General features: G+C 63.0%; 53 protein-coding genes and 1 tRNA gene (1 of these 54 only partly in view). 31 read left to right on the forward strand and 23 right to left on the reverse strand.

Going from position 1 to position 57,042, the window contains the following annotated elements:
- The first annotated feature begins 59 nt into the window (after window positions 1-59).
- The 4 genes from lptB (at window position 60) to ptsN (ending at window position 3,835) form a co-directional block, all read left to right on the forward strand.
- Window positions 60-845: an LPS export ABC transporter ATP-binding protein gene (lptB, locus tag ABFC66_RS05785; RefSeq protein WP_152214301.1), complete on the forward strand. Its 786-nt coding sequence runs from the start codon at window positions 60-62 to the stop codon at window positions 843-845.
- A gap of 30 nt (window positions 846-875) precedes the next feature.
- The gene (gene rpoN, locus ABFC66_RS05790) at window positions 876-2,417 is read left to right on the forward strand and encodes an RNA polymerase factor sigma-54 (protein WP_346740025.1); all 1,542 of its coding nucleotides are present in this window, start codon (window positions 876-878) and stop codon (window positions 2,415-2,417) included.
- A gap of 292 nt (window positions 2,418-2,709) precedes the next feature.
- The gene (gene raiA / locus ABFC66_RS05795) at window positions 2,710-3,288 is read left to right on the forward strand and encodes a ribosome-associated translation inhibitor RaiA (protein WP_346740026.1); all 579 of its coding nucleotides are present in this window, start codon (window positions 2,710-2,712) and stop codon (window positions 3,286-3,288) included.
- Window positions 3,289-3,370: 82 nt separating this feature from the next.
- A complete protein-coding gene (gene ptsN, locus ABFC66_RS05800; protein WP_346740027.1) occupies window positions 3,371-3,835 on the forward strand; it encodes a PTS IIA-like nitrogen regulatory protein PtsN in 465 nt (154 codons plus the stop codon).
- Window positions 3,836-3,908: 73 nt separating this feature from the next.
- Here ptsN and ABFC66_RS05805 read toward each other — a convergent pair whose 3' ends face one another.
- Window positions 3,909-4,208 (reverse strand): DUF1150 domain-containing protein, encoded by a 300-nt coding sequence (locus ABFC66_RS05805; protein ID WP_346740028.1) that lies wholly within the window; start codon window positions 4,206-4,208, stop codon window positions 3,909-3,911.
- A gap of 56 nt (window positions 4,209-4,264) precedes the next feature.
- Window positions 4,265-4,714 (reverse strand): Hsp20 family protein, encoded by a 450-nt coding sequence (locus ABFC66_RS05810; RefSeq protein WP_346740029.1) that lies wholly within the window; start codon window positions 4,712-4,714, stop codon window positions 4,265-4,267.
- 290 nt (window positions 4,715-5,004) lie between these two features.
- Here ABFC66_RS05810 and ABFC66_RS05815 point away from each other — a divergent pair, with 290 nt between their 5' ends.
- Together ABFC66_RS05815 and ABFC66_RS05820 are read left to right on the forward strand one after the other, a co-directional pair.
- A complete protein-coding gene (locus tag ABFC66_RS05815) occupies window positions 5,005-5,622 on the forward strand; it encodes a superoxide dismutase (RefSeq protein ID WP_346740030.1) in 618 nt (205 codons plus the stop codon).
- A gap of 158 nt (window positions 5,623-5,780) precedes the next feature.
- The gene (locus ABFC66_RS05820) at window positions 5,781-6,944 is read left to right on the forward strand and encodes an acyl-CoA dehydrogenase family protein (protein WP_346740094.1); all 1,164 of its coding nucleotides are present in this window, start codon (window positions 5,781-5,783) and stop codon (window positions 6,942-6,944) included.
- Between the two features lie 68 nt (window positions 6,945-7,012).
- Here ABFC66_RS05820 and ABFC66_RS05825 read toward each other — a convergent pair whose 3' ends face one another.
- Entirely contained in the window at window positions 7,013-7,150 is a 138-nt protein-coding gene (locus tag ABFC66_RS05825; RefSeq protein WP_346740031.1) for a hypothetical protein, read from the reverse strand.
- A gap of 249 nt (window positions 7,151-7,399) precedes the next feature.
- Here ABFC66_RS05825 and ABFC66_RS05830 point away from each other — a divergent pair, with 249 nt between their 5' ends.
- The 3 genes from ABFC66_RS05830 to ABFC66_RS05840 all read left to right on the forward strand — a co-directional run bounded on the left by ABFC66_RS05830 (window position 7,400) and on the right by ABFC66_RS05840 (window position 9,071).
- Window positions 7,400-7,588, forward strand: coding sequence for a hypothetical protein (locus ABFC66_RS05830; protein ID WP_346740032.1), 189 nt, complete (start codon window positions 7,400-7,402; stop codon window positions 7,586-7,588).
- Between the two features lie 152 nt (window positions 7,589-7,740).
- A complete protein-coding gene (locus ABFC66_RS05835) occupies window positions 7,741-8,418 on the forward strand; it encodes a 2OG-Fe(II) oxygenase (protein ID WP_346740033.1) in 678 nt (225 codons plus the stop codon).
- On the forward strand, window positions 8,415-9,071 hold the full coding sequence (locus tag ABFC66_RS05840; protein WP_346740034.1) for a 2OG-Fe(II) oxygenase: 657 nt from the start codon (window positions 8,415-8,417) through the stop codon (window positions 9,069-9,071). The genes ABFC66_RS05835 and ABFC66_RS05840 overlap by 4 nt, the downstream gene beginning before the upstream one ends.
- A gap of 26 nt (window positions 9,072-9,097) precedes the next feature.
- Here the strand turns inward: ABFC66_RS05840 and ABFC66_RS05845 are convergent, their stop codons facing one another.
- Window positions 9,098-10,120 carry an AraC family transcriptional regulator gene (locus ABFC66_RS05845; protein ID WP_346740035.1) on the reverse strand — a complete coding sequence of 341 codons (1,023 nt, stop codon included), beginning with the start codon at window positions 10,118-10,120 and terminating at the stop codon, window positions 9,098-9,100.
- A 140-nt stretch (window positions 10,121-10,260) separates the two neighbouring features.
- On the opposite strand from ABFC66_RS05845, the gene ABFC66_RS05850 reads away from it, so the two are divergent.
- From ABFC66_RS05850 to ABFC66_RS05870, 5 genes are read left to right on the forward strand one after another with little or no spacing between them, the layout of a single operon-like run.
- Window positions 10,261-11,475 (forward strand): amine dehydrogenase large subunit, encoded by a 1,215-nt coding sequence (locus ABFC66_RS05850; RefSeq protein WP_346740036.1) that lies wholly within the window; start codon window positions 10,261-10,263, stop codon window positions 11,473-11,475.
- A gap of 10 nt (window positions 11,476-11,485) precedes the next feature.
- Window positions 11,486-12,013 carry a MauE/DoxX family redox-associated membrane protein gene (locus ABFC66_RS05855; protein WP_346740037.1) on the forward strand — a complete coding sequence of 176 codons (528 nt, stop codon included), beginning with the start codon at window positions 11,486-11,488 and terminating at the stop codon, window positions 12,011-12,013.
- A 3-nt stretch (window positions 12,014-12,016) separates the two neighbouring features.
- Complete coding sequence (gene mauD, locus ABFC66_RS05860; protein WP_346740038.1) at window positions 12,017-12,613, forward strand: methylamine dehydrogenase accessory protein MauD; 597 nt, start codon at window positions 12,017-12,019, stop codon at window positions 12,611-12,613.
- The gene (locus ABFC66_RS05865) at window positions 12,610-13,116 is read left to right on the forward strand and encodes a methylamine dehydrogenase light chain (RefSeq protein WP_346740039.1); all 507 of its coding nucleotides are present in this window, start codon (window positions 12,610-12,612) and stop codon (window positions 13,114-13,116) included. Before mauD ends, ABFC66_RS05865 begins: the two co-directional genes overlap by 4 nt.
- The gene (locus ABFC66_RS05870) at window positions 13,113-13,526 is read left to right on the forward strand and encodes a hypothetical protein (protein WP_346740040.1); all 414 of its coding nucleotides are present in this window, start codon (window positions 13,113-13,115) and stop codon (window positions 13,524-13,526) included. The genes ABFC66_RS05865 and ABFC66_RS05870 overlap by 4 nt, the downstream gene beginning before the upstream one ends.
- A gap of 210 nt (window positions 13,527-13,736) precedes the next feature.
- On the opposite strand, the gene ABFC66_RS05875 is transcribed toward ABFC66_RS05870, so the two are convergent.
- Window positions 13,737-14,504: a hypothetical protein gene (locus ABFC66_RS05875; protein ID WP_346740041.1), complete on the reverse strand. Its 768-nt coding sequence runs from the start codon at window positions 14,502-14,504 to the stop codon at window positions 13,737-13,739.
- Window positions 14,505-14,584: 80 nt separating this feature from the next.
- Here ABFC66_RS05875 and ABFC66_RS05880 point away from each other — a divergent pair, with 80 nt between their 5' ends.
- From ABFC66_RS05880 to ABFC66_RS05890, 3 genes are all read left to right on the forward strand, one after another.
- On the forward strand, window positions 14,585-15,790 hold the full coding sequence (locus ABFC66_RS05880; RefSeq protein ID WP_346740042.1) for a glycosyltransferase family 4 protein: 1,206 nt from the start codon (window positions 14,585-14,587) through the stop codon (window positions 15,788-15,790).
- Window positions 15,791-16,012: 222 nt separating this feature from the next.
- A complete protein-coding gene (locus ABFC66_RS05885; RefSeq protein WP_346740043.1) occupies window positions 16,013-17,665 on the forward strand; it encodes a GGDEF domain-containing protein in 1,653 nt (550 codons plus the stop codon).
- 178 nt (window positions 17,666-17,843) lie between these two features.
- A complete protein-coding gene (locus ABFC66_RS05890) occupies window positions 17,844-19,394 on the forward strand; it encodes a hypothetical protein (protein WP_346740044.1) in 1,551 nt (516 codons plus the stop codon).
- Window positions 19,395-19,451: 57 nt separating this feature from the next.
- Here ABFC66_RS05890 and ABFC66_RS05895 read toward each other — a convergent pair whose 3' ends face one another.
- The 11 genes from ABFC66_RS05895 to ABFC66_RS05945 all read right to left on the reverse strand — a co-directional run bounded on the left by ABFC66_RS05895 (window position 19,452) and on the right by ABFC66_RS05945 (window position 33,222).
- Window positions 19,452-20,234, reverse strand: coding sequence for a DUF6065 family protein (locus ABFC66_RS05895; RefSeq protein WP_346740045.1), 783 nt, complete (start codon window positions 20,232-20,234; stop codon window positions 19,452-19,454).
- A 37-nt stretch (window positions 20,235-20,271) separates the two neighbouring features.
- Window positions 20,272-22,575, reverse strand: a complete 2,304-nt coding sequence (locus tag ABFC66_RS05900; RefSeq protein ID WP_346740046.1) for an autotransporter domain-containing protein — start codon at window positions 22,573-22,575, stop codon at window positions 20,272-20,274.
- Between the two features lie 272 nt (window positions 22,576-22,847).
- A complete protein-coding gene (locus ABFC66_RS05905) occupies window positions 22,848-23,519 on the reverse strand; it encodes a response regulator transcription factor (RefSeq protein ID WP_346740047.1) in 672 nt (223 codons plus the stop codon).
- A gap of 5 nt (window positions 23,520-23,524) precedes the next feature.
- On the reverse strand, window positions 23,525-25,633 hold the full coding sequence (locus ABFC66_RS05910; RefSeq protein WP_346740048.1) for an ATP-binding protein: 2,109 nt from the start codon (window positions 25,631-25,633) through the stop codon (window positions 23,525-23,527).
- A gap of 381 nt (window positions 25,634-26,014) precedes the next feature.
- Entirely contained in the window at window positions 26,015-27,640 is a 1,626-nt protein-coding gene (locus ABFC66_RS05915) for an alkaline phosphatase D family protein (RefSeq protein WP_346740049.1), read from the reverse strand.
- A 45-nt stretch (window positions 27,641-27,685) separates the two neighbouring features.
- Window positions 27,686-28,354, reverse strand: coding sequence for a MotA/TolQ/ExbB proton channel family protein (locus ABFC66_RS05920; RefSeq protein ID WP_346740050.1), 669 nt, complete (start codon window positions 28,352-28,354; stop codon window positions 27,686-27,688).
- A 62-nt stretch (window positions 28,355-28,416) separates the two neighbouring features.
- Complete coding sequence (locus tag ABFC66_RS05925; RefSeq protein WP_346740051.1) at window positions 28,417-30,798, reverse strand: TonB-dependent receptor; 2,382 nt, start codon at window positions 30,796-30,798, stop codon at window positions 28,417-28,419.
- Window positions 30,799-30,869: 71 nt separating this feature from the next.
- On the reverse strand, window positions 30,870-31,538 hold the full coding sequence (locus tag ABFC66_RS05930) for a TonB family protein (RefSeq protein ID WP_346740052.1): 669 nt from the start codon (window positions 31,536-31,538) through the stop codon (window positions 30,870-30,872).
- Window positions 31,539-31,541: 3 nt separating this feature from the next.
- The gene (locus ABFC66_RS05935) at window positions 31,542-31,970 is read right to left on the reverse strand and encodes a biopolymer transporter ExbD (RefSeq protein WP_346740053.1); all 429 of its coding nucleotides are present in this window, start codon (window positions 31,968-31,970) and stop codon (window positions 31,542-31,544) included.
- Window positions 31,971-32,634: 664 nt separating this feature from the next.
- Window positions 32,635-32,710: transfer RNA gene (locus ABFC66_RS05940), tRNA-Ala, on the reverse strand.
- A gap of 122 nt (window positions 32,711-32,832) precedes the next feature.
- On the reverse strand, window positions 32,833-33,222 hold the full coding sequence (locus tag ABFC66_RS05945) for a TIGR02300 family protein (RefSeq protein ID WP_346740054.1): 390 nt from the start codon (window positions 33,220-33,222) through the stop codon (window positions 32,833-32,835).
- A 200-nt stretch (window positions 33,223-33,422) separates the two neighbouring features.
- On the opposite strand from ABFC66_RS05945, the gene aroA reads away from it, so the two are divergent.
- The 12 genes from aroA (at window position 33,423) to ABFC66_RS06005 (ending at window position 44,970) form a co-directional block, all read left to right on the forward strand.
- Entirely contained in the window at window positions 33,423-34,784 is a 1,362-nt protein-coding gene (aroA, locus tag ABFC66_RS05950; protein ID WP_346740055.1) for a 3-phosphoshikimate 1-carboxyvinyltransferase, read from the forward strand.
- Complete coding sequence (gene cmk, locus ABFC66_RS05955; RefSeq protein ID WP_346740056.1) at window positions 34,781-35,422, forward strand: (d)CMP kinase; 642 nt, start codon at window positions 34,781-34,783, stop codon at window positions 35,420-35,422. The genes aroA and cmk overlap by 4 nt, the downstream gene beginning before the upstream one ends.
- A 197-nt stretch (window positions 35,423-35,619) precedes the next feature.
- Complete coding sequence (rpsA, locus tag ABFC66_RS05960) at window positions 35,620-37,326, forward strand: 30S ribosomal protein S1 (RefSeq protein ID WP_346740057.1); 1,707 nt, start codon at window positions 35,620-35,622, stop codon at window positions 37,324-37,326.
- A 105-nt stretch (window positions 37,327-37,431) separates the two neighbouring features.
- Window positions 37,432-38,373, forward strand: a complete 942-nt coding sequence (sppA, locus tag ABFC66_RS05965; protein WP_346740058.1) for a signal peptide peptidase SppA — start codon at window positions 37,432-37,434, stop codon at window positions 38,371-38,373.
- A 110-nt stretch (window positions 38,374-38,483) separates the two neighbouring features.
- On the forward strand, window positions 38,484-38,822 hold the full coding sequence (gene ihfB / locus ABFC66_RS05970; protein WP_152214257.1) for an integration host factor subunit beta: 339 nt from the start codon (window positions 38,484-38,486) through the stop codon (window positions 38,820-38,822).
- A 48-nt stretch (window positions 38,823-38,870) separates the two neighbouring features.
- Complete coding sequence (locus ABFC66_RS05975; protein ID WP_346740059.1) at window positions 38,871-39,167, forward strand: DUF1049 domain-containing protein; 297 nt, start codon at window positions 38,871-38,873, stop codon at window positions 39,165-39,167.
- A gap of 90 nt (window positions 39,168-39,257) precedes the next feature.
- Window positions 39,258-39,962: an orotidine-5'-phosphate decarboxylase gene (pyrF, locus tag ABFC66_RS05980; RefSeq protein WP_346740060.1), complete on the forward strand. Its 705-nt coding sequence runs from the start codon at window positions 39,258-39,260 to the stop codon at window positions 39,960-39,962.
- 1 nt (window position 39,963) lies between these two features.
- Window positions 39,964-40,626: a phosphoribosylanthranilate isomerase gene (locus ABFC66_RS05985; RefSeq protein WP_346740061.1), complete on the forward strand. Its 663-nt coding sequence runs from the start codon at window positions 39,964-39,966 to the stop codon at window positions 40,624-40,626.
- A gap of 25 nt (window positions 40,627-40,651) precedes the next feature.
- Window positions 40,652-41,887 (forward strand): tryptophan synthase subunit beta, encoded by a 1,236-nt coding sequence (trpB, locus tag ABFC66_RS05990; RefSeq protein ID WP_346740095.1) that lies wholly within the window; start codon window positions 40,652-40,654, stop codon window positions 41,885-41,887.
- On the forward strand, window positions 41,884-42,723 hold the full coding sequence (trpA, locus tag ABFC66_RS05995; RefSeq protein WP_346740062.1) for a tryptophan synthase subunit alpha: 840 nt from the start codon (window positions 41,884-41,886) through the stop codon (window positions 42,721-42,723). The genes trpB and trpA overlap by 4 nt, the downstream gene beginning before the upstream one ends.
- 13 nt (window positions 42,724-42,736) lie before the next feature.
- Window positions 42,737-43,633, forward strand: a complete 897-nt coding sequence (gene accD / locus ABFC66_RS06000) for an acetyl-CoA carboxylase, carboxyltransferase subunit beta (RefSeq protein WP_346740063.1) — start codon at window positions 42,737-42,739, stop codon at window positions 43,631-43,633.
- 11 nt (window positions 43,634-43,644) lie between these two features.
- On the forward strand, window positions 43,645-44,970 hold the full coding sequence (locus tag ABFC66_RS06005; RefSeq protein WP_346740064.1) for a folylpolyglutamate synthase/dihydrofolate synthase family protein: 1,326 nt from the start codon (window positions 43,645-43,647) through the stop codon (window positions 44,968-44,970).
- A gap of 67 nt (window positions 44,971-45,037) precedes the next feature.
- On the opposite strand, the gene trxA is transcribed toward ABFC66_RS06005, so the two are convergent.
- From trxA to tsaE, 6 genes are all read right to left on the reverse strand, one after another.
- The gene (gene trxA, locus ABFC66_RS06010) at window positions 45,038-45,358 is read right to left on the reverse strand and encodes a thioredoxin TrxA (RefSeq protein ID WP_346740065.1); all 321 of its coding nucleotides are present in this window, start codon (window positions 45,356-45,358) and stop codon (window positions 45,038-45,040) included.
- 113 nt (window positions 45,359-45,471) lie between these two features.
- The gene (gene addA, locus ABFC66_RS06015; protein WP_346740066.1) at window positions 45,472-48,939 is read right to left on the reverse strand and encodes a double-strand break repair helicase AddA; all 3,468 of its coding nucleotides are present in this window, start codon (window positions 48,937-48,939) and stop codon (window positions 45,472-45,474) included.
- Window positions 48,936-51,944, reverse strand: a complete 3,009-nt coding sequence (addB, locus tag ABFC66_RS06020; RefSeq protein ID WP_346740067.1) for a double-strand break repair protein AddB — start codon at window positions 51,942-51,944, stop codon at window positions 48,936-48,938. The genes addA and addB overlap by 4 nt, the downstream gene beginning before the upstream one ends.
- A gap of 64 nt (window positions 51,945-52,008) precedes the next feature.
- Entirely contained in the window at window positions 52,009-52,719 is a 711-nt protein-coding gene (locus ABFC66_RS06025) for a nucleotidyltransferase family protein (RefSeq protein ID WP_346740068.1), read from the reverse strand.
- Window positions 52,720-52,730: 11 nt separating this feature from the next.
- On the reverse strand, window positions 52,731-53,816 hold the full coding sequence (locus ABFC66_RS06030; RefSeq protein WP_346740069.1) for a phosphotransferase: 1,086 nt from the start codon (window positions 53,814-53,816) through the stop codon (window positions 52,731-52,733).
- Between the two features lie 7 nt (window positions 53,817-53,823).
- Window positions 53,824-54,315 (reverse strand): tRNA (adenosine(37)-N6)-threonylcarbamoyltransferase complex ATPase subunit type 1 TsaE, encoded by a 492-nt coding sequence (tsaE, locus tag ABFC66_RS06035; RefSeq protein WP_346740070.1) that lies wholly within the window; start codon window positions 54,313-54,315, stop codon window positions 53,824-53,826.
- A gap of 278 nt (window positions 54,316-54,593) precedes the next feature.
- On the opposite strand from tsaE, the gene ABFC66_RS06040 reads away from it, so the two are divergent.
- Both ABFC66_RS06040 and ABFC66_RS06045 read left to right on the forward strand, forming a co-directional pair.
- Window positions 54,594-55,832: an FAD-dependent oxidoreductase gene (locus ABFC66_RS06040; protein WP_346740071.1), complete on the forward strand. Its 1,239-nt coding sequence runs from the start codon at window positions 54,594-54,596 to the stop codon at window positions 55,830-55,832.
- A 52-nt stretch (window positions 55,833-55,884) separates the two neighbouring features.
- A complete protein-coding gene (locus ABFC66_RS06045) occupies window positions 55,885-56,205 on the forward strand; it encodes a 2Fe-2S iron-sulfur cluster-binding protein (protein ID WP_152214244.1) in 321 nt (106 codons plus the stop codon).
- A gap of 52 nt (window positions 56,206-56,257) precedes the next feature.
- Here ABFC66_RS06045 and ABFC66_RS06050 read toward each other — a convergent pair whose 3' ends face one another.
- Window positions 56,258-57,042 carry the 3' portion of a molybdopterin cofactor-binding domain-containing protein gene (locus ABFC66_RS06050; protein WP_346740072.1) on the reverse strand. It continues 1,474 nt past the right edge of the window, so the window shows 785 of its 2,259 coding nt (coding positions 1,475-2,259); its start codon lies off the right edge, out of view — the gene reads right to left on this strand; it ends in the stop codon at window positions 56,258-56,260.

Raw genomic sequence — 57,042 nt, forward strand, 5'->3', positions numbered from 1 at the left:
TTTCATACAAATTTAATGCCAACTGCTATCAGATGATGGCGAATGAGTGAGGACGTCCCATGCAAAGCCGCGCCGCAACAGAGGAGACCAGGTCCCATGAGGGGCCGCGCCTCGTTGCGAGCAATCCCGGCCTCTCGGTCGAGAAGATCGGCAAGAGTTTCCGACGCCGTCCGGTTGTCCGCGGGGTAAGCTTCGATGTGCACCGGGGCGAGGCCGTCGGCCTGCTCGGCCCCAATGGCGCGGGCAAAACAACTGTTTTCTACATGATCACCGGGCTCATCGCGCCGGATTACGGCACGATCTCGCTCGATGGCAGCGACATCACCAGCCTGCCCATGTATCGCCGGGCGCGGCTCGGCATCGGCTATCTGCCGCAGGAAGCCTCGATCTTTCGCGGTCTGACCGTCGAACAGAATATCCGCGCCGTGCTCGAAGTGATCGAAAACGACCGCGACCGCCGCGAGGCGACGCTGGACGATCTGCTGGCCGAATTCTCGATCACCCATCTTCGGCGCACGCCTTCGGTGGCGCTGTCGGGCGGCGAAAGGCGGCGCGTGGAAATCGCGCGCGCGCTCGCGACACAGCCCTCCTTCATGCTGCTCGACGAGCCTTTCGCTGGCATCGACCCGATCGCCATCGGCGACATTCGCGATCTCGTCGCGCATTTGAAGGATCGTGGCATCGGCGTTCTCATCACCGATCACAATGTGCGCGAGACGCTGGAACTGATCGACCGCGCCGTCATCATCCATGACGGCCATGTGCTGATGGAGGGCGAGCCCTCCGAAATCGTAGGTAACGAGGATGTCCGCCGTCTCTATCTCGGCGAACGTTTCTCTCTTTAGTGGCGTAACGGGCATGGGGCCGCATCAGATATGGCGCTAGGACCGCGGCTGGAACTCCGCCAGGGCCAGGCCCTGGTGATGACCCCGCAGTTGCAGCAGGCGATCAAGCTGTTGCAGCTGTCCAATCTCGAACTTGCCAACTATGTCGAGCAAGAACTCGAACGCAATCCGCTGCTCGAAGCCAGTGTCGCCGAGCCAGAGATTGCCGAGCGCTCGGTCGATACGCGCGCCGAAAGCGAATTCGAGCCCGCGGCGACAAGCGAAACCGCGCTGTCGCTGAGCGAGGACGGGCCGCTGCCCTCCCGCGAGGGCGATCTCGATACCGATTACGACAATGTCTATGCCGATGAGAGCCGCAGCGACGCCGCGAATGACGTGGCGGCGGAAACGCCAGGCATGCAGGGCTCGGACTGGCAGAACCTCCGCAATGGCGGCGGAGGCGGGGGCGGCGACGGCGAATTCGGCTTCGAGTCGACCCTGACGCGCGAGACAACGCTGTCCGAGCATCTGACCGAACAGCTCAACATGGCGATCAAGGATGAGCGCCTGCGCATGATCGGCGCCTATCTGATCGATCAGGTGAACGAAACGGGCTACATCACGACCGACATCTCCGAGATTGCCGAACGTCTCGGCGCGCCGCTTGCGGATGTAGAAGCGGTGCTCGCAACGCTTCAGACCTTCGACCCGGCTGGCATCTGCGCGCGGAGCCTGAAGGAATGCCTCGCAATCCAGCTCAAGGAGCGCGATCGCCTCGATCCGACGATGCAGATATTCCTCGACCATCTCGAACTTTTCGCGCGGCGCGACTTCGATCTCTTGATGAAGCTCTGCAATGCCGACCGCGAGGATATCGCCAGCATGGTGGAGGACATACGCAGCTGCAATCCGAAGCCCGGCCTCGCCTTCGGCAACGAACCCGTGGTGCCGGTCATTCCGGATGTCTTCGTGCGCCAGCGCGCCGACGGAAGCTGGGCCATCGAACTCAATTCGGAGACGCTGCCCCGCGTGCTGGTGAACCAGCAATACTACGCCGAGGTAAGCAAGTTCTCGGCCGATCCCAAGGCCAAGTCCTACCTGTCGGAATGCCTCAACAACGCGAACTGGCTCGTCAAAAGCCTCGACCAGCGCGCCCGCACCATACTCAAGGTCGCCTCCGAAATCGTCCGCCAGCAGGACGCCTTCCTTGTGCATGGCATCCAGTATCTCCGGCCGCTCAATCTGAAGACGGTCGCCGACGCGATCTCCATGCACGAGTCGACCGTCTCCCGCGTGACCGCGAACAAGTACATCGCAACGCCGCGCGGCATATTCGAGATGAAATATTTCTTCACCTCGTCGATCGCGTCGAGCGAGGGCGGCGAAGCGCATTCCGCCGAAGCGGTGCGCCACCGCATCAAGGAACTGATCGAGGCGGAGCTGCCCGATGCCGTTCTCTCCGACGACAACATCGTCGAGATCCTGAAAAAGTCGGGTATCGACATTGCCCGCCGTACGGTCGCAAAGTATCGGGAAGCCATGAACATCCCCTCCTCGGTTCAGCGCCGAAGGGACAAGAAGGTCTATGCCTGATCTCGGCGATAGGGATTTCAAACCCCTGTGGAATAGAGATAAGTCTATGAAGATAAAGGCATTTACTACTCCGGAAGGAGCCGGTTGACACCCCCGGAACAGGCCACTAGTTTGCCACGCGCTCAACGCTCCCCCTGGGTAAACCGAGGGATTGTACAGGGGACGATGGTGGTTGAGGCGCCGATGCAACAAGACGCGGCAGCCGGACCGAGGTACAGAGGTTGGTACGTCAAAGGCTCAATCGATAAGAGCCGTCCCATAGTCAGCGCGACGTGACCCGGAAAGGTCTCCCATGCAAGTTCAGGTCAGCGGTCATCATCTCGACGTTGGAGATGCACTCCGCACCCATGTCACGGAACGTCTCGAACAGAGCGTCGGGAAATATTTCGACAAGCCCATCCACGGGCATGTCATCTTCTCCAAAGACGGCTTCGAATATCGCGCCGATTGTTCGGTGCATCTGAACTCGGGCATGCACATCAATACGCAGGGCCGCGCGACGGACCCCTATGCGTCGTTCGATGGCGCGGTCGACAAGCTCGACAAGCGCCTGCGCCGCTACAAGAGCCGCCTGAAGAGCCACGCCAAGGACAAGCAGGCGCTGCCGGTCGAATCCGCCCGCTCCTTCATCATCGAAGCAAGCGATGAGCACGAAGAAGTGCCAGCCGACGCCCAGCCGGTGATCATCGCCGAAGGCACCACATCGATCCCGCGCCTGAGCGTGGGCGACGCAGTGATGCAGATGGACCTCATCGACGCAAAGTTCGTAGTGTTCCGCAATGGCGCGACCGGGGGACTGAACGTCGTCTATCGGCGCGAGGATGGGAACATCGGCTGGATCGACGCTGGCACCGATTCTGCAAAGCCATGACCTGCAAGTCGGCGATGCCGGACCGGAGCGCCGCATTCGTGGTGTGTCGGGGTTGAGTAGAAACGCAAGACAGGACCAGACCATGGAGCTTGAAGATCTGGTGTCACCGGAGGGGGTCATCGCCCACCTCAAGGTCACCAGCAAAAAACAAGCACTGCAGGAACTATCCGCGCGCGCCGCTGCGCTGACGGGCCTGTCGGAGCGCACGATTTTCGAGACGCTGCTTGAGCGCGAGCGCCTCGGCTCGACGGGTGTCGGCCAGGGCATTGCCATTCCTCATGGCAAACTCGCCCAGCTGTCGCGCCTCTATGGGCTTTTCGCGCGGCTTGAAACGCCCATCGACTTCGAATCGGTGGACGACCAGCCGGTCGATCTCGTCTTCCTGCTGCTCGCGCCTGAAACGGCAGGCGCAGACCATCTGAAGGCGCTGGCGCGCATCTCACGCCTGCTGCGCAATCCGGCCGTGGTCGAAAAGCTCCGGGCAAGCAACGATCCCGCCGCCCTCTTCGCAATCCTCACGGAACCGGCGGCCACTCACGCGGCCTGACGCGCGAAGCAGAAACAAAAAGCCCCGGTGGAAACACCGGGGCTTTTGCTGTCTGGCCTGTCTTGCAGCCCCATCAATGAACGCTAAGGGGCTCCAGATCGTACTGACGCGCGCCTGCAAAAGCGGCTTCGCGGTTATCGAGGACGGCCATGCGATCGCCATTCGCAGCATGGACGGCGTAGAGCTTGGTGTCCGCCGGCACGCCGATTTCGGAACCGAGATCGCCCGCAAGCTCCCCGGCGAGCACTTCGCGCACATAAACGATATTCGGCATGCCGACATTGGCGAAGACTTCCGGCGTCAGATGGCGCAGATCCTGCGTGCCCCATCCGCTCGGGCCTTCCAATTCGAATTCTTCCTTGTCGTTACGCATTTTACGCTCCTTTCGCGCCGTCCCTCTGCTGAGGCAACGGACGTCACTGGTCGTCTTTACGTAGCCGGGGCGGACGATACGCCCCCTTCGATTTCAATCTGGCGCACGAGCTTCGACGGCTCGGGCCTTATGAGGTCAATGGAGAGCAGGCCATTGTCGAGCCTCGCCTCACCCACATCGATTCCCTCGGCCAGGACGAACGCGCGCTGGAACTGCCGTGCGGCAATGCCGCGATAGAGATAGACGCGCTCTTCGTCCTCGCGCTTGCGTCCGCGAATGACGAGTTGATTGTCCTCGACGGTGACCGAAAGCTCATCGCGGGCAAAGCCGGCGACCGCCAGCGTGATGCGCAGCGCCCTTCTGGGCGTCTCGCCCTCGTTCCGCGTCACATCCTCCACATTGTAGGGAGGATAGCCGTCAGACCCTTTGGCGACCTGTTCGAGCAGTCGTTCCATCTCGTCAAAGCCGAGCAGGAACGGGCTGTTGAACTGCACCATGCGCGTCATCACCAAACCCTTTCGCCAAAGCCCTTTCAAAGCGACCCGGTTACACGCGGCCCGCTACGGCACCGCTTGTGCTCAATGTGGGGATTAGATGGCCCCGTTGCAAGCGGCTCACGCCAGCCGCGGCGTCAACGCCCTTCCACGAAATTAAATGCTTATATTCACTGGGAAATCTTCACCGTCGGGGTTGAATTCGAAGCGGCAATGCCGATTAAGGTAAGGAGGGAGGAACCTGAGGGCCGCGCATCCCGTTTAAGAGGCGGGGCTGCCCTCGCGAACCGAAAGGTCATGCAATGATCGAACTGCCTCCCCTTCCCTATGCGCCTGATGCGCTCGCGCCGCATATCTCCGCCGAAACGCTCGGCTTTCATCATGGCAAGCACCACAAGACCTATGTCGACACGGCGAACCGCCTGATTCAGGGCACGGATTACGAAAAACTCCCGCTCGAGGAGATCATCAGAAAGTCGGCCGGAAAGCCCGACGACAAGAAGATCTTCAACAACGCGGCCCAGATCTGGAACCACACCTTCTACTGGCACTCGATGGCGCCGCGAGGCGGCGGGAAGCCCGACGGCAAGCTTGCAGAGAAGATCAATCAGGATTTCGGCAGCCTCGAAAAATTCATTGAGGCCTTCAGCGCAGCAGGAACGGGCCAGTTCGGCTCCGGCTGGGTTTGGCTGACGCTGGCGAAAGGCAAGCTCAAGATTCTCGCGACGGCAAATGCCGACAATCCGCTGACGCATGGCGAAGTTGCGCTGCTCGTCTCGGATGTATGGGAGCATGCCTATTATCTCGACTATCAGAACCGCCGCGCGGATTACCTCGCGACCTTCCTCGACAAGCTCGTGAACTGGAAATTCGCCGAAGAGAATCTCGTTCGTGCGGGCGACGCGGCCAAAGCCGCCTAACGCCGGACGAAAAGCGGACGGCCGGCTTCCTGGGAAGCCGGCCCTTTTGCGTCACCATGCCTCAGCCATCGGGTCAGACGGCGACCACGTGTCGCGTTCCGAAGAGACCCTGACCGGCGCAGCCTTGCGGCAACAAGAAATTCAAGAAAGTGGCCGCAATGGAGGAGGATGAGGGATTTCTCGCGGAGATACGCACCTTTCTCGCCGAGAAACTGACCCCCGACCTGCGCGCCGCCGGGCGCCGTACGGTCGGCACGCATTCGCAGATCGAGGCCTGCCGCATCTGGCACCGCCGCCTCCATGAGCGCGGCTGGATTGCGCCCGCATGGCCCGTCGCACATGGCGGCACGGGATGGACGGCACGACAGCGCTTCCTCTTCGATCAGGAATGCGCGGCCAATGATGCGCCGATCCTCTTTGCCACAGGAATGCGCAGCCTCGGTCCGCTGCTGATCGCGGCGGGAACGCAGGAACAACGCGAGCGCTACCTCAAGCCGATCCTCACCGGCGACGATCTCTGGTGTCAGGGATTTTCCGAACCGGGCGCAGGCTCCGACCTTGCGGCGATCAAGACACGCGCCGAGGCGGATGGCGATCATTACATAGTCAACGGCTCGAAGATCTGGACCACCGGCGCGCACCACGCGAACCGCATGTTCGCACTGATGCGCACATCGCAAGGCGCGCGGCCGCAGGAAGGCATCACCTTTCTTCTCATCGACATGGACACGCCCGGGATAAAGGTCGAGCCCATCATCGGCTTCGACGGCGAACACGAATTCAACCAGGTCTTTTTCGACGATGTGCGCGTGCCCATGGCGAGCCGCGTCGGCGCGGAAGGTGACGGCTGGTCCGTCGCCAAGCAGCTCATGCGCTTTGCGCGATCGAACAACACGACGAGCGGCTTGCTGCGCCGCGCCTTCCGGGGCGTGGAACGCCTGATCGCGCTCGATCGCGACTTGCCCGACGAGATCTGCCTTCGCCGCGGCGCCGTCGAAATCGACATTCGCAGTTTCGAGAGCTTCGAATTGCGGCTGCTGACCGAAGGACGGCTTTCCGGCGACGACGAGATCGCCTCCTCGCTGATGAAATCCATGGCGAGCGAGCTGCATCAACGCATCACCGAACTCGGGATCGAGGCGGCGGGCCCCTATGGCGCCGTGGCGGGACATCTCAACGGCAATGCGTCGCCGCTTGCCGACGAGGCGGCTCATGCGACCCGCAAATATTTCAGCACTCGTGCGGCAAGCATCTATTCGGGCACCAACGAAACGCACCGGAACATCATCGCGCGCTCGCTCATCGACCTGCGCTCGGCCTGAAGCGAAGCGGCAGACATGGAAAAGGGCCGGCGCTCGTCGCAACCGGCCCTTTTCATCATTGGTGGAGATTACTTGCGGCCCTTCGGCGCGCCGGCCGTCTTGCTGCCGGTCGCGTTCGCGAAGGGGGAAACCGTCACTTCGACCTTCTTCTTGTCCTGCTTCGGCTTCTTCGCTTCTCTGTTGCTCTTCTTCTGACCCTTGGCCAATTTGATCTCCTGTCGGGCGGCGCGGAGGCGCCTGCCTCTAAGTTTCGAGCCTATCGCGCTTCATGCCGCGAAGCTCCGATAATCGGCGGCGTTCCGCCATCGGGGGGTGGGCCGGGAAGATAAATCTTGCGCTTTTGGCCCCCGGGGCTCATTCATAGCCGCAAAGCGGGCTCGCGAACGCCGCCCGCGCCCTTTCCCAGATCGCCCCCAGATGCTGCACATCGGAGCGAAAAGCCTCGGTGAGAGTACATGCAGAACCACAAGTTCAAGGTCGGCGAGACGGTCGAATTCCTCGCCGGCGCTTCCTATCTCGCCAAGACGCGCGGCCATTACGTTGTCGTCCGTCTCCTGCCCTCCGAAGGCAACGGCTTCCAGTATCGCGTGAAGAATGTCGCCGACGGGCATGAGCGCATCGTGCGCGAAGGCCAGATCGAGTAAGCGCGGCGGTTTGTCTCAACCACCCCGAAGCCTGCGACGCATTGGCGCCGTTCACTGACAATGTGACACATGGCCCGTGTAGAATCCGGGACTTAGCATCCGCCCCAGATGGGGGAGAAACCCGACGCACTAGCCGGGAGAGGATGCGAGCCATGATCCAGTACGCGGCCGTTGAAACGGCAAAGGTCGAGCAGGAGCCCTATCCGCATTTCGTCGTGCCGAATTTCCTCGGGCCCGACAATCTCAGGAAGGTCATTCGCGACTTTCCCGATCTCGATATGGCGGGCCTCTTCCTGCCGGAAGCGACGCATTACGGCCCCGTTTTCGAAAAACTCCTCGCGGAACTCGCCGGGCCGAAGCTCCGCGCCATGGTTTCCGAAAAACTCGACGTCGATCTGAGCGGGCGGCCCGCGCTCATCACGCTCAGAAGCTGCTGCCAGGCGGGCGACGGGCAGATCCACGCGGATTCGAAATTCAAGCTCGCGACACTTCTGCTTTATCTCAATGAGCCCTGGGCGCCAAAGGGCGGACGGCTGCGCGTGCTTCGTTCCTCGACAGACATGAACGACTATGCCGCCGAAGTGCCGCCCGAGGGCGGCACGCTCTTCGCCTTCAAGGTGCAGCCGAATTCATGGCATGGGCATGAGCCCTTTGTCGGCCCCCGGCGTTACGTGATGCTCAATTATTGCCGCGACGAGGACGTGATGATGCGCGAGGCGGCGCGGCATCGTCTTTCGGGCCGCGTGAAGAAATTCAAGCGTCTCTTCGGTGTGGGCAAGATACCGGCGGCACATGTGCGGGCGCCGCAAGATGGAACGGGACTGAGATGAGTGACAGCGCAACCGTCGCGCGCGCGTTTTCCGATTGCCTCGATCGCGCCAAGCTCGACACGCATCCCTATCGTCACTGGCTCCTGACGCAGGCGCTGCCGGATGATGTCGCCCATGCGATCCCGGCATTGCCCGTCGACGCGCCTGAGATCGGCGACACGCTCGGCAAGCGCGAGACGCATAATTCCACGCGCAATTTCTTCTCGGTCGAAAACCGCAAGCGCTTTCCCGTGTGCGAAGCCGTGGCGAGCGCCTTCCAGTCGCCCGAAACCGTGCGCCATCTGGAAAAGGTCACGGGCGTCTCGCTCAAGGGCACCTCGCTCCGCATCGAATATTGTCAGGACCGCGACGGCTTCTGGCTCGAGCCGCATACCGATATCGGCGCGAAGCTCTTCACCATGCTCGTCTATCTGTCCGACAGGCCGGATGCCGAAGGCTGGGGTACCGATATCTACGATGCCGACAGGCACCATCTCGGTTCCGCGCCCGGCGGCTTCAACAAGGGCCTGATCTTCATTCCGGGCCATGACACCTGGCACGGCGTCGCCAAGCGCGAATATGCAGGCATTCGCAAGTCGATCATCGTCAATTATGTCGTGCCCGAATGGCGGGCGCGGCATGAACTCGCCTTCCCGGACGAACCTATCGCCTGAACTCGATCGCCGGATGATGACGCTGCCTAATGCTTGGCCAACCGGGCCTTTCGATAGGCCGCCGGCGTCTCGCCGGACCAGCGCAGAAAGGCGCGATGGAAATTGGCCGGATCGCCATAGCCGCAATGACCGGCGATCTCGGCAATGGGAAGCGATGAGGTTGCGAGCAGGCGCTGCGCGATGTCCCGGCGGGTTTCATCGACGAGGCGCTCATAGGTGAGCGCGCGCAAGCCCAGACGCCGCTGCATGCTGCGCAAGGACATGCCGCAACTGGCCGCGGCCGACGCTGCGGACGCGCCCGCGCAGGCAAGGTTCGAGACGATGAAGATGCGCAGGCTGCTCACCAGATCCGCCTCGAGAGCCGAGGTCGAACGGATGTGGCGCAGATAGGCCTCAAGCGCTGCCACGCGCCGCGGCTCTGCGCCGGGCTGCCTTTCATCGAGAAGCCGGCCATCGAAGGTGAAGCCGCTTGCGTCCTGCAGAAACCAGACAGGAGCATCGAACACCTGCTCGAGGGCTTTTCGATGAGCGACCGGACCGTAAACGACATGCGCCTCGCGCGGCCTCCAACGCGGACCGAAGAAGCGGCGAAAGAAGGCGTGCGCCGCGCCGAGCGTCAGGTCGATATCGGCCTCCAGACCGCCGCTCAGCCGTTCGCCCACGCGATAGGTCAGCCGCACCAGACCGTCGCCGACGCGCTCGACCGCAATATCGGCTCCCTGCTGATAGCTGCGAAAATGCTCCTTGAGACTGGCGATCGCCATCCGCAAGGTGGGCTTGTTCGCCGCGAGCAGCCCGATTGCGCCGAGATCGCCCACTTCCATTCTGAGCCCGAGCTTCAGCGCGAAGAGCGGATCGCCCGTCTCCAGGGCGCATTGGTGGAGCAGCTCCATATAGCGCCGCAGGCTGATAAGGGCGGTCTCGTCGCCCGGATCGGCAGGCGCCATGCCCGTGAGCGCCACGGCCCTCTCCGGCGCGAGGCCATAGCCATCCAGAAGACTTCGCAGATTGCCGAGCACGCTGGCCCGAATGAGTGTTTCGGAAGTCATGGCTCGCCCCCGCTTGCGGTTCCCGCTCTTTTCATTTCGAATTTGGCACCAAATGACAAGAAGCTACAATCTGCCCGGGGTAGCTTTTGATGGCATGGTCACGACCGATGGCCCTGCACGACCTTTTGGGGGAGGGGGACATGCGCGTCTGGAGTTCGATCGCAATTGCCGCATTGATGCTCGGCATGGCGCCTGCCATGGCCGACGAGCTTCAGCCGGAGACGTTGCATGTCGAGAAGGTGCCCGACGGCCCCCGCGATCACTGGATCTGGATCGGCGACCTCGGCGCCCAGCACAATGTCGATACGCGGGCCATGCTGTTCGACGCCAACAAGGGCAAGATGCTCGGCATGCTCAGCACGGGCTTCTGGAGCGCGGGCGTTCTGCTTCCAAAATCCACGGGCCATGTGGTCGCCCTCGAAACCTTTTTTGAGAAGGGCACACGCGGCCCCCGGCACGACTATGTGACGGTCTACGATCCGCAGACGCTTCTGCCGCTCCATGAAATCGAAGTGCCGCCGCGCCGCATGACCGCCCTCGTCCAGACGCGCATGGCGGGGCTGACCGATGACGACCGTTTCGTCGCCATCACGAACTTCACGCCCCGGCAGACGATGAGCATCGTCGATCTGCAGAAGAACCGCTTCGTGGCGGAGACGGACACGCCGGGCTGCGGACAGATCTATCCCGCAGGGCCTCGGCGCATCCTGCTTCTCTGCGGCGATGCAAGCCTCAAATCCGTGACGTTGGACGATGAGGGCAAGGTCGTGAAGCAGACAGACGGCAAGCCCTTCTTCGATCCCTTTGCCGATCCCGTCATCACGCATGCGGTGCGCGCGGGCGACGACTGGCTCTTTGTTTCGCTCGCCGGTTACATCTATCAGGTCGATGCGTCGGGCGATGAGGCAAAGCTGCGCGAGAAGTGGCCTCTGCTTACCGACAGCGAACGCGCCGATGGCTGGCGCACCGGTGGCTATCAACCGCTCGCCGTTCAGAAGAAGGACGGGCTTCTCTATGCCTTGATGCGGAAGGGACCGGAAAGCACCTATGAAGAGCCCGGCGATGCGGTCTGGGTCTTCGACGTCGCGACCCATAAGCGCGTTGCACAATTCGACCTCGCCAATGCGACGCTCGCAATTGAGGTAAGTCAGGACGCGAAGCCCATCGTCTATGGCGCCTCCATGAAGACGGTCGTGCCCTATTGGTCGCTGGTCGCGCTGACGCTTCTCGGCCAGAAATTCGAACAGCTCGATGTGGTGAAGCCCGCGCTCGACGTCTACGACGCGAAGGATGGCAAGCTCCTCCGCACCGTCGACCACGTCGCTTCCTTCGCGACCTCCCTGCAGCAACCCTGAGGCCATGCCGATGATCGACCCCGTTATCGATCTCGTGTTGCGCGGCGGCCTTGCCGCAATCCTCGGCTATGCAGCCTTTCACAAGCTGAGAGACCGCGAGACTTTCAAGGGGCAGCTCGCTGCCTATGCGCTGCTGCCGGAAGGCCTCATCCAACCCATGTCGCGCGCCCTGCCGCTGATCGAGGGCGCGACCGCGCTCTTCCTCCTGGCGCGGTCGGAGCACGCAAGCCTTTTGAGCGCCGCGCTCTTTCTTCTCTATGCGGGCGCCATGGGCATCAACCTCGCCCGCGGACGGCACGACATCGATTGCGGCTGCGGCGGACCGGAGGGACGGCAGACACTTCACTGGGCGCTCGTCTTCCGCAATCTGCTGCTCGCCGTTGGCGCCATTGCCGTGGGCTTTCCGCTCGGCGCGCGGGCCCTGTCCTGGGGCGACTACGCGATCGCCGGATTGAGCGCCGTCGCCTTTCTCGCACTCTACACGGCGCTCAATGCACTCATCGCGAATGTCCCTGCGACCAACAGACTGAAAGCCTGAGAGATGGAACAGACGCTGCTCATATCAAACATTCTTCTCTGGCTTCTGGTCATCGGCCTGTCCGTCGCCGTGCTGCTCCTCGCGCGGCAGGTCGGCGTGCTCCATGAACGCATCACGCCGGTCGGCGCATTGATGATCGGCAAGGGCTTGCGCGTCGGCGAGGCGGCGCCGGGCTTCCGCCTCGCCAATCTCAACGGCCCCGAGGTCACGATCGGCGGCACGCAAGCGGATGGACGCAGCACGCTTCTCTTCTTCCTTTCGCCGACCTGTCCCGTCTGCGCCTCGCTGCTGCCAACGCTCCGCACACTCGTCCGGCAGGAAAATCTCGCGCTGATCCTCGCAAGCGACGGCACGCCTGATGAACATATCGGCTTCATCGCCCGCAAGGGGCTCTCCGATCTGCCTTACGTGCTTTCAACGGAACTCGGTATCCGTTTCGGCGTCTCGAAACTTCCTTATGCGGCCCTGATCGACGCGGGCGGCGTCCTGCGCGCGCATGGGCTCGTCAACAATCGCGAACATCTCGAAAGCCTGATCGAGGCGGAGCGCGAAGGCGTCGCCTCCATCCAGGACTTCGTAAAGCGGGGGAATGCGCAATGAGCGGTTTCGACAAATGGATGGAGAGCTTTTCGCGCCGTCTCGCGCAACGGAGTTCGCGGCGCAGCTTCCTGGCGACGGCAGGCGCCGTCCTCATCGGCGTCGGCGCGGCGCCGCTTCTGCCCGTCGCACGGGCGCATGCCTCCACCGGCAAGGACGGCGATCCCACGAGCTGCGATTATTGGCGCTACTGCGCCATCGACGGGTTTCTTTGCACCTGCTGTGGCGGCACGACCAGCTCCTGCCCGCCCGGCACCGTCGCCTCCTCCGTCACATGGGTCGGCACCTGCCGCAACCCGACCGACGGCAAGGACTACATCATCTCCTACAACGACTGCTGCGGGCGCAGCGGATGCGGACGCTGCACCTGCCAGCGCGACGAGGGCGACCGCCCGCTCTACCGAACCGACGCGGCCAATGACATCAACTGGTGCGCGGGGAGCGGCGCGGACATCGTCTATAACTGCTCGACGGCGGTGCTGATGGGCGTGAGCACGGGCGAGTGACTGTCTTGCGCCTCATCATCCCTCTTGCTGCCGCGCTGGCTCTCGGCACCGCTGCCACCGCCTCGCCACGCACGGACTACATGCTCCGCTGCATGGGTTGCCACCTGCCGGACGGCGCGGAAACGCCGGGCAAGGTGCCGCCGCTCAAGGGCCATGTCGCGAAGTTTCTCGCGGCAGATGGCGGCCGCGCCTATCTGGTGCAGGTGCCGGGCACGCGGCAATCCGCCCTGTCCAACGCCGCCGTCGCGGATCTTCTCAACTGGCTCGTCCGGAACTTCGACGCCGCGGATGTTCCGGCCGATTTCGTCCCTTATACGGAGGCCGAGATCGCGCAGCTCAGGCCCCACCGCTTGCCCGACGTCGCCGCCGAGCGCGCGCGTCTGCTCAAGAGCATCGGCGAAAAGAACTAGGGGTTTCGAGCGCCCGCCTCTTTCTTCAGCGCCGTTTCGCTGACTTGATGCCGTTCACGGGATCTCTCCACGAATGGCCGGTCGCAGCCTTCAGCGAGGAACCGGCCTTCGAGCGGGGACTCGCGGGGCGCTTCCACCGGGTTTTCCGCCCGAGACCCCTCGTACCTTGCGCTGCCTTCCTCGACGGAACGCCCGCGTCAGACTGAGCAGTCAGGCCGCCATGAGTTCGGGGCAAAGCGCCTCGACGAGCGGCACGTAATGATCGCCGCAGGTGATGGCGTCTTCGACGAGCCCCATCTCACGCAGCTTCCGGCCACGCCATTCGTAGCGAAGCACCTGATCGACGGCGGGGGTTGGAAGCGTCCGCCGCGCCTTGAGGAACTGCTCCTCGCCGCAGCGCGCAATCGCGAGATCGACATTCTCCTTGCCGAGCTGCGCCGCCAGCGAGGTGTAAATGTCGAAAGCGCGAAGCTTCGCTCCGCGCTCCTCATTCGTGAGGCTGACATTGACGCAATCGGCCCAGAGCGACTTCGGGCTGCGGAGCACCTCATAAACTTCGGTATCGGCCTTGCGCTGATGGATGAGCGGCACTTCGAAAATCGGAGCGGTCCTTTTGCCGAGCGCCGCGCGCGTGATCGGCAACGCCACATCATGCAAAGGATTGTAGAACTCGATGGAATCGCAATAGACACGGTCGAAGTCGAGGCCGCTCAGGATCGCCCCCACCTCGCCCGACAAAGCACGGAAGCTGGCGACGTCGCCCTTGAGCAGCGCTTCATAAAGCGATGCCTCCTCGACATTGAGCCAGGCGATATCGGCCATGTTCACGACCGACTTCAGGTTTTCCTTGCTCTGATCGACGCGCTCCTGCGCACCGCCATCGGTGAGGAAGATGAGATAGGGCTGGAGGCGGCGCACCGAGCCGAGAATGGCCACTTCATGATTGGGATGACTGAAGATCATCACGCTGCGCGACATTGACACCTCCCCTGCCGGAACCCGAAAATCATCCCGGTCACTTTCATTTACAGCCCTGAAGGGTGCATGTGGAACCACTCATGGGCAAGGCTAAACCGTACCGGATTGCGCTGTACACAACCTATTATGCGGCCGGCGACGGCATGGGACGGGTGCTCGGGCACAAGATTGCCGCGCTGGACGAACTCGCACGGACAAGGCCGGTTGAACTCAAGGTCTATTGCGGCGGCAGCGACTTCGACGACCCGCGCATCGCCCGCGTCAACAAGCTTCCCGAGATTCTCGGCGATCCGTTCTTTCAGACGGCGGACGTCCATCACTACGAATTTGGCTGGTATTTCCGGCCTTTCGAATCGATCCGCCATCTCCCGGCCAAGGCACGCGCGTCGGTCTTTTTTCACGGCATAACGCCGCCGCAATGGGCCTCGGACCCCGAAGGCGCGTTGAAGTCGCTAAAGCAGAAGCGCCTTCTGTCCCGCGCCGACGCCATCTGCGTCGCAAGCCCCTTCGCCCGCGACGATCTCCTCTCGCTCGGCATCGGGCACGAGAAAATCAACATTCACCCGCTGCCTCTCTCCGTGGTTCCCAAACAGGAGCGGATGAAGACGGGAAGTGACGTGGTTGAATTCATCCATGTCGCGAGGCTTACGCCCAACAAGGGACTTCTCGACCTTCTCACGGCGCTCCAGATGGCAAGCGAAAGAGGCCTTTCATTTCGTCTGAGAATCGCCGCGCACCCCGCCAGCGCGACAGCGGATTTCTTTGCTGAAGTACGCCGGCACATCGAAAGTCCGGCGCTGCGCCATCGCGTCGAGTTTCTCGGTCATATCGACGACGTCGCGCTATCCTCGCTCTATGGCCAGGCCGATGCGATCATCCTGCCCTCCTATCACGACACCTATTGCCTACCCGTACTCGAGGCATTTGCACATGGCTGTCATGTCATCGCCTACGACTCGACCAATTTTCCGCATATAACCAATGGGTTCGCCTCCCTGGTGCCAACCGGCGACATTCCCGCGCTGGCTGAGGCAATCGAAAAATTCGCCGATGAGCTTGCCCGGGCTCGTCTCAACAGCCAAGACGCCCTCGTCACGACAAGCAGCGGTTCCGTCGCTCTCGCCGAACATCGATCGCGCATGAAGACCTATGCTTGCGGCTTCACGGAAGAGGGCTTCAAGAGCGGCTTTCTCTCGCATATCGATGCCCTTCTCGCTGCACCGCAAAAGCGGCGGGGAATCGTCGCGCGTCTGCGCTCGACACTGGCATATGCGCGATCGGCCTGACCAAAAATGACCGCTTTGCGTAGAAAAGCAGTCAAATTCAATAAACAAAGAAAAATGAAACTTTCTTTTTCTGACAACGGGTTGGCCCAGACCTCCCAGCGCAGAAAATGCGCGATCCGGAGGGCGCTCTTTACGCCATGCCTTTTCTCGGTCAGCCTATCATCAAGGGGAGCCTGTAAGAATATTCCCACCCGGAAAATATGACCTAGGCGACACCTGCCCGTGCAGCAATTCGGATCGAGAAACCACAGCACGCTTTACTCGCGGATTCTTCTCTCCGCGGCGGCGTTCGTTATCGCCGTTGCCGGCTTCCTGACCTACAAGTCGCTCACTAACTTCCGTCAGGCGCGGGCGCAATCGCAGGAGTTGATCCGCGCGGAAGGCAACCTGCGCTATTACGATGAAGTGCTGACCATGTCAGCCCGCGCCAACGCCTTCACCGAAGATCCGCAGTGGAGAACCCGCTACGAACGCTCTCGGGAAGAGTTGAAGGCCGAGTTGAAGTCTACTGCCGATCTTCTGCAGGATTCGAACGCGCTCCTCACCGAAGTATCACAGGCAGCCGACGACCTGGCCGAACTGGAAGACCAATCATTGGCTCTGGTCGGGACAGGCCGCCGCACAGAGGCCCAGCAGATATTACTGGGCAAGGACCATGAACGCGCCAAGGAAAGATATGCACGCGGCCTCGAACGCCTGAATCAGCAGATCGACGCGAGTATCGCTTCGCGGGAGAGACATCTTCAGCAGAACACGCTTCTTTCCGTCTTCTTCGTGGGAGCGCTGTTGGTCATATTCTTCCTGATGTTCTTCCGCACGTTCCGCGCACTCGACTCTCTGCTCCTGATGCAGGACATTCGCGGCGAAATCTCGCGGCGCTTGTTGTTCGTCGATCCGTCCGGAACCGAAGATGACCTGCACTGGGCGCTTCGTCTGATCGTGTCGGAGACCAATGGCGATCGCGCCTTCCTCTTGCGGAGAACGAGCCAGGAAGGAACCGTACAGATACAGCAATGGTGGGATCACGGCGCGGGCCAGTCCGACGATGAAGTCACTGCGTTATGGGCCTGTCTGGAACAGCTCCATGAGTATGGAACCATTCCGTTGCGAAACCTCTCCCGATTGTCCCGCGACGAGCAAGAACAGTTTGCCCCCGTTTTGCAGTTGGGTCTGGCGAAGATATTGAGCGCCTATGTGGAAGCCGGACAGGGCGAGGAATATTACCTCTGCTGGGGTGCAAAAAAGCGAACCTCAATGCAGCTGCCGCCAGACGATGCGTTTCTTCAGGCCATCGCCAAGATCATGATTGGCGCCATCAAGTATCTCGAATACGAGGCAGCCCTGACGCAGCTCGCCATGACGGACAGTCTCACGCGAGTTTACAATCGTCATCACTTCACCGAATGCCTCGCAACGGCCCTGGAGCAACATCGCCGCACCAAGCAGCCCTATGCGCTTCTGATGCTTGACCTCGACCACTTCAAGGATATCAACGATACATACGGCCATCCCGCCGGCGATGCCGTGCTCCAGTATTTCGCCAGCACCCTGCGCGGCAAGCTGCGCGAGATCGACACGATCGGGAGGTTAGGCGGTGAAGAGTTCGGCGTCATCCTGCCGGACACCGACGCCGAGGCAGCTCTCTCAATCGCAGAGCGTTTGCGCGAAGACATGCAAAATGCCGAAGTCTTCATCGATGGAGACCATATCAGGATCACCGTCTGTATCGGCGTCACGGTTCTCGACGAGGGCGACGCAGATACAGGCCAACCGATGAGCCGGGCCGACGACGCGCTTTACTGCGCAAAGGAAGAAGGGCGAAACCGGGTGAAGCGGCGAATGTCGTCCAGCGAACGCACCGATCTGTCGATCTGAGATGGGCGCCGGACCAGCTGCCTCGGCAGCTCGGCCATGATGCATCGAACCCATGAAACTGTCGCATGGCGACCTGTCTGCGATTGACGTAAGCACCTCTGACCCTCCGTAATATGTCCCGGACATGGCGTGGCGGACCTCGCAGAGGTTTGAGCCGCCCCTGTCCAAGGGGGGTGGCATGCGACTACAGCGGATAAACGGCTGGTTCTACGCAGCGCTGTGCGTCATCGCAGCGCTGCCGATCCTGACGATTGCCTATCCGCCCATCGTCGATTTCCCCAATCATGCCGCACGGCTCCATATCGCCTGCCACGCCGCCGATTACGCCGGCATGTATGAATACCGGCTCGGCGTCATCCCGAATCTCGCGATCGACCTCATCAATCTGCCGCTCTGCGGATTGGTGACACCCGAACGCGTCGTACTCGCGACCATCGCGCTCGCGCAGCTTTCGATCTGCGCTTCGGTCTGGTTCATCAGGAAGCGGCTATTCGGCGAGAATGACGCGCTTGTGCTGGTGGCGCCGGCTCTGTTCCTCAACCTCGTCACCACCATGGGCTATGCGAATTATCTGGTCGGGATCGCAATCCTGTTCTGGATGATGTTTTTCCTGTTGTCGCGACCGCAGGCGAGTTGGCTCGCTCTCCTTGCAATCGGCACGCTCGGCGGCATCGCGATCTTCTTCTCCCATATCTTCGCCCTGATGTTCGCGATGGTCGCGATGTGCGGCTGGCTCTGGCATGGCCGGTTTGCGGGCATGGGGTGGAGGGGCGCCGCGCTGGCGGGGTTGAGCACCGTCGGCATGTTCATCATACCGCTGGCCCTGGTCCCCCTGGCGGCCGGATCGGGTGAAACCGGCTTCGGTGTGGGACTCAGTCCCTGGAGCAAGATTCGCGCGGTGCTCTCACCGCTCTACACGAACAACATCACTCTCGACATCATCGCAGCGGTGATCTGGTCGAGTGCCATGATCATTCTCTTGAGAGCCCGAGCATTCGTCGTCGCGCCGGCCATGCGCGGTGCGCTTCTCGCGCTGCTCGTCGCCTGCATCTTTCTTCCCGGCCGATTGCTCGACGCGGTCGACATCGATGCGCGCCTGTTTACCTCCTTCATATTCCTCGCGCTCGCTTCGGCGCGACTGGAGATGCAGGCGCGGGCGCGTGAAGTGGTGGCCGCTCTGGCGCTTGGCACGCTCGTCCTGCATACCGCCCTGGCGATCCTGATATGGCGGCCGATGAGTGCGCAGGTCGCGGAGTGGCGCGCGGCAAGCCTGGTCCTGCCCGCCCGCGCGTCGGTCCTCACGGTGGAGGCCACGCGCGGCCCGCTGATGTACACCACCACGCGCATGTCCTATGCGCACCTGATGAGCTACGCGACGATCGACCGCCACATATTCAATCCGTATGAATTCACCGGCAAGGGCATGCAGCCGATGGTCGCTGTCGGCGCATATGAACCGCTCGACACGCCCGTCGGCGTCCCGTTGAAACCCGACATTGCGCGCCTGACATTCGGGCCGCCCTCGCCGACGCCGAAATGGCTGGCCCTGATGGAGCAGCGCAACATGCAATATACGATCGAATGGGGCGCTCGCTTCCCCTACATCGTCTATTTTCATTTCGGCAAGGCACCGAACTTCGATCCCAGGCGGCTACGCCTGATGACACAAGGCAGCTTCTTTTCAGTGCTGGTGCCGAAGGACAGCGCGATCGCGCATGCGGATCGTTAAGTCGCATGCGGTACGGGGCCTTGACCTGCGCTTGGACAGCGCGTCAGGCAGGCGCTTCTAATCGTTCCGCCCCGTCGGGTCCGAATGCATCGGACAACGCTGCCCGGCGGGCTCGAACTCACTGAGGCGCAGCTTCGTCTTGTGATCGTCCGTTCCCGGCACGCCGGTCGCGTCGATACCGCGATAATAGAACTTCTGCCATTTGTCGCTCGGCGCCGAAGGCGGATTGCGCATCATTTCCTTCTGGAATGCATCGCGCGACCGGCTCCAGTTTTCAAACTGCGCCTTGAGTTGCGGCTCCTCATCTATGGGGACGAAACGCGGCTCGACGGCCTCGACCGCGGCGCGCTGCAGAGGAAAGATATGGCAGAAGGGCTCGTTTTCCTCGAAGCGGATCCAGTGCTTCGGGCGAGTAAAGCGCCAGTTCATCGTGAAGGTGAAAGGCGACCAGTCCGTCTCCACGATGCCGCCAAGCGGCGCAATCCCGTCCTTGGCGGCATTGGGCGGCCCACCGACCCACAGGTTCCAGCCGGGCTCCGTGCGGAACAGGCCCGAGACGTGAAAGGTCATCACGCCTTGCCCGAAAAGCGCCACAGGCGCGTCATGCGGCGCGCTGCCGCGATCGCAGCGGATGATGACGTCTTCCGGCGCCATCCCTCCGGTCCAGAACGCCTCGAAGCCGCAAGGCGTCAATATCTCCCAGCCATGCGAATTGGCGATGCTGAGCGGCAGACAGCGATAGGCGAAGGATTCGGGACTCGCATCCATCCAGTCTCGCCGTGGAGAAGCCGCGCGAATGCGCGGCTTCCAGCCCGGATAGAGGTAGCAGGTGAGTTCCATCGCTTCTCGTCCCGAACCTGTTGCAGCGGCGCCTCGTCTAGAAGCCCAGACGCAGGCCGATGCTTCCTGAAACGGCGGCATCCTCGCCGTCGCCGGTCGCGGTATGGACGGAGACGGTGATCACCGAATTGTCTCCGATGCGCTGATCGAGATCGGCTCCGAAGCGGGCCCAGTTCCGATCCACGGGAAGACCGGGCGCGCTGAAGGATCCCAGATTACCGAGAATGGCGCCGGTGACAACCGGGGCGTCATTGTCGAAGCGGTGGACCCATTCGCCACTGACGCGCAGTTCGGTCGTATCGCTCAGTGCGGCCTGCAGCGCGGTGCCGAGACGTCCCTCCCGCGCCGTCTGAGTGTAGTCATCGACGGCCACGGGGAAGCCGCCGCCGGTTTCCGTATAACTGTCGACCGTGTTGCGCGTATGCGTATAGGCGACATAGGGCGACAGCGCCGCGGGTCCGAAGTCGACGGCCTTCAACCAGTCGAGGCGCGCGCGCAGCGCCCAGCTGCGGGCATCCGTTTCGCCGCGGCTCGAATCTACCGTTACGCCATTCAGATAATGACGGGAGATATCGGCGCTCCAGTTGCCGGCGTAGCCGGTGAGGCTCGCAACCACGCTGGTGCCGGGGATCGTGTAGTCCGCCTCGCCGACGAAGTAATAGCCGTCGAGATTGCTATCGCCGCCAAAGGCGAGATCCTGATCGAGGCGGCTCAGGCCGACGCCGGCGCCGATGCGGAAGTTGTCGATGTCGGTGCAGACACCGATTTCGCCAACATACTGGTTTCGATTGCCGCTGCCGTCATGCGCGAGGTCGCCCGTCGCCCAGGCGCAATTGCCCGCCGCGACGCCATTATCTGCCAGCACGCGGTGATGCGCGCCCCAGAGGCTCAATCCGGTCATGTTCACACCGCTGGTGAACGGCGCCGTGAGGCTCACGAGGCTCTTCAAGTAGTCGTCGAGGCCGATGACGCCGGATCCGGGAGGAGTGGGCGTCGGCGTCGGCGTCGGCGTCGGAGTTGGTGTTGGTGTTGGTGTTGGGGTAGGTGTAGGCGTCGGGGTCGGAGTGGGAGTTGGTGTCGGCGTAGGCGTAGGCGTAGGCGTCGGTGTAGGCGTAGGCGTAGGCGTAGGCGTCGGTGTAGGCGTGGGCGTGGGTGTAGGTGTAGGTGTAGGTGTAGGTGTAGGAGTTGGCGTCGGGGTCGGTGTGGGCGTCGGAGTCGGTGTAGGCGTCGACACGCGCGCGATGTAGCGCTGCGTCGTGCCGTTGATCTGGCCATTGCCAATGATCACATTGCCGCTCGCGTCGACGCCATCGGCGGACGTGAATTCGTCAGTTCCGATATCGACGCCGTTCGCAGTAAGCCATTCGCCGACATACTGCAACCCTCCGGCATCGGTCCAGCGGAACGCATAGACACCTCTGATGGACGGCAGGGCGACTGTCGGCCTGTCCGCGTCGCCGACGATCACGCTGCCATCGGCATTGATGGCATTTGCCTTGCTGAACGTACCGCCACTGTATATGCCGAGCCCGACCATGCCGGTGGCCTGGGTCCAGCGAAACGCTTGCTGAACACTGCTGGCAGACACAGATGTACCGGCAACGACATTGCCGTCGGCGGAAACGCCATTAGCGCGGCTGCTCGCCGTGGGCGCCTCGTGAGAACTGAGTACGCCGAGGCCGACCATGCCGCCAGTGGATGTCCAGCGGAAGGCCTCCTCCGTACGTGATGAATTGGCGCCGAAGCCGACGACAGTGCTGCCGTCGCTCGAAGTCGCGCGCGACTGGCTCGTATAGAAGTCGCCACCCTCGATGTTCTGGGGCGCGCCATCGTCGACCCATCGCACGGCATGGTAGCCCGCCGACACACTGTGGCCGACGACGACATGACCGTCGCTCGACACTGCCCAGGCGAGACTGGAATGCGGCTTCGTCAAGCTTTCCGGCGCGGTTTCGAGATCGGTGAGTATCGTGAGCACACCGTTGCGCCAGACCAGCGCCCTGTATGACGACGATGCCGTGGCTTGGCTGTAGCCGACCACAACCGAACCGTCGCCGGAAATGCCCTGGGCATAGACGAGTTCTGCTCCATCGGGAATCGGCAACGCCGTCTTGCCGGCCAGAGTGAAGACATAGGGACGATAGCTGTAGACACCGAGGCGCACGGTGCCCGCGACGGAATTGCCGTCGCCCGAGATCGCGCTGAAGACCGTCCCGATATTGGAGGGCAAATCGCCGGGAATATCGCCCAACGTCGTCACGCTGCCACTGGCATGGACTGCCTTGGACAAGAGCAGTGAAGCGATGGCAACGGACATGAGAAGACGCGACTTGGACGACATGAACTACCCCCAACTATGTTGCTGCGCGGGCGCGCAGAGACCCCGCTCTGTCGGAACGGCGAACTGAAAACGGACGGCGATGTTGTTGGTCAGGTGCAGGGATTGCATTCCGCCCCCTGCCCTCAGCCCGGACGACAGGAACGGAAAGTCGTGAACTGCCCCAGTCCGACTTCACCGGACATGACACTGCGACAGGTGTCTTGTCCTGCCAGCCCCTGTTCAGGGGGAAGGGGAGCACTTTATTTAAATCAGCAAGCTGAGGGATGTGGCGTTCAGCACAGCCCGCGCCGGACGGCCTCTCGCGTCGCTTCCGCGCGGTTCGATATGCTGAGCTTCTGGTAGATCACCTTCACGTAGCTGGCGACCGTCTGCGGCTTCAGCCCCATGCGCTCTGCGGCCTCGGCGACTGTAAGCCCGCGCGCCAGCAGGGTCAGCGTTTCCGTCTCTCGCGGCGTGAGCCCGGCCTCATCCCGTTCGGGCGCAGGGGCTTTACGGAAATGCGCGAGCAGCCGATGTGCGATCGAGGGAGACAATGACGGCTCGCCCCGGTCTAGCCGCCGAAGTATGCCGACGAGCAGATCCGGCTCCTCATCCTTCAGCACATATCCGCGTGCGCCTGCGGCGAGGGCTTCGAAGAGATGCGCGTCGTCGTCATAGATCGTGGCGATCACAGGCATGACCGTCGGCCAGTCGTCCACCAGCTTCCGCACCAGATTGACGCCCGGGCCATCGGGAAGGCCGAGGTCGATCAGCGCCAGATCGAAGCCGGGCGCATCATTCGCCGCCTTGCGTTCATCGAGCCACGCCACCGCCTCGGCCAGCCGGGCGAACGTCACCACGCCGATGCCCGGAAAGGCAGCGGTGAGCACGCCGAGCAGCCAATCGCGCGTGCGCGGCTGATCCTCGACCAGCAGACACAATCGTGAGGTCGTTCGATTCATCATTGACGTCAGGGTATATGGCCAACCGGCCCTGTCACCCCCTGTTCGGTGGGGGTGCGCCGCACCGGGACGACGAGCGGCAGTGAAAGGCGCACCTGCGTTCCGCCAGGACCGGATGCGAGATCGAGCCGCCCTCCCACATCCTCCATGCGACGGCTGAGGTTCCGGAGGCCGTAACCTTGAGTCTCTCCCGTCAAAGCTTCTTCAGGCATCCCGCGTCCGTTATCGGCGACGACCATTTCGAGCCGTCCGGCATCGATCGTCAGGCCTACCCTCACCATCGAGGCATGGGCATGGCGTATTGCATTGCTCACCGCCTCGCGAAGGGCCGAGGTGATCGCCTTTTGCTGCCGGTAGTCGATGGAGAAATCACCCTCGCCGGGCTCCGCCAGCGGCCAGTCGAGCGCGATGCCGGCCGCCTCCAGCCGCCGGGCGGTTTCGTGACGGACGTCGCTGAGCAGGCGTTCGAGCGAGACCTGCTCGCCCGTCATGCCGCTGACGATGGCGCGGATGTCGGACATCGCCGCCTGCAGGGTTGGACGGAGCTGCTGATCCGCCATGTGCATCCCGGTCAAAAGCCGCGCGCCGACATCATCGTGAAGATCCCTCGCAATGCGCAGCCGCTCGGCTTTCACACCTTCGTCATAGGCCCTGCGAGCCCGGATCATTTCCTCCACGAGCCGACAGAGCGCATCGGCCATGTTGAGATCGTTGCTGTCGAACAGCCTGCTTCCCTGCCCCGCGAAGGAGAGAGCAAGCGCTTCACCGCTCAGCGGAGAGGGAATTGCGAGCACGCGGCCGTCTTCCCGTATCTCTGTCCTTTGCGCCGTCGTGGCGACGACTTCCAGCGGATCGAACTGCGCCCTCAGCACCTTCCTCCACAGCGCTGACTGATCCTCAGGACGCATGGCGAAGGCGACTTCATTCGCACCCCGGATGAGCCGCATGGTGTCGGCATCGCGGCGGCGATCCGCAAACCGCATCAGGCGCGAACGCACGGGCAGCCAAAGGACGGCCACCAACAGCGCACCAACCGACAGCGTCCACTTCTCCCCTGCCCAGTAGACCAGCATCATGTCGGCGATCAGCACCAGCAGAACCACGACCACCGCCCGGATGACGTGAAGGGTCCAGTTGCCCAGATCGAACATGCGATAGCGCGTGATGGCCACGGCGAGAGCAAAGTAGAACAACAGGAAGCCCGACATGGCGACCGAGTCGCCCACATAGAGGGGCGAGCCCATGAGCTGCGGCAAGAAGTTGACGGCGGTAAATATCCCCGTGCTGAGAAGCAGCGCGGTGCCGACCCAGGCGACAGATCCTCGCTGTACCGGATCCTTGCGCGATATCCAGGCTTGAACAAAAACCAGCGCGAACATTATGCCGACTGACGCCACAAGAACGATAAGCCCCGCGCCATAAACATCGGTCCACAGATCGAATATCATTGTCACGCCCAGCGCCAGCAGGGAGAGCGAGAACAGGACGGGAAAGATCGTGGGCATGAGCGGCCGGGGATATCTGCAGAAGATCGCCACCAGCGCCCCACCGAAGAGCATTCCGGAGATATGGTTGGCCTGTAACTGATTGCGCATCACCCAGCCGGGGGTGGTCAGTCCGCCCATATTGATCATGATGATTGTGAGCGATGCCATCCACAACGAGGCGCCGCTGAGCGCAAACATCTGGGCCACGAATTCGCGCGGCCGCAGAACAAGCACCCACAGCCCCGTCAGCAGAGCCACAAAGCCTACGCCGAGGGCGCCCCAGGCATCGCGAGAGAGATGAAAGCCACGCAGATGGATCGCATAGGCCGCGAGATCGCGACCGTCCGGCAGTTGCAGCGTGCCGCCCTGACCGAAAAGCACAGCGACCCGATCCAGCCGCTCATAATGCGCCCTGTTTTCAGCAGGTGTGCCGCGCGGCTCCAGTCCGCTGACCAATTCGCGAACCGGCAACTCGAACAGGACCTGGCCGCTCCGTCCGATGAAGCGGGCCGTGGTTTCGCCCGGCAGGGCGTCGACGCCCTTGATGACGACGCTGTCGGCTGCCCCTTGCCGCACCTCGATGCTCGCCGCAGGCCGATAGCCCGCCACCAGCGCAAAAAAGGCGGTCACCAGAAGCCCCGCGATAGCCAGCAGGGAGAATATCGTCGTAGGGCGATGAAAGAGCACGGCGCGCATAAAAACTCGCATCAAATAGCACGTCAAAAGACGCGGCCCTGAAAATACACCACCGGCTAAGCGGAGGATGGACCGCGCCAAGGCATCCCGTTCCCGCAGGGTGCCTTTCTCAATGTTAGTATACGGAGACTTGCAGTGCCATGCCGTCGATCGCGACCATTCGTTGCCATGTGAAGGAATGTTGCCTCACTGCCCTATCAGAAAGGCCCGGCCGGAGGCATCGTTCAGCGCTGCGCCCGGAATTGATTGGCGTCGGCATGATGATCGTACACGTAAAGCGGCACGCTCAGTTCACCCGCAGGGCGCCAACCTACGCTAGCCCTCAATGGCCCCCGCCCTTCCGCTTTCGACGACGAACGTCTTTAGCGTCGAGAGCTGAGCATCGGGATCCCTGACGTCGGATATCGCCTGGAACTTCGTCGTCATATGCTGGGCATCGACCTCGATCAGGACATAGCCCCGCTTGCGGCTTTCAAAGAAACGCACATGCGGATTGTCGGGCAAGGCCTTGGCGAAAAGCTCATAGACGGGCGGGCGGGAGCTGATCGACGTTCCGACGATTTCCGTCGCGACCGTCGGTGAACGCTCATTGTCGAAATCGAGCTTCAGGTCGTTGGTCCAGAAGCAATGGCTGTCGCCGCCGATCACCACCGCATTGGCCACACGCGCCTCGTGTATGTGCTTCATGAGGCGCGAACGATTGGCGGGATAACCGTTCCAGTCCTCCGTCCAGTAGGCGATATGACCCGTTTCGTCCTTATGGCCGAACTGGGCCATCAGCACATCCTGAGCAATGATGTTCCAGCGCGCCTTCGAATTCGCGAGCCCATCGTAAAGCCACGCCTCCTGCGCTTCACCCAGCATCGAACGGGCAGCAGCGAGCCTTTCAGGACAGCTCGCATTGGTCTCGAGATGCCCGCCACCCTTCTTGGGCGGACCATAACAAGCCTCTCGTGAACGATACTGCCGACCGTCGATCAACGAGATTTCGGCAAGGTCGCCGAAGGCGTAGCGCTCATAGATCCGCATCGAGGCGCCATGCGGCTTCGACAGCAAGGGACGCACAGGCATGTGTTCATAAAATGCCTGATAGGCAGCCGCCCTGCGAGCAAGGAACTTCGCCGGATCGTCAAAGGTCTTCGACCATTTGTCCGAATAGTCGTTTTGAACCTCGTGATCGTCCCATGTGACAAGCGAGGGCGCGACCGCATGCACACGCTGCAGATTTTCGTCGAGCTTGTACTGCGTATAGCGATCCCGATATTGCGCGAGCGTCTTCGCTTCCATGCCATCCTTGTGCCTGCGGACCGTCGGATGTTTCGTGTCGACGCTTTCATAGATGTAGTCACCCAGGAAGATCACAAGATCGGGATGTTCTTCGGCGAGGTGATGATAGGCCGCGTAATAACCCTGCTCGTAATTCGCGCAAGAGGCATAGGCAAGACGTAACCCGGCAAGCGGAGCGCCTGTTGCCGGTGCCGTCATGGCGCGGCCGATCCGGCTTACCGCCTCGCCCGAGATGAAGCGATACCAATAGGGCCGGCCGGGAGCGAGCCCCCTCACTTCCTCATGCACAGAATAGGCATAGTGCGGATCGGCGATAGCGACGCCCTTCCGGACGAGCCGGGTCATGGCCTCGTCCTCGGCAATTTCATAGGCGACCGGCACAGGCCCGCCTCTCATGCCGCCCGGCATCGCAGGGTCGGCCGACAGAGGATCGGGCACGAGCCTCGTCCACAGGACGAAACCATCCGGAGTGGGCGCCCCCGAAGCAACACCGAGGCTGAAGGGGTTGCCCTTGCGCCAGCTTTGCATGCCGCCCGCCACGCAGCCGACGAGCGCCGGAGCGACAATGCTCCCGCGCGCCGCCGCGCCGGCAAGGCTAAGGAAGCTGCGTCGCGACGGGATCAACACAGGTGCCGAGATGCGATGAGCGGTCATGGATTTCCCCTGACAATGAATGCCGGATGCCTGTTTCGCAGACGTCTATTTCGCGGAAGCCTGAGTTCCGATCAGCGGGTCCATGCCGGCCGCGATGAGAACGAGCTTCAGATGATCGCTCAGTCGCAGCACGACTTCCTGAAACGTATTGTTGAACAGAAGGCCGTAAAGCGCGGTGCCGATGCCAGCCGCCGTGGCGAAGAGCGCTGTGCCGATACCGGCGCTGACAGCCGCCGGATCCGAGATGCCCGCCTGAGCCAGGGCAACGAAAGTATCGATGATGCCGAAGATCGTGCCGAGAAGGCCGAGAAGCGGCGCCGCCGTGATAACCGTATCGAGCATCCACAAATGTTGTGTGAAGCGTGCGCGGCTGCGGATGAAAATAGTCTGCGCGACATCTTCCTGAGCCAACCGTTCGGAAGAGGCGGAACGCACGGCCAACATGTCAGCAACGGCCGAGCCGAAGACGCCGGAAAGTACGCTCGGAGACTTCGGAAAGCTTCCATTCGGTCCCGATTTGGCCAGCAATTTCTCGAGCTTGCGTGCCTGACGCAGATTGACGGCGTAGAAGATCGCCCGCTCGATCGAAACGAAGGTGACGAGCACGACTGCAGCACCGAGCAAGGCAAAGGTGATGACATGCAGGCTCTCGGTCAGGCTCGCAGGATGCAGGACGGCGTTTGCCGCATTGGTAAGTGTCTGGATGATGGCCATGGGAAAACTCCGGGAGCGAGGGTCGGGGGAACGCGGGATGCGTTCCCCCTCCGGTTCGCGTATCAGAAATCGACGCTAAGGCTGACGGAGGCAAAGCGCGGACCGCCAACCTGATAGGTCGGCGAACCGGCGTTCGCGCCCGTTGCATTCGTCGTGTAGGAGATGAGCGTGCCGAGATAGCGTTCATCGAAGACGTTATCCACGGCAAAAACGAGCGTCACCTTCTGCAGACCGACCAGCGAAGATGGCAAGTCGTAACCGGCGGTGAGGTCCACCGTCGTGTGCGGGGCGAGCGACTCGTCGTTCATCAGGGTTGAGAAACGCGAGCCCGTATACTTGCCGGCAACCGACGTGAACCACCCCCGGCCGTCATAGCGGAGCACGAGCGAGCCAAGGTATTTTGGCGTGTCGATCATGTTCTTGTTGGCCGTCGGCAGAATGGTTCCGTTGACCTCCGTGTTGTTCTGCAGCTTGCTGTCTGTATAGGAGGCGGACGCATAAGCAGAGAAGCCGTCGAACTGCCTGGTCGCGATTTCAAGTTCGACACCGCGCGTCTTCACGTCGCCGATCGTCTTCGCCACAGTGATACCGGTCACGAGGTCCTTGGAGCTCTGCTGACGGTTCTTGTAGTCGATGTTGAAGGCAGTGATACCCCCGCTGAAGAACGACCCTGCGTAGCGATAGCCGCCATCGACGATCACAGCCGTTTCCGGCTTTACGGCGGCGCCGGAACCGGGCTCGAACATGTTCGTGTTGTCCGGCGCGCGGAACGACTGCGCCGCAGAGGCGAAGAGCTGGTGCTCAGGCGTGATCCGCCAATTTAGACCGGCATTCGGCATCACCTTGCTGTTGCTCTGTGTGGTGTGAACAGGAACAATTACGCCACCACTATAGGAGCGTTGAGCGAGGGGCAGGTTGTTCGTGCCATCGCGATCAACCATGGCGTATTGTAGACCGAACTCGGCCGTCACCTGATCGTTGAAGAGGTTGAGCGAGTCCTGGATGAAAGGCCGCTTGATCGTGCTGACCGTTTCCGTGTCGCGCGTACGGGCCGGCAGGCCATCGCTGACACGGAAGAGTTGCGCGTTCGTCGCCCAGACGTCCGAGGGATTGCCATTGTCGTCGACATATTCGTACTGGCGGATTTCCCGAAGGCGCGCGCGCTCATACTGGAAGCCGGTCGACAGAACGTTGTTTTCGAAGTTCCAGGTCAGACGGCTGACGAAACCCGGGCGGAAGGCGCGCGCATTCGTCGGACGATAAAACAGAACGGTGTCCCTGGCATCGCCGTCGCCATTGAGATCGACGCCGCTATTCGTGCCCATGATCGCGCGCAGGCCGCTATAGCTGGAGCTTGTATCACCTTCCTTCAGATAGACGGCGCCACCGCCATTGCCGCGTCCGAAGACAAAATAGGGTTCGAAGTCGAAGCGGACATTGTCGGCGACCTGCAGATTGGCCTTGGCCGAGAGTATCAGGCTCTCCCAGGGATTCACGCGCAGCTTGTAATACTGCTCGCGGCTGAACGGATTCCCGAAGCTGTTGTCGTCGTTCTGGGCAGTGCCGTTGACGGGCGTGGGCCGCGGCGCAAATGTGGTCGCATAGTCAAAATCCCAGCCATATTGATCAATCTGGCCGAGCGTCGCCGAACGAAAATTGTTGTTGACCGACTTGTTGTAATAGGCGCCAAACGAAATCTGGCTCGAGCTCGCGATTTTCTTCACAATCTTCGTGTCGAAATGCTCGCGGTCGGCGTTGCCTTCTCCACGAAACTTGTCGGCTTGCGATTTCGAGTAGGAAAAGAAGGCCTTCGTGCCGTCCAGAAACTCGCCTGTGTCGACGCGGGCAAAACTGCGCCAATAGTTGTCCGAACCGAAGCTCTGCTGGGCATTCACATTCAACTTGTCCATCGGGTCGCGGATGAACATGTCGATATTGCCGCCGGTGGCACTGAGGTTGGGCTTGTCCGTGTCGCCATAGCCCTGAGCGAGGAAGATCGAGCTGAGATTTTCCTTGTCGATATATTCGTGCGGATAAACGCCATAGGCGCCGCTATCGTTGAGCGGGATACCGTCGAGCGTGAATCCCATCTGGCTGCTCGTGAAGCCGCGAACCGAAAGCGAGCCGCCATAGAGGCCCGTCGAATCGACCGACGTCGTATTTACGCCTGGAAGTTTTTCGATGAGCTGGAAGGGATTGTAGCTACCCGGCTGCTCCTCGATATATTTCTCGGTGACAGTCGAGCGCGCCTTGGGCGCCTGTTCTTCAGTGGAATATAGGCCCGTACCCTGATCGTCGGCCTCACCATCAACCGTCACCGTGCCGATAGCCGTCGTATTCTCCGCAAAGGCCGGATGGATGCCGAGCATGGCGCCCCCTGCAACGCCTGCCAGCAGTATCCATCGGAAGTTGCTTCGCAACCCTTTCAACTTTTCACTTTTCATGACTGCCTCACTATTCATGCGACAGGCCCCAGCGACCTGCCCCCTGGTCAAAGCCGCGGCTCGGCCGCAGCTCAGTTCAATTGGTAGTCGAGCCTCACGGTGAACCGTCGCGTGCTCTCTCCCGGAAAAGCGTCGTTCGGAAATGGTGGATAGGCGCCGCCGCGCACCGTCGCGAGCGCGGCGCGGTCGAGGATTGGCGAACCAGCGCCTTGTTCGATGCCCGCATCGACAAGCGCGCCACTTCGATCGAGAACGAACCAGAGTTCCACCGCGCCCTGCGGATGAAGCATTCGCGCTTCCTTGGTGTTCGGATAGCGGCGTATCGACTGCAGATAGGCGCGCAGCGCGGCTGCATATTGGTTCTGGACATCCGCCAACGGATTGGAGGGCGCCGCGGCCTTTACCTGAGCAGGCGCGTGAACGGGCGACGGCGCGGCGACAGGCATGGGCTTCGCAACGCGAACAGGCGTCGGCGGTCGCGGCTTTTGCGGCCGTGGTGGCTTTGGCTTTTCGAAAGCAGGCTCGGTGGTTTTAACCGGTGGCGGAGTCGCCTCCTGCGGGGCGGGCGGCGCCGCTGGTGCCGGCGGGACAGGCTCCGGCATCGTCTCCAGCATCAACTCGACCGGCTTTGCGTCGGCGACAAGCTCGACATGCCAGTTCGAGGCGACGATGAGCGCGCCAAGGATCGTTGCCGTCGCGAGGCCCGCGACGGATTGTCGTCTCTCATACAAGAAGTCCATTTTCTATCCGGACTTCTTTTTGGTCGCGATCGAGAAACTATCGTAGCCGCCTGCCTTCAACACATCGACGACTTCTATGACGCGCTGAAGCTCCACCGCACCGTCGCCATTGATCAGCACGGCCGTCTTCGCTGAACCGTCCGGCTTGCTCGGAGGCGCGCTCGCTGCAAGGGCCGAAGCCAGCCCTGCAAGCGGTACGGATTTTCCATCGACCTGCAGGATGCCGTCCGTTCCAAGTGTCACGACGATCTTGCGCATCTTGTCGAGCTGCTGTGCCGCAGAAGACTTCGGCAGCTTGGTCTTGATGCCGAGCGCCGGAATGACGTTGACGCTGATCAGAACGAAAAACGCGAGCAGAAACATCATTACGTCGATCATCGGAATAATTTCGATCCGCGATCGATGAGGCTGCTCGTCTGGCCAGTGACGCATTGGAAGACCCGGAACTGAGGAACGCTACTTTCAAGCGCGTCAGATAGGGGCCTATTGTGAAACCGCGGTTACTCCTTTGATAATTAATAACGACAGTTTAACGACCCGAACAGGTGCCCACTCGCGCGGAGGACGAACGCCTATATATTCTTTGTACTGATAATTGACTGACCCGTCTGCACCATCAATAGCGGACGATCATCGGGACGGACGCCGCTCGATCGGAACTCTCTTCCAATCTGACAAAGCACCCGCATGTGGCAGTGGCTGATTGTCTCGCGCGACGGCGACGGGGAAAACGATGTGACCGCCCAGCGCCGACCATTCCGCTGGAGTGGAAATGGATCGCGCATCTGGATGATCATCGGCGGAACGGCGCCACCCCAGAACACCAGCCCGATCCTGCTCTTATAAGGACGCTCGGACGCACTCAGCTCTGGTTCAAGAATCTAACCAGCGGCCATCTCTCTGAGAGAATTTGCGGCGCGCTGGAGAATCGATGAACGGCGCATTAGCTCGCAGAGACCAGCACCCAATTGGAGCGCAATCCGCGATCTCTGCTCCGCTTCACGCCGCAAATGGATGCAGCACTTCGCGCCAAGCCTCATAAATGTCGGGAAGTTCTGGAGTGCCCGTCGGTCTCTCGCGAGCGCTCGGGACTTAATGGTGGAGCCAGGCGGAATCGAACCGCCGACCTCTTGCATGCCATGCAAGCGCTCTCCCAACTGAGCTATGGCCCCGCCGTATAATGCGGAGGAGATTGGGCTCCCCCGCAGCGGTGGCGGAACTTAGGGCGCGTTTTCGTCGGGATCAAGCACAAATATTGATCCGCGCCGATTGCGCCCCATGCGCCGCAAACTTTTTATTCGTCGTCCTCGCCGACGCCGCGGATGATGCCCGAAACGTCGTCTTCCTCGTCCTCGTCGTCAGGCAGGAAGGCATCGTCTTCGGCGTCGTCCTCGATCTCCTCGCCGATATCCTCAAGGATATCGTCGCCCAGATCCTCGGCGGCCAGTTCTTCGTCGCGCAGCGCATCCAACGAGACATTATCCTCGTCTTCCGCCACCTCGACCGTACGCGGCGCCTTTTCCTTCGGCTTTTCGACCGGCTTGGCGCGTTTGGCCTTCGCGCCCGAATCCGGCACGAATTCGTGTTTGCACTTGGGGCAAACAGCAGGGCTCTTGGTCAGATCGTAAAACTTCGCGCCGCAGCTCGGGCAATCGCGCTTCGTTCCCAACTCCGGTTTCGACAAGTTTTAATCTCCTTGCGGCATCGGTGCCCTGCGGCCCGTCTCGCCGGATTTCCCCCACGCATTCGGCGCAGGTCTACCCAACGGATTTTCCCATTGCCACGATAAGTTGCTCCTGTCAAAACCTATTCGCGCGCGCCATGCAGCGTTCGCCTGGTTCCCGCGTCGCGCCGGAACGTCCTTCCCGGAAGCCCCCAAGGGATATGACCGTGGCCCACCCGTCCGAAAGCTCAGATACAAGCCTTTCCGCCGAGCCCTCTCATTCGCTGACGGGCCGCCTCCGCGTGCCCGGCGACAAGTCGATTTCCCATCGCGCGCTCATTTTCGGCGCCCTGACGGTTGGTGAAACGAAGATCACCGGCCTTCTGGAAGGCGAGGACGTGCTGGCGACCGCCGAGACCATGCGCCGCCTCGGCGCCGAGGTGACGCGGACCGGAGAGGGCGCCTGGACCGTCCATGGCGTCGGGGTCGGGGCTTTGCGCGAACCGTCGCAGCCGCTCGATTTCGGCAATTCAGGGACCGGCGCGCGACTCATCATGGGCCTTGTCGCCGGCCATCCGATTACCGCAACCTTCATAGGCGACGCGTCGCTTTCGCGCCGCCCCATGGGCCGCGTCATCACGCCGCTGAGCCAGATGGGCGCCGTGTTCCATGCCCGAGAGGGCGGGCGGCTGCCGCTGACGCTCACAGGCGCCCGCGAAGCCCTTCCCATCACCTACCGCTCGCCGGTCGCATCCGCTCAGGTGAAGTCGGCCGTGCTCCTGGCCGGGCTCAATGCGCGGGGCGTCACCACGGTGATCGAGCCTGTGCCGACCCGCGACCATACCGAACGGATGCTTCGGGCCTTCGGCGCCCATGTCGAGACCGAAACGCTGCCCGACGGCGCGCTCGCCATCCATCTCACCGGCCAGCCCGAGCTTCACCCCTGCCCGATCATCGTCCCCGGCGATCCGTCCTCGGCGGCCTTCCCGGTCGTCGCAGCGCTCATCGTGCCGGGCTCGGAAGTCGTGGTCGAAGGCATTACGCTCAATCCGCACCGCGCCGGCCTCTATACGACACTCATCGAGATGGGCGCCGACATCGAGATCATGAACCAGCGCGAGGAAGGCGGAGAGCCCGTCGCCGATCTGCGCGTCCGGGCGAGCCGTCTTCACGGCATCGAGGTGCCGCCGGAACGCGCTGCCTCCATGATCGACGAATATCCCGTGCTTGCCATTGCTGCTTCTTTTGCATCCGGCCAGACGGTGATGCGCGGCATCCACGAATTGCGCGTCAAGGAAAGCGACCGCATCGCGGCGACAGCAGCAGGCCTCAGGCTCAATGGCATCAAGGTCCATGAGACCGAGGATTCGATGACGGTCGAAGGCCGCGAGGGTCATGTCGATGGCGGCGGCCATGTCGTCACCCATATGGACCACCGGATTGCCATGTCCTTCCTGGTCATGGGGCTCGCCGCACACAAGCCGGTGACCGTCGACGACGCCACGATGATCGCAACGAGCTTCCCGAACTTCATCCCGCTGATGCGCGAGCTCGGCGCCCTCTTTGTGAGCCACGGCCAGTGAGCTTCGTCGTCGCGATCGACGGTCCCGCCGCCTCCGGCAAGGGAACGCTGGCGCGAAGGCTCGCGGCTCATTACGGCTTTGCCTATCTCGATACGGGTTCGCTCTACCGCGCGGTCGGACAGGCGGTCCGCGACGCGGACGGCAACCCCGCCGACGAGACGGCGGCGCTCGCCGCGGCGCAGGCGCTCGACATCTCCCGGATCGACGAAAAGGCCATCCGCACGCGGGAAGCGGGCGAAGCCGCTTCGCTTGTGGCCGTCATGCCCTCGGTCCGGGCAGCCATCCTCGATTTTCAGCGCGATTTCGCCGCGAACCCGCCAGACGGACAGAAGGGCGCCGTGCTGGACGGGCGGGACATTGGAACGGTCGTCTGCCCCGACGCCGATGTGAAGCTTTTCGTGACCGCCAGCCCCGAGGTCCGGGCCCACAGGCGCTGGCTCGAACTCAAGAACTCGGGGTCCACGGTCTCCGAGGCACAAGTCCTTGAAGATACGAAGGAAAGAGACGCGCGGGACGCCGGCCGGGCGGCGAGCCCCATGCGTCAGGCCACCGACGCGCACTTGCTCGACACCACCGATTTGAGTATAGAAGCGGCGTTCGGCGAAGCCGTCCGGATCATCGACAAGTCAATGAGTTAAGCGCGCTATCCGCTATTCGCGGGGCGGGCTTGCACATTGGCTATTCGGCGTTTCGGGGGTCGCTGCCGGCGAGACTATTTTTGCAACCTCTAACCGCCTGCCCACATCCATATGCTCCCGGGCGCTCACGACCCAGGGGGAAGACCGCCGGACACAACCGTCGGCCGGATAAAGCACCGATCAGGAGACTGAACACATTGGCTAATACCGCACTCAACCCGACGCGCGAAGATTTCGCCGCCCTGCTCGAAGAGTCCTTCGGCTCCAGCGACATGCAGGAAGGCTCGGTCATCCGTGGCCGTATCGTCGGCATCGAAAACGACCTCGCCATCATCGACGTCGGCCTCAAGACCGAAGGCCGCGTCGCCCTCAAGGAATTTGCGACCCCCGGCCGCGCCGCGGCCGTTCAGGTCGGCGACACCGTGGAAGTCTATCTCGAGCGCATCGAGAATTCCGCCGGCGAGGCCGTGCTGTCGCGTGAAAAGGCGAAGCGCGAAGAGAGCTGGATCCGCCTCGAAGTCGCTTTCGAGAAGCAGGAACGCGTCGAAGGCCAGATCTTCGGCCGCGTGAAGGGTGGCTTCACCGTCGATCTCGACGGCGCCGTCGCCTTCCTCCCCGGCAGCCAGGTCGACATCCGCCCCGTGCGCGACGTGACCCCGCTGATGAACATCGCCCAGCCCTTCCAGATCCTCAAGATGGACAAGCGCCGCGGCAACATCGTCGTCTCGCGCCGCGCCGTCCTCGAAGAGACCCGCGCCGAACAGCGTCAGGAACTCGTCGAGAACCTCAAGGAAGGCCAGGTGCTGGAAGGCGTCGTCAAGAACATCACCGATTACGGTGCGTTCGTTGACCTCGGCGGCGTCGACGGCCTGCTGCACGTCACCGACATTGCGTGGCGCCGCGTGAACCACCCGACGGAAGTTCTCTCGATCGGCCAGACCGTGAAGGTCCAGGTGATCAAGGTGAACCAGGAAACCCAGCGCATCTCGCTCGGCATGAAGCAGCTCGAGGCCGATCCGTGGGAAGGCGTTTCCGCGAAGTATCCGATCGGCGCGAAGCTCAAGGGCCGCGTTACGAACATCACCGATTACGGTGCGTTCGTTGAGCTCGAGCCGGGCGTTGAAGGTCTTGTCCACGTCTCCGAGATGAGCTGGACCAAGAAGAACGTGCACCCCGGCAAGATCGTTTCGACCTCGCAGGAAGTCGAAGTGATGGTGCTCGAAGTCGATCCGGTGAAGCGTCGCATCTCGCTTGGTCTCAAGCAGTGCCTCGACAACCCGTGGATGAGCTTCGCCGAGAAGTTCCCGGTCGGCACGATCGTCGAAGGCGAGATCAAGAACATCACCGAGTTCGGTCTGTTCATCGGTCTCGACACGGACGTCGACGGCATGGTCCACATGTCCGACCTCGACTGGAACAAGTCGGGCGAGGAAGCCATGCAGGCCTATCAGAAGGGCCAGGTCGTCAAGGCCGTCGTCCTCGACGTCGACACCGAGAAAGAGCGTATCTCGCTCGGCATCAAGCAGCTCAGCGGCGATCCGCTGGAAAGCCTCGGCGACGCGATCCGCAAGGGCGCGGTCGTCACCTGCACGGTGACGGGCGTGACCGAGAACGGTCTCGAAGTCACGGTCGGCGCGGAGGCGATGCCTGCCTTCATCCGTCGCGCCGAACTCTCGCGTGACCGTTCGGAGCAGCGCCCCGAGCGTTTCGCCGTCGGCGACAAGATCGACGCCCGCGTGACGCAGTTCGACCGCGCCGCGCGCAAGATGACCCTCTCGGTCAAGGCGCTCGAAATCGCGGAAGAGAAGGAAGCCGTCGCTCAGTACGGCTCGTCCGACTCGGGCGCGTCGCTCGGCGACATCCTCGGTGCCGCGCTCCGTGGCGCCCAGGACGAAAAGAAGTAAGCGTACCCGTCCGGGCCGGCTTCGGCCGGCCCCGTTCGGCTCGCTCATGACGCCGAAGATCATTTGGTCTAGTCTCCCGGAAACAGCTTGTCCGGAGAAAGCCCAGTGTCCTTCGACGCAGATGCAATCACGGACAGGCGGCGCCTCAAGCGCCGCCTGTTTTTTTGGCGCTTCGCGGCCGTCATTGCCGTGGTGCTCGCCATCCTCGCAGCCGTCGGCACGACGCGCTTCCACCACGCCCAGATCGCGCGGGTGGAGATCACCGGCATCATCACCGATGACCGGGACATGCAGGATCTGCTGAAGCAGCTTGGCGACGATCATTCGGTGAAAGCCGTCATTCTCTCGATCGACAGCCCCGGCGGCACGACGACCGGCGCCGAAGCTCTCTACACCAGGGTCCGCCAGCTTGCCGCGAAGAAGCCCGTCGTCGCGACGCTTGGCACGGTCGCGGCCTCCGGGGGATATATCGCCGCGCTTTCCGCCGACCACATCGTCGCCCGCGGCAATACGCTGACCGGCTCGATCGGCGTCCTCTTCGAATGGCCGCAATTCGCCGGGCTGATGGAAAAGCTCGGCATCGAGGTCCAGTCGGTGAAATCGGCGCCGCTCAAGGCCGAGCCCGCGCCCTATCACAAGCCCAGCCCCGAGGCGTTGGCAGCGACGCGCGATCTCGTCACCTCCTCCTATGACTGGTTCATCGGCCTCGTCCAGGAGCGCCGGAAGCTCGACGCCGCCACGGCGAAGAAACTCGGCGACGGGCGCGTCTATACGGGCTGGCAGGCCGTCCAGAACAAGCTCGTCGACGAGATCGGCGGTGAGGACGAAGCCGTCAAATGGCTGACCACGGCCCGCAAGGTTCCGGCCGGTCTTCCTGTGGAGGACTGGGCGCCGGAGCGCGAAGACGCCGCCTATGGCTCCTTCACGGGCGAGGCGGCTGGCCGGGTTCTAGCTGCGGGGATCGAAGCGCTGGCCGGAAAAACGCTGCAAACAAAAAGACTTACCCTTGACGGGCTGAGCAGCGTTTGGCACCCTGACGCCCGTTGAACGATGAGTTTCATGCTGCCTGGGGGGCAGTTGAGGGCGCAGAGACATGACGCTCCGGCCATCCCCTCGACAAAAGCCAGAGGCAGCACCCAGCCCGGACGCGCAGAGACATGATCAAATCCGAACTCGTCGCCCGCCTCGCACAGGCGAACCCGCATCTCTACCAGCGAGACGTGGAGCGGATCGTTTCCACGATTTTCGACGAGATCAGCGCAGCGCTGGCGCGTGGCGACCGGGTGGAACTTCGCGGCTTCGGCGCCTTCTCCGTGAAAAGCCGTCCGGCCCGCACCGGACGCAATCCGCGTACCGGCGCGCCCGTTCACGTGGATGAAAAATTCGTGCCCTTCTTCAAGACGGGCAAGGAACTGCGCGAACGCCTCAACAACGCCGACATCCCGGAAGGCAAGCTGCTTGCCGCCGAGGAAGGCGATGAGGACGACGAGGATTGATATCCTCGCCCCTCTCCCGATGGGAGAGGCTTTTAAAGGATTGAGCCATTGAGCCTGCTCCGCTGGATCGTCCTGCCACCGGTCGCGCTGATCGTGATCGCGCTTGCCGTGGCCAACCGCCATGTCGTGAGCTTCAGCCTTGACCCGTTCAACGCAGCGGCGCCCGCCCTCAGCCTTGAAATGCCGCTGGCCGGCATCGTGCTGATCGCGCTCTTCATCGGCATCCTGATCGGCGGTTTTGCAGCCTGGAGCCAGGCGAAGATCAAGATCGCCCGGCGAAAGGCGCCGCCGCCCATGGAGCCGGCAAAAAGCTCGGGCCCCAACCTCCCCGCCGCAACGCTCTGAGCCCCTCGCGGCGGCGTTTCGCCGTGGGTCCGGCGGTGCTATAAACCGCGCGACCCAGGCCAAAGCCCGACTCCGGCCAAAGGAGCCCCAATGAGCGTGACCCCGAACCCCATTTTCTGCGCCCTCGACACGGTGGATGAAGCCCATGCCGCCTCGCTCGCGCGCGGGCTCAAGGGCACGGTGGGCGGCGTGAAGCTCGGCATGGAATTCTTCAATGCGCGTGGCCCGCAGGGCTATCGCACCGTCGCGGAAGCGGGTGTGCCGATCTTCCTCGACCTCAAGCTCCATGACATTCCGAACACGGTCGCAGGCGGCATCCGCGCAACGCTGCCCTTGAAGCCCGCCATCGTGAACGTCCATGCGGCGGGTGGGCTCGCCATGATGCGGGCCGCCGCCGATGCCGCAAAGGAAGCGGGCGATGCGCGCCCGCTCGTCATCGCGGTCACGGTGCTGACCAGCCTCGATCAATCCGATCTCCATGACACGGGCGTTTCCGGCACGCCCGCCGACCACGTGCTGCGCCTCGCGCATCTCGCGGCTAAGGCCGGGCTCGACGGCGTCGTCTGCTCCGCGCATGAAATCGAGCGGCTGCGCGCCGAACTCGGCCGCGACTTCAAGCTCATCGTGCCGGGCATCCGTCCCGCAGGCAGCGACATCGGCGACCAGAAGCGCATCATGACGCCGTCTGACGCTCTCGCGCTTGGCGCGGACATTCTCGTCATCGGCCGCCCGATCACGGGCGCCGCCAACCCGCGCGAGGCGGCCGAGGCGATCAGCGCCTCGCTCGCAGCCTGACATGCCCGTCCCCGCCTCAAATATCAGGGTCAAGATTTGCGGCCTGTCGACGCCGGAGACGGTGAAGGCTGCCGTGGACGCGGGCGCCGACTATCTCGGCTTCGTCTTCTTTGCCAGAAGCCCCCGCAATATTTCGCCCGATGACGCTGCGGAACTCGGCAAGCTCGTGCCGCCCCATGTGTTGAAGGTGGCACTTACCGTCGATGCCGACGACGCCACGCTCGATCGTATCGTCGCGGCGCTGAAGCCCGACATGCTGCAACTTCACGGGCATGAGAGCCCCGAGAGGCTCATCGAACTGAAATCCCGTTTCGGCCTGACGCTGATGAAGGCCGTCGCCGTTTCCGAGCCGGAAGACCTAACGAGATCAGACATTTACCGTGATGCAGCCGATTTGTTGCTGTTCGATGCCAAACCGCCTAAATCTATGCAGAATGCGCTGCCCGGCGGAAATGGCCTTGTCTTCGACTGGTCGCTGATCGCCGGACACAGGCCCGAAATGCCCTGGATGCTTTCCGGCGGATTGACGGCGGAAAATGTCGGCGAAGCGATCCGCATCAGCGGCGCGGAAGCGGTCGATGTCTCTTCCGGCGTCGAGGACGCGCCGGGTCGGAAGAACCCGAAGCTGATCGCGGAATTCATTCGCGCCGCCAGGTCCGTTTGACTACCGGCATCGTATCGACGTGATGATGAAAGAAAAAGACGTGAGCGTGACTTCCAAAGTCAATTCCTACAGAGCCGGCCCCGACGAACGCGGACGCTTCGGCATTTTTGGCGGACGCTTTGTCGCCGAGACGCTGATGCCGCTGATCCTCGACCTCGAAAAAGCCTATGACGAGGCAAAGAACGATCCGGCTTTCCATGCCGAGCTGACGCATCTCAACACGCATTATGCCGGTCGCCCGAGCCCGCTCTATTTCGCGGAACGCCTGACCGAGCATCTCGGCGGCGCGAAGATCTATTTCAAGCGCGAAGAGCTCAACCACACCGGCTCGCACAAGATCAACAATTGCCTCGGTCAGATCCAGCTCGCGCGGCGCATGGGCAAGACGCGCATCATCGCGGAAACGGGCGCGGGTCAGCATGGCGTCGCGACGGCGACGGTCTGCGCGCGCTTCGGCCTGCCTTGCGTCGTCTATATGGGCGCGACCGACGTCGAACGTCAGAAGCCGAACGTCTTCCGCATGAAGCTCCTCGGCGCTGAAGTCGTGCCGGTCACTTCCGGTTCCGGCACGCTCAAGGATGCGATGAACGAAGCGCTGCGCGACTGGGTGACGAATGTCGAGGACACCTACTACCTCATCGGCACCGTTGCGGGCCCGCATCCCTATCCGGCCATGGTGCGAGATTTCCAGTCGGTGATCGGCGACGAGACGAAGAAGCAGATTCTCGAGATCGAAGGCCGTCTGCCCGATACGCTCGTCGCCTGCGTTGGCGGCGGCTCGAACGCCATGGGCCTTTTCCATCCCTTCCTCGACGACAGCGGCGTCGAGATCGTCGGCGTCGAAGCGGGCGGCCACGGCATTGCAACGGGCGAGCATTCCGCCTCGATCCTCGGCGGCAGCCCCGGCGTGCTCCACGGCAACCGCACCTATCTTCTTCAGAACGAAGACGGCCAGATCCTCGAAGGCCATTCGATCTCGGCGGGCCTCGACTATCCGGGCATCGGGCCGGAGCATTCGTGGCTCAGCGATATCGGCCGCGTGAATTATGTCGCCGCGACGGACAGGGAGGCGCTCGATGCCTTCCAGCTCTGCTCCAAGGTCGAAGGCATCATTCCGGCACTCGAACCCGCCCATGCGCTTGCCCATGTGACGAAGCTCGCGCCGACCCTGTCCAAGGATCACATCATCGTCGTCTGCCTCTCGGGCCGTGGCGACAAGGACGTGTTCTCTGTGGCCGAGCATCTGGGAGTGAAGCTGTGAGCACACGTCTCGACAAGCGCTTTGCAGCGCTCAAGGCCGAAGGCCGTCCCGCCTTCGTGACTTTCATCACGGCGAACGATCCCGATTTCGATTTCTCGCTCGAACTGCTGAAGGGCCTGCCGGGCGCTGGCGCCGACGTGATCGAACTCGGCATGCCCTTCACCGATCCGATGGCCGACGGTCCCGCAATTCAGGCATCCTCGCAGCGCGCGCTCAAAGGCGGCGCGACGATGAAGAAGACGCTCGAACTCGTGCGCGCCTTCCGCGCCGCCGATAACGACACGCCGATCGTGCTGATGGGTTACTACAACCCGATCTATCACATGGGCGTAACGAAGTTCCTCGAAGCGGCAACCACCGCCGGCGTCGACGGGCTCATCGTGGTCGACCTTCCGCCGGAAGAAGACGACGAGCTGTGCGTACCCGCCCTCAACGCGGGATTGAACTTCATCCGTCTCGCGACCCCGACGACCGACGACAGGCGCCTGCCTGCCGTTCTCGCGAACACGAGCGGATTTGTCTATTACGTCTCGATCACCGGCATCACCGGTTCGGCGACCCCGGACACGGGCAAGGTTGCAGCCGCCGTCGAGCGCATCAAGCGGCACACATCGCTGCCCGTCGCGGTTGGCTTCGGCATCAAGACGCCGGAACAGGCCCACGCCATCGCAGGCGCCGCCGACGGCGCCGTCATCGGCTCGGCCATCGTCAGCGCCATTGCCGACGAACTCGATGCGAACGGCAAGCCGAAGGCGGGCGCAGCCGCGCGCGTGCTCACGCAGGTTCGCGCGCTGGCCGAAGGTGTCCATAGCGCCCACGCAAAAGCCGCGGAATGAACGGAGAGACCCCATGAACTGGATCACAAACGTCGTCCGCCCGCGCATCCAGCGCGTCTTCAAGAAGAAGGACACGCCGGACAATCTCTGGCGCAAGTGCCCTGCCTGCAACGAGATGATCTTCCATCGCGATCTGGAAACGGCGCTCAATGTCTGCCCGCATTGCGATCATCACATGCGCCTCGGCACGACGGCGCGTCTCGCATCGCTTTTCGACGATGGCCAGTACCAGACGGTTACAGTCGCGGGCGTACCGCTCGATCCGCTGAAATTCCGCGACCAGAAGAAATATCCCGACCGCCTCAAGGAAGCCCGCTCCAAGACCGGCCGCGACGAGGCGATCACCGTCGCCCACGGTCCGCTCGACGGCGTGGAAACGGTGATCTCCATTCAGGATTTCGCCTTCATGGGCGGCTCGCTCGGCATGGCCGCCGGCGAAGCGATCATCAAGAGCGCGGAAATCGCGATCGAAAAGAAAGCGCCCTTCATCCTCTTCACCGCGGCAGGCGGCGCACGCATGCAGGAGGGCATCCTCTCCCTCATGCAGATGCCGCGCACGACGGTCGCCGTCGAGATGCTGCGCGATGCGGGGATTCCCTACATCGTCGTCCTCACCGACCCGACGACGGGCGGCGTGCTCGCCTCCTATGCCATGCTCGGCGACATCCAGATTTCCGAGCCCGGCGCGCTGATCGGCTTCTCGGGCCGCCGCGTCATCGAGCAGACGATCCGCGAAAAGCTGCCCGACGATTTCCAGAAAGCCGAATTCCAGCTCGACCACGGCATGATCGACATGATCGTGCATCGCCACAAGCTCAAGGATACGCTGGCGCGCACGATCCGCATCCTCATGCACAAGCCGAAGCTCGGCACGCCGTCGACGCTGCCCGCGCGGACGGCATCACGCTGACGGGCGAGCCCTTGAGCGGCGAACGCAAAACCGAGTCGAGCGATATCATTCTCGAACGGGTGACGAAGCTTCATTCGAAGCTGATCGACCTGTCGCTCGACCGTACCTGGCGGCTTCTTGCCGCGCTCGGCCATCCCGAGCGCGCGCTGCCGCCGACCTTTCATATCGCAGGCACCAACGGCAAGGGCTCAACCTCAGCCTATCTGCGCAGCTGCCTCGAAGCGGGCGGCTATGGCGTCCATTCCTATACCTCGCCGCATCTTGTGCGCTTCCATGAGCGCATCAGGCTTGCGGGCCGTCCGAAAAGCGCGCCCATCGACGAGGCGGAGCTTGCGGCGCTGCTCGACGAATGCGAGCGGGTGAATGACGGCAAACCCATCACCTTTTTCGAGATCACGACCTGCATGGCCTTTCTCGCTTTCGCGAGACACAAGGCCGACGCTCTGATCCTCGAAGTCGGCATGGGCGGCAAGCTCGACACAACCAATGTGATCGATCATCCAGCCGTCACCGTCATCACGCCGGTCGATCTCGATCATCAGCAGTTTCTCGGCAATACCATCGACCTCATCGCACGGGAAAAGGCCGGCATCCTCAAACGCGGCGTTCCCGCCGTGATCGGCCCGCAGACCGACGAAGGCCGCGCCGCCATCGAGGAAGAGGCCGCAAGAATCGGCGCCCCGCTGCTCATCTGGGGACAGGATTTCAGCGCGCATGAGGAACAGGGCCACCTCGTCTATCAGGACGAGCATGGCCTTCTCGATCTGCCGCTGCCGCGCCTTCCCGGCCGCCACCAGATCGACAATGCGGGCGTCGCCATCTGCGCTCTGCGCCAGGCGCAAATGCTGCCGCTCGGCGAGGACTCCATTGCGCGGGGATTGCGTGAGGCCGAGTGGCCGGCGCGGCTGCAACGCCTGACGCGTGGCCCCCTCGTCGCGGCGCTGCCACCCCATGCGGAACTCTGGCTCGATGGCGGGCACAATCCTTCGGCCGGCCGCGTCGTCGCCCATGCCATGGCGGATTTCACGCAGAGCAACCCGAAGCCGCTCATCATGATCGTCGGCATGAAGGAAACGAAGGACGCGAGCGGCTTCCTCGCGCCCTTCGACGGCCTCGTCTCGCATGTCGAGACGGTTGCGATCCCCGACGACCCGGCGTGTCTGCCGCCCGAGACGCTTGTCGAGGCCGCACGAAATGTGGGCCTCGACGCTTCCCCGGCGCCTTCCATCGAAGAAGCGCTGCAGCGCGGCCTTGCTCGCACGGGAGGGGAGGCTCCGCGCGTTCTCATATGCGGCTCCCTCTATCTCGCCGGTGCCGTGCTCAAGGACAACGGCTGAACAAAATGAGCCGAACGAAAAAAGGCCGGTCCGGCGACCGGCCTTTTCAATTCGTATCGAGGAAAGCTCAGAGAGCGCCTTCGATCCATTCGACGATCTTGCCCTTGGGCAGCGCGCCGACCTTCGTCGCGGCGACCTGGCCGTCCTTGAAGATCATCATGGTGGGAACGCCACGCACGCCATATTTCGTCGGCGTGTTGGGATTCTCGTCGATGTCGATCTTGGCGACGCGGAGCTTGCCGCCATATTCCTTGGCGATCTCTTCAAGCGCCGGGGCGATCTGCTTGCACGGGCCGCACCAGGTGGCCCAGAAATCGACCAGAACCGGGCCGTCCGCATCCAGTACGTCCGACTCGAATGTGGCGTCGGTAACCTTGCTCGTTGACATCGTCATTCCTTTCCTGCGGGCCGCGGCTCCATTGGAGCCAACCGGCCCGCCCCAGCATCCGGGGCTTTCTAAGGGCTCAGTTGGATTGAATCTAGGAACCGCCCCCCCGGAGGTCAAGGCACGGAATGGCCGCGCTTTTCTCGCGCAATCGGGGCTTTCAGGGCCTCGTCCAGCATGGCGGCAGGCAGCGGCATCAGCCGCGGCCCATCGGTCCAGAGAAGGGCGCAGACGATCTCGCGGCACGGATAGGCCTGCGTCAGCACGGCGCGATAGGCCGCCATCTGCGCCACATAGGCAGGGCTCACTTCGGTTACATCGCGCGCAGACGGCCGGTTCGTCTTGAAGTCGATCACCGTGACTCTGGTCGCGGTCACGCAGAGCCTGTCGATCTGCCCCGAGACGAGGGTGGGCTTTCCCGCAAAATCGATGCGTCCGACAACCGCCACTTCCGCGCGGCCCTCGGGCCCGAAAATATCGGCGAAGGCAGGTTCATCGAGCACGGTGAAAACCGCGGTCGCCATTTCCGCCTGCGCCGCGGCATCGAGCGCATGCGCCGGATTGGCGAGAAAGCGGCGTGCCGCCTCGGCACGCTCGGCAACCGCAAGCGCCGGCAGCGTTTGCAGCAGACGATGAATGAGCCGCCCGCGCTGATAGCGCCCATTGGTGTCGCCAGCGAGCGGAGAGAGCGCAGGCGGCTCATCGAGATCTTCAGGCGGCAGCCGCGAGGGCGCGAGCGGTCGCGATGGCGTCGGCTCGGCGGGTGCCCTCGCGCGCATCCAGTCCTCGAGCGCAGGCAACTCGACGGCAGCGACATGCCCTGCGACTTCCGGCTCGCGCTGCTGCTCGCCCTCGATCCGCCAGACCTTGCGTCCATCGGCAAGTTCGATCTCCTGCGCTTCCGGCATCAACGCGGCGGTGATGAGATTGTACCAGCAATCGGGGGCGGGCTCGGCTGCGCCGCGATAGCCGCACACATAGAGCCGGTCGCGCGCGCGCGTCATGGCGACATAGAGAAGCCGGCGATATTCATCGGCCTGCGCCTTGCGATGCGCCTCGCGTGCAATCGCCGACAACCCGTCCTCATCCTTTTTCCGAACAGGCCAGAGAAGAAGCTGCGGGTCCGTCGGCAGCGCGAGCAGCGCCGGATCGTGCCGCGCACCGGGAAGGGAGCAGGTGTCCGGCATGAAGACGATTTCGGCCTCGAGGCCCTTGGCGCCGTGGACCGTCATCACGCGCACCTCGTCGCGCCCCTGCTCCATATCGCGCTTGATCTCTGCGCCGCCGCTTTCGATCCAATGCAGGAAGGCCTGCAGCGTCGGCGCATGACGCCGCTCGAATTCGAGAGCAAGCGCGAGGAACTCGTCTATCGGATCGTTCGCATCGGGGCCGAGACGTGCCAGCAGCTTGCGCCTGCCATCGCCCGCTCCGAGCAACTCGGCATAAAACTCGTAAGGCGGTGCAAAGTCGGCGCGGGCGCGGATATTTGCGAGCGCCGCATGAGCCTCCCCGAAGCGCGTCGCCTCCCTCGCATGAGTCTCCAGCGCATCCCAGAGCCTGCCCTTGCGATTTCGCGCCAGATCGAAAAGCTCTTCCTCGGTGAGACCGATCAACGGACTCTTCAGCAAGGTCGCGAGGTTGAGATCGTCTTCCGGCAGAAGCGCAAAGGCACCCGCCGCCATGAGATCCATGACCGCAATTTGCTCGGTCAGCACCATGCGATCCGCGCCGGCGACCGGGATGTGAGCTTCCTTCAGATGCCGCACCATCTCCGAGACGAAGGCATTACGGCGGCGAACGAGAATCAGAATATCGCCGGGACGGATCGGCCGCCCCTTCGCGACAAGCGGTTCCCTGTTGTCGAGCCAACCCCGGATCGTCGTCGCAATACGGCTCGCAAGCTTCGCCACGGGCGCGGTCTCGGTCAGGTAATCGAGCGGCGCGTCCCAAGCGCTTTGCTCATCCTGTTCGTCCGGCGCTTCGAGATCCCAAATCTCGACAAGTCCCGCGTCGAGGTTGCGATGGGCAATATGCGTATCGACCGCGCCGGAAACGCTGAGACCATCGCTCGCGACGGCCATCGCAAAAACCTTGTCCACGGCGGCAAGCACTTCCGGCACGGACCGGAACGAGCGCACCAGAGGAATGGCGGACCAGCTCATCTCCGCCTGCTTCACGCGGCGCTCGAAATGCCGCCGCATGGCGTCGAACCGGGCCGGGTCCGCACCCTGAAAGGAAAAGATCGACTGCTTCTCGTCGCCGACCGCGAAGATCGTTCTCCTCACGTCACGCGAGCTCGATCCCGAAACGAACTCCTCCGCCAGAGCCGAGATCACGTCCCATTGCTCAGGGCTGGTGTCCTGCGCCTCATCGACAAGAATGTGATCGATGCCGCCATCGAGCTTGTAGAGCACCCAGGCCGCCATGCTGCTTTCGACGAGAAGCCTGCGGGCATGGGCAATGAGATCGTCATAGTCGAGAAGGGCACGGTATCGCTTCGCACGCTCGAAATCGGCAAGGATCGCATCGGCGAGATGGAAGATCGCTTCCGTCGCCTGCGCGACGCCGACCGCGCGAAGACGCGCGACGAGGGCGAGGATGCGCTCCTGCTCGCGCACCAGCGCTTCCGCGAGCGCGGGGTTCGACTCGGCGGGCTTCTTGGTGATGAGCGTCTTTCGCGGCGCATCTTCCTTGGTGAGAAAGATGGCCTTATAGGCGTCGAGATTTTCGAGCCGCCTTGCCGGCTCGGCAAGAAAGGCATGAAGCGCCGCGGCGCGTTCCATGTCGGTCTTGCTGCCTGTCGCGAGAAGATCGGCGGCAGCACGCATATCCTTTTCAGGCAGATCGCCGATCCCGGCGGATAGGCTCTCGACCGTCTCGCCATCTTCCACCTGAAGCGCGAGACGGATTGCCCGGATGACACCATCGAGGCCGCCAAACTGGTTCAGCAGCTTCTCGAACGTGTCGCGGCGCTGCGTCACCTCCTTCAGCAGCTCGCCGAACGCGAGTTCATCGACCCGCTCGACCACCAGTGCCAATGCGCGGCCAAGCGGCGTTTCCGGTTCAGCGCCCGCACGGCGCAACACGCCGTCGCGCACATCGGCCATCAACTCGTCAGCGCCACGATCGTCGAGAATCTCGAAATTCGGCGGCACGCCTGCTTCGAGCGGAAAGCGCCCCAGAAGCCTTTCGCAGAAGGCATGAATGGTCTGAATCTTGAGGCCGCCCGGCGTCTCGATGGCGCGTGCAAAAAGACGCCGCGCGAGATCGAGCTTCGCCTTTGAGGGGATGCGCCCTTCGAGCTTCGTGAGTTCGCTCGCGAGCACTTCGTCGGAAAGCATCGCCCAGTCGCCGAGGCGCTTGTAGAGGCGGCTCGACATTTCCGCCGCAGCCGCCTTGGTGAAGGTGAGACAAAGAATGCGGCCCGGCTCGCTTCCCGCAAGCAGAAGGCGGGCAACGCGTGTCGTCAGCGCATGCGTCTTTCCCGAGCCCGCATTGGCGGATACCCAGACGGAGGCTTCCGGATCGGAAGCGCGCATCTGCGCTTCATCGGCGGCGGGGCGCTTCTTCGTTTCGCCGCTCATTCGCCGCCTCCCGCAGACGACCACTCCTTCACCCTGGCGAGATGGTCGTAGTCGCCATAGCTCGCTTCGAACATGGGACGCGGACGCGACAGATAGGGCGTCGCCTCGTCCTCATAACTCGCGAGCAGGGCGACGAGATTGGCATATGTCTCCTCGACGAGATTTTCAGGCTCGATCGCCCGCGCCTCGCCTGCCTTTTCTCCGCCCGTGAGCCGCAGATAGAGAAGGGCCGAGGCGGTCGCGGCGCCGATGTCTTTAAAACCACCTCGCGCGATCATCGCCGCTTCGAGCGGAAGCTGCGGCGTGAGCCCCGCCTCCACCTGCGCCAGCGAAGGCATCGCGCCGGTCTTGTAGTCGATGATGCGGACGGTGCCGTCGCGGCGCTCGTCGATGCGGTCGGCCTTGCCCACCAATTTCACCGGGTGCGCGAGTTCCACAATCTCGATTTCGCCTTTCACTTCGGCATGGACGCGCTTCACATCGGCGCGAAGCCTCTCCTCGTAATCGACGATCCAGGCAGCGATACGCTTGAAGCGCGGCCACCAGAAGGCCGCAACACCGGGACGGTCGAGCGCATGGGCGAAGGTCTCGCGGCCGATGCGGATGAGCTCATCAAGCGCGTTTGCGGGAAGGCCTTGCGGGTATGCGCGGGCAAATTTCTCGAGTGCCTCGTGGATGATGTTTCCACGCTCGGCCCCCGCCCCATCGGCGTCGATCGGATCGAGCGGGCGAAGGTTCAGCACCCTTTTCGCATAGATCGCATAGGGATCGCGGATCAGGGTTTCTATTTCCGTGACGGAGAAGCGCTTCGGCCGCGCTTCGAGCGGCGGCGTCGGGCGCGGCTTCCCGATGGGGATGGGATCGCCCGCCTCGTCGAGCTTCTGCGCCCAGCCTGCCCAATTGGGCGCATCGAGCGCCTCCGCGCGGCCAAGACCCGCGAGCAGGCTCTGCAGCCGGAGAAGCCAGCGCGAGGCAACCGTCGGAGCGCCGTCGACCTTCAGCGCGCGCGTCAGCACAACTTCCGCCGCGCTCGCGCCTTCGGCGAAGTCATGGGCGGAAAGACCGATGTGACGTTCCGGCGGCTCAAGGCCGAGCGCTGCGCGCATGGGCCGGTTAAGCCAGGGATCGATATTGGCCTCAGCCGGCCACGTCCCTTCATTGAGACTGCCTAGAATGATGCAATCGGCATGCTGAAGCCGCGCTTCGAGCGGTCCCCAGATGAAGAGACGCGGATGGCGGCCGAAGCGCGGCCGCAGCACACGCGTCATGCCGAGCTCGGCGAAAAGACGGGCATAGGTTTCGAGATCGCAGGCGCCGAGCGTCGCTGCCGACTCGATCAGATCCACAACGAATGTCGAAGCTGCTTCGCCCTCTTCCTTCGCCCAGAGTTCGGGCGTACGTCCCTCGCCACGAAAGGCGAGCGCTTCCGCCGCCGCGACATGCGCGCGTGCGATATCCGCCACAGGCGCCTCGCGCCCGTAGAGATCGATAAGGGGACGCAGCGCAGTCTCGATACGGTCAAGCAGGCCGTCGAGCCCCGCGAAATCCTTTACCGGAGCATCGCGTGCTTCTGCCGCCTTGTGTGCTTCAGCAAGCGCGGCGCGGAGTCCCGCAAGTCCCGGCGCAGGACGCGGCCCCCGCAGCACGAGCCGCTCGAGGCGGCGCACTTCGTCGCGCAGCCGCGCCGGATTGCCGAGGCCTGCGAGCGGATGCTTCAGGGCGGCGAGAAAGGTCAGCGGCGCGAAATCTTCCGCCACCAATTCCGCGACGAGGCGGAGATAGATCATGGGCGGCGTGTGAGCGAGGGGCCGACCGCCGGAGTCGTCGATCTCGATGCCCCAGCGGCGAAGCTCCGCAGCGACGCGGCGGCCCAGCGCGCGATCCGGCGTGATGAGAGCCGCCGTCTTGCCTTGCGTCTCCAGCGCGCCGCGCATGAGCAGCGCAATGGCGCCGGCCTCTTCGCGCTGCGTCGGCGCCGTGACGAGCGAGAGCCCCTCCAGCGCCGCGTCGGCATCCGGCCTCAGCAGATCCAGACGCGAGCGCCAGAGCGAGGTCGTATCGGCGGGCCGCAGCGCCTCCGAAAGAAGCCGCATCCGGGCTCGCCGTGCGGGCGCCACATCGACCCCAGGCCAAAGCGCGACGTCATCGCGCTCTGCGCGGAGATGCATGAGGAGTTTCTTCAGCCCATATTGCGGATGCGACTCGGTGCCCTTGCCGCCGATTGCATTCCAGCTTTCCGCATCGAGTTCCGTATCGAGGCCCGGCAGCACGACCGCACCTGCGGCCAGCCGCGCCACGACGGCGAGAAGATCGGCGGCGGCGGGGATCGAACCCGTCGAACCCGCCGCAATGACCGGCTTTGCAGGCGGAGACTTCGTCCAGGCGGCAGCCTGACTTTCGAGAAGCGCGTTACGCCGCGCCGCGCCTTCCATGAAGCCGAGCCGGGCAAGCTCCTCCGGCCAACGCTCGGTCAGAAGTTTCAGGAACTCGATGGTGATCTGCCAGTATTCGGCGAATTCCTCCGGCACGAGCGATCCGAGAGAGGTCAGCGCGACACGCTCCGTCAGCGCCATGTCGAGAAAGCGGCCAAGATCGGCGGCAAGCGCCAGTGCTCTCGCAAGGTCCGCGCTTTCATCTGTCTCGTCGAGATCGAGAATCAGGCGGGCAAGGCGGAACTGGCGTTCCAGCCCGGAGATTTCGGGCGGCAGCGTCAGCGATGCAGAGGGCTGCGAGGATATATCGAGGACCAGCTCATCCTCGTCGACATCGCCCAGCGGCCGCATGATGGGCAGCAGCAGGGCCTTGCCGCCGCCCGCGCGCAGGAAGGCATCGGACAGGGCCCGCACTGCACGGCGCGTCGGCAGAAGGATGGTGATGTCGGGAAGCTCCACGCCCGCGCCGAAGCGCCCGCCCAGCGTAGGATCGGCAAGCAGGGTCCTTGCCAGCGCGTCCAGGAATGGCGTGCCGGAGGGAATGGTGAAAAGGCGCGGCGAATCGTGAGCCATGAGCCAGTCTAACCCTGCCCGCCGCCCTTTTCCGAATAGGTCCGGCCGAACGGATCAACCAGCCTCAAAGGTCGCGAATGAACTCTTCCGCCGCCGCCAGGTCTTCGGGTGTGCCGACATGCATCCAGACGCCCGACATGCGCTGGCCATAGAGCCGGCCCTCCTCCATCAGCCGGTCCCAGATCAGATTGGTCGAGAATGCACCTTCCGGCCCCTCGGCGAAGAGCTGCGGCTTGATGATCTGCACACCCGCAAACATGTAGGGCACGGTTTCGGAGGACCCGCGCCGCGTGATGCGGCCGAGCTGATCCATGACGAAATCGCCCCGCCCGACATAGCCGATGGTGCGGGCGGCGTCGGCGATCATGAGCAGGGCGTCCATGCGCTCCGGATCGAAGGCCTCGATCAGGTTCGTCAGATTCTCGCCCCAGCCTTCGACCCAGACGCTGTCCGAGTTGAAGGTGATGATAGGTTCCTCGCCGAGAAGAGGCAGCGCCCTCTTCGCGCCGCCGCCCGTGTCGAGCAGGCGCTCGCGCTCGTCGGAAATGACGATGTGGGGAAAGCCTCGCTTTGCGAGATGAGCCTCGAGCTTGTCGGCGAAGTGATGGACATTGACGATCACTTCCTCGACGCCTGCCTTTTCGAGCCGGTCGAGCACATGGTCGATGAGGGCTTCGCCCATGAAGGGAACGAGTGGCTTGGGCGTCGTGTCGGTGAGCGGGCGCATGCGGGTGCCCTTGCCGGCCGCCATCACCATTGCGCGTTTGATCTTCATCGCGGAGAGCTCTATCGGGAGTTCAGGAACAGATGCGCCTCGACCCAGGCAGCGAGCGGCGCCAGCGCCGGGTGGGCGAGGTTACGTTTGAGATAATCCATGGTGCGCGGCATGTGCGCCATATATTGCGGCTTGCCATCGCGCTTGAGAAGGCGCGGCCAGAGCCCGATGAGGCGCAGCGCACGCTCCGCGCCGAGCGCCGCGTAGCTCGCACGAAACTCCGCCTCGTCGAAGCCGGAAAGATCGGCCGAAGCACGATCGACATAGTAGTCGAGCATGGCCTGCTCCCGCGCCGGGGAAACGTCGCGCCGCGCATCCTGCAGGAAGGACACGACGTCATAGGCACGCGAGCCGATCAGTGCGTCCTGAAAGTCTATGAGGCCGATCCGCGCCGCGCCCTGCCTTTGCCCAAGCCATATGATGTTCGGCGAATGAAAGTCGCGCAGGAACAGCGTCGGCGTTCCAGCGTCGATGAAAGGGCGAAGGCCCGTCCAGATGCCGTGATATTCGGCGCGAAGATCGGCGGAGGCTTCGTGTCCCAGCTCCACCGGAAAATACCAGTCGAGCAGCACGTCGAGTTCGGCGCGGAAGACGCCATCGTCGAAGGCAGGCACGACATGCGCGGCGCCCTGCCCGAGCGGCAGACTAGCCGGCGCGTCCGCGGCTTGCAGTGCGATCAGAGCATCGATGCAAGTGCGATAGATTTCGTCGAGCGCTTCGCCGGCAGGGCCATGCCCATGGTCGATGATGCCGCCGAGAACCGCATCGCCAAGATCTTCGAGAAGCAGAAGCCCGGCATCGAGATCGCGGGCAAGAATTTCCGGTGCGGTGAGACCGAGCCCGCGGAGATAGTCATCCACGGCGACGAAGGGGCCGCAATCGACGGCCAGATGCGCAACCTCGCTGTAGGAACGCTGGCCGGAGGGCAGCGGCGCTTCCGGCGCGCGGGGCCAGTCCATCAGCACGGCCTTGCCCTTCGGCCCTTCGAGACGCTCATAGCGCCGCGTCGAGGCATCGCCCGCCAGCGGTCCGCGCCGCGCGTCGCCCCAGCCCGCCTCGTCCAGAAAGGCGCGGATCAGTTCCTCGCGCGTATTCATTCGTCTTTCAGTCCCCCAAGGAGTCCTTCAACCCCTGAAGCCGCGCCGCCCAGTGTCCGTGGCCCGTCAGATGAGCCTCGCGCGCTCCGCCTTCTCCCATGAGACGGATGGAGATGTCGAGACGGTCCTGCGGCAGGCGCCCCAGCCGGTCGGGCCATTCGACGAGCAGCGCCCCCTCGTCCAGCGCCTCGCCAAGGCCAAGCTCGGCGGCATCCTCCGGCCGGTCGAGCCGATAGAGATCGACATGGGTGATGAGGAGGTCCGGCGCGTCATAGGTCTGGACGAGCGTGAATGTCGGGCTCGGCACCTCCTCGTCGGGGTCGCCGAGCCGCGCGCGGATCGTCGCCCGGGCAAGCGCCGTCTTGCCGGCGCCGAGGTCGCCCGTGAGCGCGACGAAATCGCCGGGCTCCAGCAAGGCGCCGAGCCGGGCGCCCAGACGCTCGGTCGCCGCCTCGTCAGGCAGCGGAATCGAAAGTTCGGCTATGGCGGCTGCGGTCATTCTTGCGGGTCTGGGTTCGGACTGGGCCGCCATAGGAGGAAAAGCGGCCCGATTTGTCAATTTGAGAGGCCGTGACCCGGCGACCCGAAATTTTAAAGTTGACGCTTCCGTCATTTTTGTGGCGGAGTACCACTTCAGAAAAAGATGCTCTCATGGCCTCACACGCGAACGCGGCATCCTGCCCCGGCTTTGGGACAGTGACGCGCAGGCGGCACCTCTGTAAAAGGCGATGAACAGCCTTGCAGGCGAGGCGTTGAAAGAGAGCGGGAGGAACGAACGTGAGTGCGAGCGTAACCAACGGAATCGTCATCATCGGCGCCGGACAGGCGGCCTCGCAGGCTGTGATGTCACTGCGTTCGGAAGGCTATGAAGGGCCGATCCGCATGATCGGCGACGAGGCCGAGCCGCCTTACCAGCGTCCGCCCCTGTCGAAGAAATTCCTCGCCGGGGAAATCGGTTTCGACCGCGTGGAGCTGAAGCCGGCGGAGTTCTATGCGAACGCCGGCTGCGAACTGTTGCTGTCGACGCGCGTGGCGGCGATCGAGCGGGCGAAGAAGATCGTCCTGACGAGCGACGGCCGTGAAATCGCCTATGACAAGCTCATCATCGCGACCGGCAGCCGGGTACGCGAGATCAACGTGCCGGGCTTCGACCTTGAAGGCGTGCATTATCTGCGCTCCGTCGCGGACGTTCACGAGATCCAGAAGAACTTCAAGCCGGGCGCGAAGATGGTCGTCGTCGGCGGCGGCTATATCGGCCTCGAAGTGGCGGCTGTCGCCAAGAAGCACGACATCGCGGTCACCGTGCTCGAAACCGCCGAGCGCGTCATGGCGCGCGTCGTCGATCCCATCGTTTCGCATTTCTATGAGCGCATTCACCGCGAGGAAGGCGTCGTCATCCGCACGGGCGTGACGGTTGCGGGCTTCGAAGGCAAGGACGGACGCATCACCCATGTCGTCTCCGGCGAAGGTGAAAGCTTCCCTTGCGATTTCGTCGTGGTCGGCATCGGCATCATTCCGAATACGGAGCTTGCGCAGGACGCCGGCGTCACCGTCGAGAACGGCATCGTCGTCGACGAGATGACGCGGACAAGCGATCCCGACATTTATGCGGCGGGCGACTGCACCAACCATCCGAACGGCGTTTACGGCCGCCGGCTCCGCCTCGAAAGCGTTCACAACGCCATCGAGCAGGGAAAGACCGCCGCCGCCGCCATTACCGGCAAGGACAAACCCTACAACCAGGTGCCCTGGTTCTGGTCGGATCAGTACGACCTGAAGCTGCAGATCGCGGGCCTTTCCACCGGCTACACGGAAGCGGTCACTCGCGGCAATCCGGCGGAAGGCCGGAGTTTCGCGGTTTTCTATCTCAAGGACGGCGTGCTCATCGCCGTCGATGCGGTCAACCGTGCGCCCGAATTCATGACGGCCCGGCAGCTCATCGCCAAGCAGGTGAAGCTCGACCCCAAGCGGCTGGCCGACGAAACGATTTCCATGAAGGAAGTGGCGAACGCCTGAGCAGGCGTCGACAAAAATGACAGTTGAATAGGTGAGGAGGCGTTCGGAGAGAATGGCGAAAGTTACTTATGTCGAGCATAACGGCAAAGAGCACACGATCGACGTGGCGGAAGGCCTGACGCTCATGGAAGGCGCCGTGAAGAACATGGTGCCGGGTATCGATGCCGATTGCGGCGGTGCCTGCGCCTGCGCGACCTGCATGATCTATGTGCCCGAGGAATGGCTCGCGAAGATTCCGGGCAAGGAAGACATGGAAGAAACCATGCTCGACTTCTGCGAACACACGCAGGCCAATTCCCGCCTTTCCTGCCAGATCAAGGTGACCCCGGAGCTCGACGGCATTCGCGTCTCGCTTCCCGAAAGCCAGCACTAACGTTTTTATCTCAAGAAAAAGGGCGCCGGTTTTCGGCGCCCTTTTTTGTTGCTCATTCCGCCGCTTGCGCGAGCTTGGCCGCCAATGGCGTGAGATCATGTTTCTTCAGCGGCAATTCGCGAATGCGCTTTCCCGTCGCGGCAAAGACCGCATTGGAAACGGCAGCCGCGATGGGCGGCGTCGCCGGCTCGCCGAGCCCGCCCAGCGCCGCGCCGCTTTCGATCACATGCACCTCGATCGAAGGCATGTCGGCCATATGCAGCATTTCGTAGTCGAGGAAATTCGACTGCACGACCGCGCCCTTGTCGATCGTGATTTCGCCGCGCAGCGCCGCCGTCAGGCCGAAGATGATCCCCGACTCGACCTGCTGCTCGACCGTGTTCGGATTGATCATGCGGCCGCAATCGACCGCCGCAACGACGCGATGGACCTTCAACTCGCCGGTATGGCTTACCGAAACCTCCGCCACTTCCGCGACGATTGTCTTGAACGCCTCCTGAATGGCGATGCCGCGCGCATGGCCCTTGGGCAGCGGCGTGCCCCAGCCTGCCTTTGCCGCGGCAAGTTCCAGCACGGCAAGATGGCGGGGCTGGTCCTTCAGGAGCGCGCGGCGATATTCGAACGGGTCCTTGCCCGCTTCATGGGCAAGTTCGTCCACGAAGCTTTCCGTGAAAAACGTGTGCTGTGAATGGGCGACCGAGCGCCAGGGCCCACGCGGAACGGGGGTCGGGCTTTCGACCGAACGGATGGACTGGTTCGCCACCGCATAGGGAATATGCGCGGCTTCCGCCGGATCGTCCTTCGTCACATAGCGGTTGCGCCAGGCGACGGGCTGGC

Origin of the sequence: Parvibaculum sp. (assembly GCF_039680535.1) — a bacterium.
Classification (GTDB): Bacteria; Pseudomonadota; Alphaproteobacteria; order Parvibaculales; family Parvibaculaceae; genus Parvibaculum.

What these genes read in the sequence shown, in the direction of transcription:
- ABFC66_RS06025 (WP_346740068.1), bottom strand. Translation starts at nt 52,719, where the DNA reads ATGAAGATCAAACGCGCAATGGTGATGGCGGCCGGCAAGGGCACCCGC.
- ABFC66_RS05850 (WP_346740036.1), top strand. Translation starts at nt 10,261, where the DNA reads ATGCGCGTCTGGAGTTCGATCGCAATTGCCGCATTGATGCTCGGCATG.
- ABFC66_RS05935 (WP_346740053.1), bottom strand. Translation starts at nt 31,970, where the DNA reads ATGCGTCACTGGCCAGACGAGCAGCCTCATCGATCGCGGATCGAAATT.
- ABFC66_RS05900 (WP_346740046.1), bottom strand. Translation starts at nt 22,575, where the DNA reads ATGTCGTCCAAGTCGCGTCTTCTCATGTCCGTTGCCATCGCTTCACTG.
- rpoN (WP_346740025.1), top strand. Translation starts at nt 876, where the DNA reads ATGGCGCTAGGACCGCGGCTGGAACTCCGCCAGGGCCAGGCCCTGGTG.
- ABFC66_RS05930 (WP_346740052.1), bottom strand. Translation starts at nt 31,538, where the DNA reads ATGGACTTCTTGTATGAGAGACGACAATCCGTCGCGGGCCTCGCGACG.
- raiA (WP_346740026.1), top strand. Translation starts at nt 2,710, where the DNA reads ATGCAAGTTCAGGTCAGCGGTCATCATCTCGACGTTGGAGATGCACTC.
- pyrF (WP_346740060.1), top strand. Translation starts at nt 39,258, where the DNA reads ATGAGCGTGACCCCGAACCCCATTTTCTGCGCCCTCGACACGGTGGAT.
- ABFC66_RS05855 (WP_346740037.1), top strand. Translation starts at nt 11,486, where the DNA reads ATGATCGACCCCGTTATCGATCTCGTGTTGCGCGGCGGCCTTGCCGCA.
- ABFC66_RS05805 (WP_346740028.1), bottom strand. Translation starts at nt 4,208, where the DNA reads ATGCGTAACGACAAGGAAGAATTCGAATTGGAAGGCCCGAGCGGATGG.
- ABFC66_RS06030 (WP_346740069.1), bottom strand. Translation starts at nt 53,816, where the DNA reads ATGAATACGCGCGAGGAACTGATCCGCGCCTTTCTGGACGAGGCGGGC.
- addA (WP_346740066.1), bottom strand. Translation starts at nt 48,939, where the DNA reads ATGAGCGGCGAAACGAAGAAGCGCCCCGCCGCCGATGAAGCGCAGATG.
- ABFC66_RS05845 (WP_346740035.1), bottom strand. Translation starts at nt 10,120, where the DNA reads ATGACTTCCGAAACACTCATTCGGGCCAGCGTGCTCGGCAATCTGCGA.
- ABFC66_RS05925 (WP_346740051.1), bottom strand. Translation starts at nt 30,798, where the DNA reads ATGAAAAGTGAAAAGTTGAAAGGGTTGCGAAGCAACTTCCGATGGATA.
- aroA (WP_346740055.1), top strand. Translation starts at nt 33,423, where the DNA reads ATGACCGTGGCCCACCCGTCCGAAAGCTCAGATACAAGCCTTTCCGCC.
- lptB (WP_152214301.1), top strand. Translation starts at nt 60, where the DNA reads ATGCAAAGCCGCGCCGCAACAGAGGAGACCAGGTCCCATGAGGGGCCG.
- ABFC66_RS05820 (WP_346740094.1), top strand. Translation starts at nt 5,781, where the DNA reads ATGGAGGAGGATGAGGGATTTCTCGCGGAGATACGCACCTTTCTCGCC.
- trxA (WP_346740065.1), bottom strand. Translation starts at nt 45,358, where the DNA reads ATGTCAACGAGCAAGGTTACCGACGCCACATTCGAGTCGGACGTACTG.
- addB (WP_346740067.1), bottom strand. Translation starts at nt 51,944, where the DNA reads ATGGCTCACGATTCGCCGCGCCTTTTCACCATTCCCTCCGGCACGCCA.
- ABFC66_RS05875 (WP_346740041.1), bottom strand. Translation starts at nt 14,504, where the DNA reads ATGTCGCGCAGCGTGATGATCTTCAGTCATCCCAATCATGAAGTGGCC.
- ABFC66_RS05985 (WP_346740061.1), top strand. Translation starts at nt 39,964, where the DNA reads ATGCCCGTCCCCGCCTCAAATATCAGGGTCAAGATTTGCGGCCTGTCG.
- ABFC66_RS05840 (WP_346740034.1), top strand. Translation starts at nt 8,415, where the DNA reads ATGAGTGACAGCGCAACCGTCGCGCGCGCGTTTTCCGATTGCCTCGAT.
- ABFC66_RS05810 (WP_346740029.1), bottom strand. Translation starts at nt 4,714, where the DNA reads ATGACGCGCATGGTGCAGTTCAACAGCCCGTTCCTGCTCGGCTTTGAC.
- ABFC66_RS05915 (WP_346740049.1), bottom strand. Translation starts at nt 27,640, where the DNA reads ATGACCGCTCATCGCATCTCGGCACCTGTGTTGATCCCGTCGCGACGC.
- ABFC66_RS05890 (WP_346740044.1), top strand. Translation starts at nt 17,844, where the DNA reads ATGCGACTACAGCGGATAAACGGCTGGTTCTACGCAGCGCTGTGCGTC.
- tsaE (WP_346740070.1), bottom strand. Translation starts at nt 54,315, where the DNA reads ATGACCGCAGCCGCCATAGCCGAACTTTCGATTCCGCTGCCTGACGAG.
- ABFC66_RS05905 (WP_346740047.1), bottom strand. Translation starts at nt 23,519, where the DNA reads ATGATGAATCGAACGACCTCACGATTGTGTCTGCTGGTCGAGGATCAG.
- ABFC66_RS05835 (WP_346740033.1), top strand. Translation starts at nt 7,741, where the DNA reads ATGATCCAGTACGCGGCCGTTGAAACGGCAAAGGTCGAGCAGGAGCCC.
- accD (WP_346740063.1), top strand. Translation starts at nt 42,737, where the DNA reads ATGAACTGGATCACAAACGTCGTCCGCCCGCGCATCCAGCGCGTCTTC.
- ABFC66_RS05880 (WP_346740042.1), top strand. Translation starts at nt 14,585, where the DNA reads ATGGGCAAGGCTAAACCGTACCGGATTGCGCTGTACACAACCTATTAT.
- ABFC66_RS05895 (WP_346740045.1), bottom strand. Translation starts at nt 20,234, where the DNA reads ATGGAACTCACCTGCTACCTCTATCCGGGCTGGAAGCCGCGCATTCGC.
- ptsN (WP_346740027.1), top strand. Translation starts at nt 3,371, where the DNA reads ATGGAGCTTGAAGATCTGGTGTCACCGGAGGGGGTCATCGCCCACCTC.
- ihfB (WP_152214257.1), top strand. Translation starts at nt 38,484, where the DNA reads ATGATCAAATCCGAACTCGTCGCCCGCCTCGCACAGGCGAACCCGCAT.
- ABFC66_RS05865 (WP_346740039.1), top strand. Translation starts at nt 12,610, where the DNA reads ATGAGCGGTTTCGACAAATGGATGGAGAGCTTTTCGCGCCGTCTCGCG.
- mauD (WP_346740038.1), top strand. Translation starts at nt 12,017, where the DNA reads ATGGAACAGACGCTGCTCATATCAAACATTCTTCTCTGGCTTCTGGTC.
- trpB (WP_346740095.1), top strand. Translation starts at nt 40,652, where the DNA reads ATGAAAGAAAAAGACGTGAGCGTGACTTCCAAAGTCAATTCCTACAGA.
- ABFC66_RS05920 (WP_346740050.1), bottom strand. Translation starts at nt 28,354, where the DNA reads ATGGCCATCATCCAGACACTTACCAATGCGGCAAACGCCGTCCTGCAT.
- ABFC66_RS06045 (WP_152214244.1), top strand. Translation starts at nt 55,885, where the DNA reads ATGGCGAAAGTTACTTATGTCGAGCATAACGGCAAAGAGCACACGATC.
- ABFC66_RS05830 (WP_346740032.1), top strand. Translation starts at nt 7,400, where the DNA reads ATGCAGAACCACAAGTTCAAGGTCGGCGAGACGGTCGAATTCCTCGCC.
- ABFC66_RS05815 (WP_346740030.1), top strand. Translation starts at nt 5,005, where the DNA reads ATGATCGAACTGCCTCCCCTTCCCTATGCGCCTGATGCGCTCGCGCCG.